Consider the following 55,627-nt stretch of genomic DNA (forward strand, 5'->3'; position numbering starts at 1 on the left):
GTCGCTGCATAAATTCACCAGTCGGCTTTGGGCATCGGTGAACGTCGTGTAGGGCATCGCGCCGGCCGTCAGCTCCTTTTCTTCGGCCCGCAATTGATTAGCGGCCGTCAAATGGAACACGCGCCATTTATCGTAGGGTTCGTTGCGAACCAGGTAAGCGTGTGGCGCGCCCGTATGCTCTTGGGCTGTTTTTAAAGCCCAGCGAATCGTCTCCTCAATCCCTCCCTCAGAGCGGGCTTCCAGGCTGACTTTAAGCACCTGTCCCAGGTCAGTCAGTTCCAGGGTGCGGCGGTCTAGTTCAGTGCGCACGCGCTGGTAACGGCGGGCGCTGGGGATGGCGACGGCGGCAAAATTGGCAAAAACACGAATCAGCCGGAGCGTTTCATGGGAGAAGGTGTGCGGCGAGCGCCAATTGAGATACATGACACCAACCGGACTTTCGGCGCTGCCCAGGCGCACCCCGGCAAAGGAGCGGATGCCTTCCTGGCGAATAAATTCACTGTCTATCACCAGGGTGTTGTCGGTGGGCAAAACGGCCGTTGCCGTAGCCAACACTGGCAGCACGCCCGCCTCAATCACCCAGGTTGCCATGCCGCCCGACGGGCGCGGCTGGCCGATAGACGCCTCATCGCGGACGCCAATATGCGTGATGTGGTCCATATCATAATCGAGCAAACCCGGCCCCAGGTCGGTGGAGCGCAAGGGATAAAGCACCACGCACTCCGCGCCAAACAACTGCTGCGCCGAGGTCACAATCTCCGCCAGCACCGCCTGAACCGACAGCGTAATCTGATTGTTGACCGCCTCTTCGACACGCAGCAAATGGGTCAGGGCGTCGGTGTGCCGCTTTTCGGCGGCGAAGGTACGGGCATTTTCAATGATTAGCGCCGCCTGGCTGACAAAGGTTTGCAGCAGTTCAAACGACTCGGCGGCTATCGGCCGTCCGGTAAATCTATTGTCCACGTAAATAACGCCGGACACTTGTTCACCAGCCCGCAGCGGCGCCAGGGCAAAATCAATGGGCGGCTGGACGATCTCGTAAAAAGAGCGTGTAAACCCGGCCAGAGATTGGTGCTGGGAGCTGAGTTTGGGCTTTTGGCTGCGGAAACATTGAACCAGGGGGTCGTGAACGGCCGTTAGCGGAACCACAATCGTCTCCACCCGCGTTTGCAGCCGCTGCTGCCGCCGCGCCTTTGCCGCCTGCGTGGTGAACAAACCGGCCAGCCACTCGTCCACCGCCTCCCGGTCATATGGCTCCGCTTCCCACTCCGCCTCCGTTTCTTCCCGCGTCAGGTGGCCGATGCTCAAAAGCCCGACCAACTGCTGCTGTTTGTCATCGGGCACAAACAACAGCGCCCGGTTAAATTCCAGCCCCCAGCCGTGGGTAATGCCTTCCAGCACGCTGCGCAGCAGCACCGTTTCCGGCTGATCGCGGTGATCTAAGATGCGCGTCAGGATTTTATTAAACGTCTTCAGCTTATCAGCGTGGCGGGTGGTGGTATCCAACAAGTGGACAAACTGCCCCTTGGCCTCCAATGCCCGCGCCGCCTGGCGTAAAAACGCCGACAACTGCATTCGTTCCTCGCGCTGCTCATAAGGCGAGTCTGAAGTGGTCAGACGGCTGAAAGAAGCCAACCCCACCGTATGCGCCCCAATCGGCCCGATACGCAGTGGGAATAACAGTCGGGTCTCTTCGCCTACCAGCAAGATGGAGTATTCCGGTCCGCGCAAGGCTTCTATCTCTGGCCGGTTGGCTTCTTCCAGCAAAATGGAACGCCGCTGCGCCTCTTCACTGGTCGGATACACCAGGCGTAAGGCGTCGTCTGTCTGAAAATAGAGATAGGTATCACTTTCGGGGTAAGCGGCTTGCAAGCCGCGCCCCAGGTCCAGGAAGGCGGGCAGCGTATCTTCGCTGGCGTGGATGGCGTTGATGGTGGCGGCGAATAGTTCCGGTTTAACGGCCGTTTCCCCCGCCCGCACCGCCAGACCCAGGTATTGAATCGCCCTGGCCCAATCGCCGGCGATGGCATACAGCCCACCCACCCGCGCTGGGGTCAGGTGGCGGCCCACCAGCGTAGCCCACAACGGGCTTTTGAGCTTATAGCCATCGGCCGTGCGACCAAACGCACCGCACAAGTCCAATGCCGTCGGCGATTCGCTGCTGTCTATAGGCAGTTCACCAGCCGGCGCTTCATTTCGTTCTAGCAAAAGCAGGGCGCAAGAGAGCAGGCTGGGGTTAATTTCAATCTGCCGCAGCGATTCAGCCACAGCCCAATGGGTGCTGTCTTGCAAAAAGGAGGCCACCGCGGCGGTGATGCGTCTCCGGGTAACTCTGGCCCAGCCCGCCTGCTTCATCTGTGCCGAACAGATGGCGATCACCTGCTCAATCAAAAATGGGTCTCCGCCCGTTTGCGCCAACAGCGCTTGCAGCCCGTCTACCGTTGGCGTCAGGTCCGGCCATCTGGCAAAGCAGGCGCGCCTGCGCCAACCGTTCCTGCGCATCCAGTTCGGTCACCAACACCAGGTCAGAAATACTCTCAAAGCGAGACGCATTGTCCAGGGCCACCTGGCTAAGACTAAGCGAACCGCAGACCACCGCCTGAAAATGCGCCCCCGGCTGGTTGACCACCATGGTAAACGCCGCCCGCAGCGCGCCCAACAAAGAGGCCACCAGGTTAGGCGGGGCCATCTCCAGCGAATCCATAAACAAGGTCAGGTTGCGGTCACTCTGGCGGCTCCATTCGACCAGGGCGTATTGGAAGGCAACGGCCGTTTCACACCCCTCCAGCCTCACAGCCGCCAAAAATGGTGGCAGGTTTTCCCGGATCACCTCATATAAATGGGTAAAAAACTGGGCCTCATTTTCACGTTGGATATCGGCCAACCGCAGGTAAACGGCATAATGACCCCCCGCCTCATTTAACCTGCCCACAGCCCGGCGCATCAGCTTGCTTTTGCTGTGATGGCGTGGCCCCAATACCCGGCAGCAGTTGCCGGTGTAAATGCTGTCCAAAATCTTTTGCAGATTTCGCTCCTGGCGCGATAACATCTGCTTCGCTTTGGCAGCTTCCGCCCGACGACGAAATATCATGGTGGCGTCATTGTTCATGTCAAGAGCTTGGCCCCCAAAATCTCTTCCCGCGTCTTATCAAACAGAAACTCCACATCCCGCGTCTGGCGCAGCATATGTTGAAAAAGCGGCGCGGCAAATTCAAAATCACGCCCCACCTCATTAAAAACACCGGCCACCGCCAGGTTGCGGCAGGCCTGGTCCAACTGTTCATAGGTCAGTTTCAGGTTTCGCTTTTTTAGCACGTCATCCATACTGCGCTGCGAGAAAACTGACTGGCCGGTCGGGTGGTCATCGGCCACTACCAGGGCATAAACCAGGGCGCGTTCCACCGGTTCTGTATTGGACATGAAGGTATCCAGGACAAAATTGCGGAATTCACGGTTTTCATAGACCACCTGCAAATCATCTTCGGTGATGGCGTCGCGCCCTTCTTCGTCGAGCTGCTCCAAGAGCGTTTTGCAATAAAACTGGACGTAGTTGGGCAATCCGGCCGTCTCCCGATTGATGCGGTTGATGACATTCTCGCGGTTCTGAATGGCGATGCGCAGCCGCTCCATCGGCGCCACAATCATCTGCCGCACTTCGGAACGCTTCAGGCGGCCCAGGTTGATGGTTTCGGCCAGATTAAAAAAGGGAGATTGTTGGTTGGTAGAGGCGCGCATAGCCCGGCGATAGCCGGCCATAATAAACCGCGCTTTGCCGGCGTTGGAAGCGGCGCGCAGCACATCGAACAAACCCCACTGATTGCCAACGTGGGTCAGAAGGCGGTCTAACTCGTCAATGAGAAAGGTGATGGGCGCGCCATGCAGCGAAGCGAAGCGGTCGAACATCAGGTTTTGGTAGCGGGTAGATTCGGCCGCCCGGCCTAACAACAGCTTCATTTCGCTGGGGTCCAGGTGATAAGCCAGGGTGCGCAAAAACTCCTCTTCGGAGTTGATGACGGTGCAGTCTACGTACAGGCGGCGGATCTGGCCGGCGCCGGGTGGGTCCAGGCGGTCCATGCGCTGTTTCAGTTCTTTGAGCAGGGAGGTTTTGCCCACGCGCCGGATGCCCAGGAAGAGGTAGTTGGCGTCGGGATGCTGCAAGATTTTGTTGATTTCCATGCGTCGGCCGAAAAAGCGGCTGCCGACGACCGGTTTGTTGATTTCGTAGGGGGCAAGTTGGGAGCGGGGCATCTGGCTGAGGAGAATATCCAGGGTAACGGCCGTTGGTGAATCGGCCACCTGAATTTGCGCCTGCTGCTCCTGCCCAATCAGCACAAACGTGGGAAGGGCTGGTGGTAAATAGGTGCGCAGGGCAGCAGAACGGCCGTCTACAAACAATAACACCGTGCTGTTTTGCCAGCCCCGCTCGCGCACCACGTCGCGCACATTGTCGGCCAACTGCGGCGGAGTCAGCCCCTTCAGGTCAGCCGCCTTGATCCAGACGCACGGATTGGCGTCGGTCAGACTCAGGCTCCAGTCGGACAAATCCACCTCATAAGTCTGAAAACGGCCGACCTGCCGCGGGCCAGAACAACTGAAATTCAGCCGTTCGCTGATCGCCCGCAGAGCCAATGGAAAATCCGACGTTGTTACCATCTTTGCCCTCTCTCCTCATGCGCTGATCAGGTATCGTGATTCTGAATCTTGATCAACTCGTATTGTTGCAGCAGGTAAGTCAGTTGTAACAACTGGGTCAAATCGAGGTTAGGCTTGAGCATGGCCAGGTCGGCGATCATCATTGGCTGGGCGCGGCGTTTTAACACCTGGTAAACGGCCGCCGCCTGACGTGATGTTTCGCCGCTGCCCACCTTCACCATACAAACGCGCCCAGAGCTGGTATCCCACAAACGATGCAGCTGCCCTTGCTCGTCTATATGCACGTTGGTCGCCATGCAGGCAACGCTGAGATCGGGCTGCCACATGGCCGTCGGCTGCACCGCCCGATGATCTTCGCGCCATTCCTCTTCCCGAATCACAATAGCGCCGTCTTTGATGATCACACGGCCGTCCACCACCACCTCAGGCGACAGGGCCACCATATCACAGTGAATACGCGAGGCAACCTGTCCGCCCATATCCACATTGTCGCCCAACGCAATGTGAATTGAGCCGTATTTTTTCTCATCCAGCAGAGGAATTCCGGTTAACGTCTGCACACGGGGATTGGCGCCCAGACCCACTTCAGCCAGATTGTCCCAGTTCTCATCGCCCTGTAAGCGCGCCCATTCGATTTGGGTGTTCAGGAGATGCTGCACGGCCGGGCTTCCGGCCGGCGTCCATCTGACCAGGCGACCCTGGTGGAAACGCAAGATAATTTCTTCGCCTGGAGGGATGGTATAGCCGGGAATGGAGCCATTAATGACGATGCTCCCTTCGGCTAAACCTTCGGGCGGGGCGATGTAGGTTTCGCCGGAAGGCACGTTGCCCCACGAATCTTTCTGGATGATGCCATCGCTAATAATGGGCAGTCGCCGCCAGGCGTGCAAGGGGAGATGCAAATGATGCTTCTCCCCCTTGTGGTCCTGGGTGACGATTTCCATGTGCTGTCCCTTGGCCAGGGCCAGAGCCAACAGTTCACATTGGGCAGTCAGAGTCTCATAATCTATGTCCGCGAGCAGCAGCGTGGCCTGATTGATGCCGGGCATATGCGCCACCTTGCAGCCGGCATTGAGCGCCGACTGCCGGGCGCGGTCGCGGAAGGGCAAACAGTGTGGGGTACTATTCAAACAAACCAGCGCGGCAACGGCATCATCCAATAAGGATTCGACGCCGGGAAACAGACCCTTATCACCCAACTCTATCTGCATCTGCTGCGTGAAGTAGGCGACAACCGGTTTCAATTCCAGGTTGACAGCCGCTTCGGCGATGATGCTGGCCGTGTTTATGGTGGTTTCATCGGCAAAAACAACTAATTCGGCTCCCGGTGGCAGCGCCAAACATTGGGCTAGAACAGTTTTGGCAGCGTGAATGGTTTGGCTCCTCATTATCAAACTATGCCTCCCTTGTTAAACAACAAACAGGATGGAACGGGCGCATCTACGACTTGGGGGAGGCCAAAGCAGAAGGGAAAAAAGCATCAAAACGGCCGTTAACCCAATACAAACGCAAATGAAGCAAATGGTTGAAGCCGTCTTCGCTCCAGCGCATGCCGACACCCTTGAATCGTTGCTGAATCAACCACTTTGCAGGTACTTTCAACCAGGCCGCTGCCAATGGGTAATCCAGCCTGCTTTAATTTGTCGTACTGGATGTGCTCCCGGTGTTTATCGAGATAATTGTACAGTTTGGTCAAGGCTTGTTGCGCGGATTCTGGCAAACCGGGTACGGCGAGAGCTGCCTGAATATCGGCCAAAACCGCGTCTTGCTGACCATGTCGCAAGCGGTGGCGGGCCTGATGGAACCACGTTTTGGCCTGACTTGTGCGGCCATCCAGCCACACTTGACCCCGGACCAAAGATTTTGGGTTGCGTGGTAGAAATCTAAAACCCCAGTGGCCGAGGCGCTAAAGCGTTCGGCAAACAAACGCCAAAAGCCCCGCCCGCCATCGCTTAACCAGACAACGCGGGGCGCTCCTTGATGTCTTGTTTGCGCGCTTCCAGCCACATCCGCTCGGATAAGTCGTCCACATCACCCAAAACAGCCGTCACGCGGTGGTGATGCAAGCGGCTCATCGTCTGGCCCGCGCGGGTGATATGCTTGCCTAAACGGGCAAAGATGGCGACCTTGATTTCGCGCCATACTGTTTTGCCCGCCGCTGTCTTGGCTTGGGGCGAAAGGGAACCATCACCCCGTCAGCGCCCATCAGGAGAGTTTCCGCGGCAAGGGTCGCGCTCAACGCTTCCGCCTCTGGCTCATTCCCCAGTTTCAACGCCGCTAACTCGGCCACCAAATGGTTCATCATCTCTTCTCCAGTCACCTGAACCCACTCCCAGATACTTTGCGGCGTGACGATGACCTGGCTCAATTCTTTTAACAACATGGCTGCGGTTTCAAAGGGCACAAAATGGCTGTCAAGCAAGCTATCCGCCGCAAACCATCATCGCTTTTTGATTGGGCTTTAATCCCAGCGCCTCATCCAATGGCGCTACCTGACTAATGGCACATCGCTTAGGACAGCGTCCCAGTCGGCGCTGCCAGCGAATGAGACCAATGATGCTCTTGACTTCCCGAGGGGCAAAGCCTTTGCTCTGCAACTTCCGCCACATATTTGACAATGACCCCACTCTGTTGGGGCTTGGGCTCTGCTATTCAAGGTTTCTTCCACCAGACTCACTGCCAGAATGCGCGATAATTGCCAGGCGAGCAGGATCATTAAGGAGAGCGTGGCTGCATCGCCCATCTCATCAACTATTTTTTGGCATTCTGGTTTCGCTTCACGTATAGTTTCCATTAAACACGACATTGTTCTAGGCGATCCTTTCGGGTTTGTGATGATTCTTCGAAAGTTTAACCTAAAAATAATGTCGTGTTAGTTTCCTCCCCTAAGTTCTTTATGCGCCCGGATGGAACAGAAACGCTACAATTTTTTTAGTGTATTGTTTTTTCTAACGCCTGTCAATCAGGTGGAGGCGAGGAGGCGAGGGCAGCAATTCCAATGATAAACCTGGCGTAGGGGCGAGACGGCGCGGGAAAATGGCGTCCGCTGCGGCTGTTACCTGTCCGCCCCGTCCCGTCCCTACGATAACACCAGGGCAAATTGAGAATTGCTGGTTTGCCGAAAGTCGAGTTGACACTGACAGGAGTTTTGCTAAAATACCCGTCGCTGCATTCCTCAGTAGCTCAACGGCAGAGCATGCGGCTGTTAACCGCAGGGTTGTTGGTTCGAGTCCAACCTGAGGAGCTATGACCCCCATATATTGGGGTTGTTAAGGTTCAGATTTGAGGCCGCCGCTGGCCGGGAAAGCACATGGCGGCGGCCTCGTTTGTTTTAAAATAAAAATGCTAACGGCCGTTTGGCCGGTAACATAAACCCCCGGTAGCTCGCCAAAGTTCGCGGGGGTTGATTGAGAAGTCGTCTCAGCAATGGGGCGGTCTTGAAGGTCATCTTGAGAAAGGTGGCCTTTTTTTTATGCCGCCTCTCTCAATTTTAATTCACGCCATTCGTCAATAATCGCACGTAGCACAGTGACCTTCGACTCGCCATGATACTCTGCCAGTCTAGCCAGTAGATCATCCTGTTCCCTGCGCAAATAAAAATTGCGTGAAACAGTCGCACCGTTCGGCCCCGTGTAGGCGTCCTTTAGAATCGTGAGAGATTGCGGCGTGTTCGTTGGTCTCACCGTCGCAACCTCCTTCATCAATCCATAATCTATCATGCAGGCATTATATAGATATTATATAAACTCGTCAAGCAATTCGTTGACATGGATATATAAAAATTATATAATCTCTATATGAATTTTGTTGTAATCTAGCCCAGAAACAAAACGGCCGCCCGACTCTGAACCAGTCGGACGGCCAACAAAGGAGGATGTACCTCAAATGCAAGAATCAATTGTAGCACAGAACGATGACCTTGTGACGACTTCCGCAGAATTCCCCGCCAGCGTGGAGTGCATCGCCTACCGGCCGGCCGGCAAGCGCCATCCGGAGCAGTGGCGGGCAAAGGTAGACGGCCGTTACATCCCCATCACCCCCGCCAGCGCCCGCCTGGTCATAGACCTGGCCCGCGACGTTACGGATTACAAGTATGCTGGCCTGGCTCGCAGCGCCTGGCGCATTGGCATCCCTGGCGACGGCGGGCGGCGCTGGTGGGGCTACGAATTTACAGATAATGATTTTGGCCGGTTTTTGGTGGAGGCCCCCCAATGAATACCCCCATCACCCCTGAGCAGTTTGAATCCCTTCTCCAATCAGCCCAATACAACGGCCGTGTCCACGTCCTGGACATGGTGGTGGAGGCTCCGGCCGGTACGCGCAAGAGCCAGCCAGCCGCCCACCTGGTCGCCTGGAACAACCACACGGCCGAGGCCGTCCGCCTGGAAATCATCGGCGGCTGGCCGGTGGTGGGCATCCGGGTGCGCGAACGCGCCGGCGACGCTGTGGTCTTCGGCTTTGGCCTGGCTGACCGCAACGGCCGTCGCTTTGCTGAACCGGGCCAGACCTGCGGCCGCTGCCAACGGCCGTTTGCGGCCAACGAGGTGATCAGCGCCTACGACATGTGCCTGGACCAGGACCCTTGCATCATCGAGGCGAATCGGCTAGAGGCCCAATGGCGGGCGCAGCGGGTGCAGCGGGCCAACGAACGACAAGTGTTGGCGCGCCAACAAGCGCGGCGCGATGGCCTGGGGGCGCAGCAGTGGATGTTGGCGGCGGCGGCCAACGGCCGTCAAACCATCCCGGCCGACGTGTGGCAGCGCGCCCATGGCGACCCTGAGGCATTGGCAACGGTGAAAGCAGCGGCGATAGCCAACGTGCGCCGCACAGCTGAGGAAGCAGGCATTTAGCATTTATCACCCGTCCGGAGGAGCCGACGGGTATAACCCGCCCCCGGCCGGTAATCCAAAAGGTTACACGATGAGAAATTACGCAGAACAGATTCTTGGACATTATTTTTCGCACGCTGTTGGCCGTTTCGGTGACAGCGATACCCAGGCGGAGGCGGCCGAGGCAGTTGCTGACATCATCAAGCGAGCGGTCGCTGAGGCCAACACATGTTTGGAAGCGCGGGTTGCTGCGCTGGAAGAGCAAAACAAAGATTTGCAGGCACGCCTGGCAGCGATGGAAATCTACGCCTACGACGACGAGTTTGGCGCGGACACCGAGGACGAGGAGGAGTAACCATGCTGTACGGAAACATTATCCCCGTAGAAATGATGGAACTGCCGGAGCCTGAGCCGTTCCACATCAACGACCTGGCTGACCAGACGGCCGAGGCCATTGCCGCCACCGAACTGCGGCGCGACCGGACGCACTGCCACATTTCGGCAGCCGCCGCTTACCTGGCGAAGCAAGAGCGCGGCCACCTGCGTTATGGCGGGATGCTGCACGGCAACCGCACCATCTGGCTGGATGCCGGTGGAGCGGCCGAGATTGTAAACACCGAGGAGGTGACACTGTGGATAGCACCCTGGCTCAACCAGTGACGGCGACGGCCGTGGAGATAGACATCGTGCGCCACGAGGCCTTCTACTTCTACAACCGGCGCGAAAACGGCCGAGGCGTTGTCATTGCGCAGCGCATCAGCCCGGAGCGCGCCCAGGGCATCGTCGAAGCCAACGACGACGTCGAGCAGTATGCGACCGGTAATGTGACCTTTAGCCCGGAGCCATGTCAGTGGACGTGGACGGCAAAACTCGCACTTTAGTAGAATGTTTTAGAACGGCCGTTCTGATGGCAGAACGGCCGTCAGGGAGGCAACTCCCAGGAGTAACACAATGCCTATTCAGGGATTAACCAACAAAACAAAAATGGAACGGGATGCACGCGGCAAGCCGGTGCGCATCGGCTATCTGCAAAAGGGGCGGCGCGAGGGCTTCGGCCGCAACATCAAACTGTACGATGAGGATTACCTCGTTTTCAAGCCCGCCGAAGGAGGCGCCCTGGGCGACGAGATGGCGGCCGTCTTCGCCGAGGTATACGGGAGCCGACCGCGCGCCATCAACGACGTGCGCATCGCCGCCGACATTGCCGCCAACTTCGACATTGAATACTGCGCCTGGCTCTACGCCCGTCGCCACAGCGAAAAGGGCAGCGTGCTGATGGCCGTCAGCGATGGGGTGAACATCAAGCGCGCCCGCAACGAGAAGACTGGCAAAATCGAGTATTGGTACGATGGCGAAAAGCTGCACGCCGACCACACCCGGCCCGATGCCAAAGGCGCGCCCTGCTTTGTCTACCGCGACAAGCTCTACCCCTGGCAGCAGGAGATGAGCGTGGACCTGATCCTGCCCGACTTTAACCGGGCGCTGGCCGAGCGGGGCGTGGCCGGGCATGGGGTGGTGACGCTGCTCACCCACGCCAGCAACGACATCCCCAACCTGATTGATGAATACTTCGGCATCGTCAACGAACTGGTGAGCCTGCTGGCGAACCCGATGGACCCCAACGACCGGGAACAGGCGCGCCGCTGGCTGCCACTGCGCAACTTCCCCCTGCGCCTCTACCGCAGCGAAGATAAGGTGACGACTCCCGATTGGCAGAACAAAGACCCAGGCAACCGGCTGAATTCCACACGCTGGCTGCTGCACTGGCAGCTCAACCCGCAATTTAGCGCGGCGATGCAGGCGGCATTGGACCAGCGCACCCAACTGACGCTGGCGGCGGTGGCCCAACGGCCGTTGCTCCAGGCGGCGGCCCCGGCCAAACAACTAACGGCCGGAAGCGCCGACGACGTGAACGGGTGGCTATTTGGCGATGAAGCGCCACCGGCCCGGCCGCCTGCCAAAGCAGCGCCTGGACCGTCCTGGATGGACGTGGTGACAGAGATTGTGGCCGAGGCCGAAGAGGTGAGCGCACTGAAGACTCCGGTTGAGCCATACGATTGGCCGGCCCAGATGGAAACCGCGCAGACGCTGGACGCCTGGTGCGCGGCTACGTACCAATTGCTGGAGATTAGCGGTGCGTTCAAAGACGCCAACCACGTCAAGCGCGGCTACCCGATCATCATCGGTGAGTGGCCGCCGGTGAACCTGAAGCTGGCCTTCGATGCGTTCAAGCGGTACGCGGACACAGTGGCCGACGGCGGGAAAGCGAAGGAGGCGGCGGAACAGGCAGCCGCCTGGTACGCGGCGCAGGCGGCCTTCTTCGGCAGCGAAGATGAGGTCGTCGAGGGCGAGTTTGAGGAGGAATGATGGACCTGACAATTACCCCTGACCAATGGCTGCAGCGGGCGGCCACAGCCACCGATTCACTGGACTTTGACGTATGCGTCAGCCGCGGGCTGCCCTTTTTCGCCGATTCGATTGACCGGGTGGAAACGGCGCGCGGCGGGTTGTTTGGCGAGTGGGAACCGGAACGGGCCGGCGCATACCTGGCCGGGCTGAAGAAGTACACCCTCCTACGGGGCAGCCTGGAGGCCAGCGGCCAACCGACGTTGAGCGCCCACAAGCAGGCGAAGGAAGCGGCCCTGTCGGTTTACCACCTGGCGTTAGAACGGGAGGCGGCATGAGCGAGCAGCACGACGACCGATTTGTATTTGACGCGGCCCTGGCCGAACGGCTGTTGGGCTGGCAGTGGTTCCGCGACCCCCAGTGGGACTGGGTGGGCCTGTGGCCGCCCGACAGTCCGGAGTGGGTGCGTTACAACTTTCCCGACCAGGCCGAGCCGTTGGATGGGCCAGGCAGCCACAAGCTGATGCCCTCCTGGAACGTGGGCGGCTTCCTGAGCAGCGATGGTCCCAACCGCATGGGTGTGCCACGCTTCACCTCTGACTGGCGGGCAATGTCTACCTGCATCGAGCAGATGCGACTGCGGGGTTTCTGGTGGAAGGGGACCAACTTCGCCGCGCCTGACCGGCCGGCGCACGCGACCTTTTCCACGCAGACGAACGCCTGGGCGGGTCAGGCAGAAACGCTGCCCAAAGCGACGGCGATGGCAGCGCTGGCGGCACTGACCGAGAAGGGCGTGCCCGGCGAGGCCAGCGACCAGACGGTGAAGGGGCGCCTGACCAGCATCCGCAACGCGGCGCAGCGGCGCGACGACCCTATCTATCACCAATGGCTGGAGACCCGGAACGCGGGTGACTCGGTGGCGGCGGCGCTGGAGTTTATCGCCGAGTGGGCGACGGCCGGGCTGCGCAGTTTTGGCGAGTAATTCAAGTGTTGGCGCGCCAACAAACGGCGCGCCAACACCCAATTTTTCAAGAGGGAACGATGACACTAACGATTGCATTTGTGGGAATTCTGGCGGTGGCGGCGCTGCTGTTTTTGGCGGGCTGGCTGCTGGCGATGGCCGGGCAGCATGAAATGCAAGACCATGAATTGGCGGACGCCTACGCCGGCGGCAAGGTGGCGCAGCGGGCGGTGGACATCGCCGAACTGCGGCAGCTGCGCGTGCAGCTGGAAGCGGGCGAGGAGGGGGTGTTGGCGGCCGACGCCTGCCTGCTCTTTGATGTATGCCAGGCGCTGCGCCTGAGCGACGGCGAGGCGCAGCACATCCTGGGCGCATCCTACTTGATGGTCATCGAAGCGCCGGTGGAGGTGGACGATGAGCGCGGCGGATGAGGTGTACCAGGAAAAGCACACGGCCGTGCGCCACCTGATAGCGAATATGGTGCTATCGGTAGAGGCCCATCGCCTGAAGCAGCAGGCCGATCCGAATGACTGGGGCTACGTGGGCGACCTGGCCCACGTCGAGGAGCGGTTGAAGGAAGTCGTCGGCTTCCTGCGGCCGGTGGAGGAAGCGGCGTGATTGAGTTGAATGACCTGATTAGTGGCACGGCCGTGGACGTGCCCGAACATATCCAGAAGCTGTTCAGCCTTGCAAACCAGGCGCTGACAACCGAAGGCGACCTGGAAGAGTTGCCCAACGATGACCCGCGCATCGAGCGCATTGAGAGAGTTTGGCGTAAGGCTTGCCGGCGCACCGCACGGCGATTGGATGGGTTGGAAGCGGCCCTGCAGGCCCACAACGACGCGGAGGTATTGATTGTATGTGGCTCGTAACGAAGTATGGTTTTTATAGTGTGGTCGCCCATCGGGATGACCCGGACGTGATGTTGGTGCGCGGCCGCTGCTGCGATGACCTGGAAACGCTGCGTGGCTTCGGCCAGGGGCGCGGCATCCGCATGCCGGAGATTGTGACGACGGACGGTTCGGATTACTGCTGCCGGCTGTTCATGCCGCGCCAGGATTGGGAGCGGTTGGGCGCGGCGCTGACGGTGGAGATTGACTACGACAATTTCAAGCAGCAGGTGCATGGCGACCCGCTGCGCGACGCCGCCTACATGCAGATGTGGTCCACGATGCGCCGCTTCCAGGAGCAGAAAGACCCAGAGGCATATGCGCCGGTACGGCCGGCGTGGACGGAACCGGGATGGGATTACTTCCAGCCCGGCATGTTCGCTGACCGTCCGTATCTAATGGCAGAAGACCTGGTGGAGCTATACGACGGCGAGCCGGACGAGGCGGACGTGTTCAACTTCCTGGACACGCTGCGCGACAGCGGCGTGACCAACATGTTTGGCGCACGGCCGTATCTGGAAGAGACGTTCGGCTTTGAGAAGAAGGAAGCTGCCGAGTGGCTGGCGCGGTGGATGCAGACATACGCCAGCCGCCACGGGTTGGCGGAGGAATGAACGGCCGTTGATGGCTGCTGGTAGTGGATAGCAAAAACGGCCGTTCCCTGGTGGGGGAACGGCCGTTTTGCGTTGTTGGCGCGCCAACAATCAGCACGTTAGTTCTGGTAGGCAGCCAAAATTATTTATGTTATCTTTAAGGGCGTGTGAGTTTAGCTGAGAGGGATGCGGCAGGTTGCCGGGTTAGTCGCCTAAGCACTTATTTCTTATAAAATTAAATCGTATTAAGCCACCCGAACGGCCGTTACCGAACCCACACACTTCAGGTAATCTTTTCGGGTGGCTTTTTTTGTTCTAGGAGCGGCATTTATGCCAGAAAGCGCCGACCAACTGCCGTTGATTTTCAAATCCTACGATAATCAGTCCCTCTTTTCCGACCACTACCTGGACGAAATCTTGCAGCGGAACGATGCGGTGTGGAAGCCGACCGTTGCCCAGGGCGCTCAATTCCTGGCATGGCTGCGCGACTTGTACACGCAGGAAAAAGCGCAGCTTCCCGATTACAAAGAAGCGCAGTTGGAAGCCAACTGGTTCCAACCCATATTTCCCCGCCTGGGCCACGTGTGGGAAGTGCAGGCGGCTATCCCCGGCATCAAAGGCAGCACCAAAAAACCGGATTACGCCTTCTTTTTGGATGATGAGGCTCGCAAAACGGCCGTTTCCCAGCAAAACACCGCCGACTATGCTCAGGCCGCCATTGCCGTGGGCGAAGTGAAGCAGTGGGGCGTTAATCTCAGCAAAAAGACCGGCAAGCAGCCCACCTTTGATGACCAGAACCCCATGTTCCAGATAGACACCTACCTCACCCTCACCGGTCTGGATTGGGGCATTCTCAGCAACGGCCGTTCCTGGCGTCTGGTCCATCGCGGCAGTTCCCGCACTCTGGAAACTTACTTCGAAATTGACCTGCTGGCCGCCCTGGAAGCGCCCGACGACAAAAAAGCCATCGCCGCTGCCGCTTACTTCTGGCTGTTCTTCAACCAGGCTTCGTTCTGCCGGAACGCGCAGGGCCAGCTTTTTCTGGACGAGGCCATCAGCCAGAGCCGCGCCTACGCCGTCGCCCTGGAAGCCGATTTGCGCGACAACGCCTACCGTTCCCTGGAACAGCTCATCATCGGCTTCTTTAGCGGCGACCCGGCATTGGATAAGGACAAGGCGGCCGACCGCGACCTGGTCTACCAGAACAGCCTCTATTTGCTGTATCGCCTGCTTTTCCTCTTTTACGGCGAGAGCCGGGGCCTGCTGCCCATGCACAATTCCACCTACAAAGATGATTACAGCTTGCAGCAGTTAGCCAGAACGATTGACAAAGAGCGCAGCAGCCTGGAAACAAAACCGGTGACGGGGCGTAAAAATTGGAATCGCCTGGGCGAACTGTTTCGCCTGATCAGCGGCATCGATCCGCAGTTGAACGCCGACCTGGCCGTGCCGCGTTACAATGGCGGCCTGTTCGACCCGGCGCAGCACCCCTTCCTGGAGCAGCATTTTGTGGGCGACCGCGCCTGGCGAAAGCCATTGATTACCTGGCCGTGCGCCGCATCCTCAAGGCGGGCGGCCTGCCGGAGTTCCAGGCCGTCGATTACAGCACGCTCGACGTGCGCCAGTTGGGTTCCATCTACGAAGGGCTGCTGGAGTACAAAGTGGTGGTGGCTGAGGAGGAGATGGTCACCATCAGCCAGAAGGGGGGTCGAAACCTGGGTACCGCTGGCGCAAAAGGCAAGGCCAAAACCTTTGCCGACCGCCGCCAGCCCGGCGACCTGTACCTGACCACCGACAAGGGCGAGCGCAAAGCCACCGGTTCCTACTACACACCGGACTATATTGTGGAATACATCGTGGAAAACACGCTTGGCCCGCTGGTGGCGCAGGCGCGTGAACGGGTGAAGGCGCAGGTGCGCCAGACCGGCTCCCTGGACCGCGCCGAACGCGACCGCCAGAGCGCCGCCCGCTTTGAGGCCGAAATTATTAGACTCAACGTGCTGGACCCGGCGATGGGTTCCGGCCATTTTTTGGTGGAAGCCACCAGCTACCTGGCCCGCGCCCTGGCGACCGACGACTACGTGCAGGCCGCTCCCTCTCCCGCCGCGGGGGAGGGCCGGGGAGGGGGCGAAAGCGACCTGCTCTACTGGAAACGGCGCGTGGTGGAAGCGTGCATCTACGGCGTGGACAAGAACCCGATGGCGGTGGAACTGGCGAAGCTCTCGCTCTGGCTGAAGACGGCCTCGGCCGACAAGCCCCTCAGCTTTTTGGACCATCACCTGCGTCATGGCGACAGCCTGATTGGGGCGTGGCTGAAAGATTTGCAGGGTGCTCCCGCCGCCCGCCACGCGCCAACCGCCGCCGGCGACCAAACCCCGCTCTTCAACGAAAGCGCCTTCACCCTGGACGCGGGATTGGCGGTGAAAGGCGTGGCGGTCATTGAAAACCTGCCCACCCTGGACATTGACGACGTACACGCCAAAGAAGAGGCGTGGCGCAGCATCCAGGAAAGCCACATCATGCGCTGGCGGCGGCTGGCCGATCTGTGGGTGAGCGCCTACTTTGGCAACACCCTGAGCGCCGCGGAGTACCGCGCCCTGGCGGCCCGCCTGCAAGGGCAGGAAAGCCTGATGAGCGCGGAGCAGGCGGCGCAATTTCTCAGCCATCCGGCGGTGACGGACAATGATTATTTCCATTGGGAGCTGGCTTTCCCGGAGGTGTTTTTTGATGAATACGGCCGTTCTCTGGGCGAGGCGGCCGGGTTTGATGCGGTGGTTGGGAATCCGCCTTACGCTCGCATCCAGATTCTCTCTAAGCAAGCAACTAATTACTTTTCTAGTGTTTACACGGCAGGGACAGGAAATTATGACTTATATGTACTTTTCATTGAAAGAGGTCTCAACCTTTTAAATGATCGAAGCCTATTTGGCTATATTGTTCCAAATAAATTTTTTCGGGTTGACTACGGATTGGGTATTCGTAAAGTCTTGAGTGCAGGACATCACGTAAAAACGATAATTGACTTCAACACTGTTCAAGTTTTCGGTGAAACTGCTACTACGTATACAACCTTATTATTCTTAAAAAAAGCAAAACAAGAAAAAGTAATCGAATACTGGTCTTTACAAAGCCATGATCCCAAAACGGTTTCCCATTTGGCGGAATCTAACGATTGGACTAAAGCTATTTTCCAAAACGGAGATTCAGGAACAGAAACTTGGAACTTCCACGCAAACGAAAGCAAAACTGTTATGGAAAAAATTGAGAATGCATCAGTACCACTTGGATCTCTGGCTTTAGCAATAGCTCGTGGATCAAGTACCGGCAATGACTCAGTTTTTGTTGTAAATGTAATTGAGGAGGGATTTGTTCAAACAGAAGTGAAAACTCAATTTGAGCAAACCACCCTAAAACTTGAAAATGATTTACTACGGACACCAATCTACGCCACTGATTTTCAAAAATATCGTTTTCAACCTTCACACAATCAAAAAGTGATCTATCCATACAGTTTGTCTTCAAACGAACTACTCTCAGAAGAAGTGCTTCAAAATTCCTACCCTTTGATTTGGGATTATTTGACACGTTATAAGGCAGTCTTGTCTGAACGAGCACAATACTCAAAATGGTATAGTTACAGTGCTCCGAGAAACCTAAACACGAATGACAAAGCTGACCTACTAATTCCATTATTAGCGTATGGACCAGCTTTTTCTCGTTATCCAAAACCTCAATCAAATTACGTTTTAATGGCAAGTGGAGGATTTGGAATATCCTTCAATGTTGAGTCGATATATTCATCTTTCTATTTACTTGCTCTAATCAATTCTTGCTTGCTGTTCTTCTATTTACGTGCAATAAGTAATGTCTTTCGTGGAGGTTACATTACTTGTACCAAACAATATTTTGAGAAGTTGCCCATTTCTGAAATCAACTTTGGCACATCTGAGGAAGAACGCACGGACGTTCTCGCCACCTTCAAATCCCACTACCAACAAAATAATCCCCGCCATCCTCGCCCTAACTATCGGCGAACTCGCTGCCAACCGCAACGACACCATCCACGATCTGCTGGCTTTCCTGGCAGAGCAAATGATCACCCTAAACAAAAACAAACAAACCGCTCTGGAAGCATTCTGGCTTGATCTAGAAGGCGTCACCGAGACCAAGACCTTTACCACCCTACACCACAAAGGCAAACAGCAAGCATCCCTACACAAAACCGTTCCCGCCGCCCGCCCTTACCTGGATGAGAACAGTCGGGGTTCTGTCAGCCTGGACGCCAGCCTCAACTGGAACGAAGACGCCTTCAAGGGCTTCGTCAAAGAACTGGTGAGCAGCATCAGCAATCTGAGCAAGCTGGTGCAAGTCTACCGCGACCACGCCGCCGGCGTCGCTGCCCTCTCGCAGCGCCTGGCCGTCACTGACCGCCTCATTGACCAGATCGTTTACCAACTCTATGGTCTCACCCCCGAAGAAATCGCCATCGTGGAGGGTGTTCAAACCAACAGCGAGTAGTATGCCATGAACTTTCTCGACGCCGCCTACCAAATTCTTAAAGAAGCCGGGAAACCGCTGCGCTACAACGCCATTGCCCAACAAGCCCTGGATACCGGCCTCATCACCCCCAAAGGCGCAACGCCCCATGCCACGATGGGGTCGCGCCTATACGTAGACACCAAAAAGGATGATTCCCTCTTTCGTCGCACCGGGAAAGGCTTCTTCACCCTCGTCCCCAAAACTCGCGCTGAACAAATCACCAGCCAGGTTGACCAGCTAAACAAGCATGTCGTTGACAACCTGCGCAAGCGCCTGCACACCATGCCGGCCAACCGTTTCAGAGACGCTCATCGGCGAACTGCTGTATGCCCTCGGCTTCGAGGAGGATTCTGTCATCGTCGAGCCGTACAGCAAAGACGGCGGTATTGACGTGCGCGGCGTTCTTCAGGTGAGCGGCATCACCCGCCTGAACGTGGCCGTACAGGTGAAACGCTGGAAACACAACGTTGGGAAGCCCATTGTGCAGCAAATTAAGGGCGCTCTCAAAACCCACGAACACGGCATCATCATCACCACCAGTGGCTTCTCGGCCGGGGCCATCAAGGAAGCGACGCTGGCGGGCACAACGCCTATCAGCCTGGTGAATGGGGAGCAGCTCATCCGGCTGCTCATCGAACACCGCATTGGCATCAACGAGACTTCGCTCAAGGTGTGGTCTATTGATGAGGAGTGGTGGGGTGAAATGTTGGGCACGCAGGAGCCGGTGGTTGAGAAGGAAACGGCCGTGGTTGTTCCACCCGCCACGCCTCTTCCTGGTTATCCCATTCCGCTGCGGGCCGATAATGACTTGAGCATCGAGGCCGTTCTGCTCAACCCAGAAGGCCAGGTGGAGTGGAACGGGCAGGTGTTTGGTTCGCCATCGGGGGCAGCAAAAGCGGTGAAGGGGGTAACGGCCGTGAATGGGTGGAAGTTCTGGCGCTACCAGCATCCGGAGACGGGGAAGTGGGAGTTTATTAAGACGCTGCAAGGGTGACAGGGGCGATGGTTGGTGTCGTTGGGGCAGGTGGTGGGAGTGGGGAACGGCCGTTATGCGGCCGCGTGATTAAACTCATGGTAACACCAAGCAATGAAACGCAAGATAACTTGCTAAATTATATGGGAGAATAAATAATGCGAATATTAAAACTGGTCGCCATCCTGGTCACGATTATTATCGGCTCACAGCTTTTTGCTTGCACACCGAGCAACGCTCCCACAAACGAATCGTCGTCGAGCGTGGCTACAGACGACACCAAAACACCTGAATCTTACTCCGATTTTGATACACCCGAAGATATTGTCATGGCAGCGCTTGAAGCCTGGCAAGAAAACGATCAGACTCTCTTTAAGAGATACTTTTACCTGTCGTTCGATGCTGACGCACCATGGGGAAGATTGGCTGCCTGTGATTTCGACCTGGACAGTGTGACGATGACGAGCGGAAAAGCTGAGGATGTGGGACCGGATATGTACTTCGTTGATGTCACTGCCGGTGGACAGGAAATAGGCAGGTTTTTGATTCTTGACCGTCAACCCGAAAAACATGTGGGCAAAGCATACATCAATTGCTCCGAGTAGTCATGGAGATGTGGGTGTCGTTGGGACAGGTGGTGGGGTGGGGAACGGCCGTTGGAAAACCCAATTGTTTGGCTATGGTCTGGTTATTTAGTAGAATATAAGTTCTGTCTTGTGCTTTATCTCTTTAAAGTTATAATACAATAGGTTAGTCATGAGTCAACCTCCGTCGGACTGGCAAATTGAGTTTTTCGCTAACTCCTCAGGTGATAGCCCTGTCCTTGAGTTCATTAATACACTCACAGTAAAAGAGCGAGGTAAAATCCGAGACCATCTAAAGTTGTTGAAAGAATTTGGAGTGGGACTTGGCCTACCGCATGCCAAGCCCCTATCGGGTCACAAGCCCTTGTGGGAATTGAGACCAATGCCTCATCGTTTGATTTATGTAGCAGTGTCTGGGAGGAAGTTTGTTGTACTCCATGCCTTCAAAAAGGAAAAGAACAAAACGCCTAAGAAAGACCTAAAAGTTGCTGAGAAACGGTATCAAATAGTAAAGGAAAGAGAGGGGTGAAAGATGTCAAACGTGCGTTTTGAAGATTGGGAAGCTGAACAACTGCAAGATCCAGAGTTTCGCAGAGTTGCAGAAGAACTCGAACCCGGTTATCAGGTAACTAGATTGCGAATTCAAATGGGCTTGACTCAAGAACAGTTAGCTCAGATGGTAGGTACTCATCAATCAAGTATTGCCCGGTTAGAAAGTGGGAGAGTGGCTCCACGTATTTCCTTTTTGCGGAAAGTAGTAAACGCTCTCAGTGGCAAACTGGAAATAAACATTTCTTCACGAGATGATATTGCTGCACTTAACAACCTTTTTGTTGGTAAGTCTGAGCAACTTAGCGGCTATGATAAAGTCAATGACAAAACACAAACAATCACCCAAAACATGGAGGTGATTGTATGATACTTCACGTGTGGACAGTGCTTTGTTCGCGGTCAGTAATCGATATAGACTCTAAGAACATTAGCATTCAGAATGTCATAGAACAGGTGGAAATAGCTGCTAATCCAAGTCCTGAAGGGAAAATAGCAATCCCAATGGAACTGGTATCTTTTTGGGCGCGTGCAGATCCCGGTATTGGTATAAGGGGGGAGGCGCGGATTTTATTCCTTCAACCGTCTGGGAAAGAAGCAGAATTACTCGCCTATCCACTTGATTTGGAGGATTCTCCGAAAGCTAGGGTTCGCGTAAATATTGCTGTGGTCCCAGTTCCCGAACCGGGTCGCTATCTTTTCCATGTAGAGTATAGATTACATGAAGGTGAATCCTGGCAACTTGTTGCCAAAATCCCACTGGATGTAAATTTCCGGCCTGAAGAAGACAAATAATATGTAACTGCCGTTTCCTACACCAGAGACGCCAGTTACTTCCCCTTGCCAACAACTTTACTGCTTTGCTACCCTATCTCCATAGAACATTCATTCTACGGAGATACCCATGACCCAAACCCAACAACGCCCCTTTGAACTCGCCTGGATTCCCCCCGGCTCGGCCGCCGTTAATCCCGACCAATATGTCGAACACCCTGAGCATCAGCTAGACGCACTGCGCGGCATCTTGTACGGCCGTAACGCCCCCGGCTGGGCCGGCGCGGTCATCATCAACCAGCGCACCACAGAGCAGGGCTGGCGCGATGACGAATGCGGCCCCTTCTTCATTGACGGCCACGCCCGCGACGAGGTCGCCCAACAAGCCGGCGCGGCTGAAATCCCCGCCCTCATCGGCCACTGGACCCCGGCCGAAGAGAAGCAGCTCATCGCCCTCATCAACCCCCTGGCGATGATGGCCCAACCTGTGCCCGAAAAGCAGCTGCAACTCCTGCAAGAAGCGGCGCGCCTGGCCGATGACCCGGCCATCATCGCGGCGCTCAATGACCTGGCGGCCGAGGCGCAGACGGCGCTGGACCAGCTCTACGTGGAGCCGCCGGCCAAAGAAGTGGACGCCGAACCGCAGTTGGAACGCGCCCAGGAGCTACGCGCCGAATGGGGCACAGAGCCAGGCCAACTTTGGCTGCTCGGCGACCACCGGCTGCTCTGCGGTGACAGCACCGACCCGGAGCAGGTGGCCCGGCTGATGGACGGGAACCGCGCCACCCTCTTCGCCACCGATCCGCCTTACCTGGTGGATTACGACGGCACAAACCACCCCCACAAGTGGAACGCCAGCGAGGGGGAAATCGAGACCAAGAACAGGGATTGGAGCGATACCTACAAGGATTGGGACAAGGCGGTCAACGGCGACGGCCTGTATGACGGCTTTATCAAGACGGCAATTGACGTGGCGATTGACCCACACGCGGCCTGGTACTGCTGGCACGCGGCGCAGCGCCAGAAGATGGTCGAGGAGAAGTGGCTGCAAAATGGCGCATTCCTGCACCAACAAATCATCTGGGTGAAGGAACGGCCGGTGCTGACCCGCGCCTGGTACATGTGGCAGCATGAACCCTGTCTGTTTGGCTGGCTGCGGGGCAACAAACCACCGCGCACGGCCGACGACTACCCGGCCACCGTCTGGGTCATCCCCGGCATCCCCAACAGCGAGCGGCCGGACCATCCGACGCCGAAGCCGCTGCAGGTCTTTGAAATCCCCATGCGGCAGCACACGCGGGCGGGCGACGTCTGCTATGAGCCGTTTAGTGGCAGCGGCAGCCAGATTGTCGCCGGCGAGCGGTTGGGGCGGCGGGTGTTTGCGATGGAGCTTGCGCCGGAGTACGTGGCGGTGGCCTTGCAGCGGTATCTGGATGCGACGGGGAAACGGCCGGAGTTGGTGGCATAGTGTTGGCGCGCAAATAAACGAGGGAAAAGGTTACAGTAACGTGCTTAAGCTCTAGCTACTGCTAAAATCTCTCTATTGTAGCGAGGCCGAAATGAAAAGAAAACGTCATCATTATGTTCCGGCATTTTACCTAACAGGATTTACTGCACCTGATAAACGAGATAGAGTTTGGGTATATCCCAAAGATGGAAGTACTCCATTTGATACAAATGTTTCTAATGCGGCTGTTGAGAAGTATTTTTACTCTTTGATGCATGATCCAGATAATATCGACGTTGACTCTGTCGAGAAATATCTTGATCAGGAAATTGAGACACCAGCTAATCCGGTTATCGCAAAACTTAGGAGTCATAAGCGAGTCCGTATTTCCGCGTTAGAAAAAAGGAAATTAACAAAGTACTTGGCATATATGTTGACACGCGTGCCTGCTAATCGCATTAAAGTACAAGATGACATTCCAAGACTTGTGGCTGACGCTAAAAAGAGAACACAGGATACTTTCGCTAGGAAAGGTGGTGATTCAAAGTATGTACGCTTGACTGATGCATTGAATGCTTTGGATACTGTCAAGGAGGAGCTAATCCAAGAACTCTCTTTCCCCCACTTCAATAAAACGTTGGAAAATCTACTTTACAAAATGAATTGGGCAACCTTCAGAGCGTATCCCGGATTGGGGTTTGCTACAAGTGACAATCCGTTTTGTTATTCAGAGCATCTTGGACTAATAGATGAAGAAAGTCGCTTTATTTTTCCTCTGGCTAGTGACATTGTTCTCGTAGGAGCTTGGGCCCCAATTCCGGTGGATGACTTTGCAATCTATAATGTACTTTTTGGAAAGCCAGAGGATAATGATGTGATTAACCGAATAGTAATTGCTTCGGCGACAAAGTATATTTTTTATAAAGAAAACTGTATATGGATGAGGAGTCTGATAGAGCAGGTACGAGTAGCACAGGCTTAATCAAATTAATGATTCGACAAGGGGTTTTACATATATGAAAGTTTTTCATCCTTTAGAACCTAATTCAGAAAGCAATCCAGAACAAATCTTGAGACATCTTAAGGAGAGAGTAAGTCAGGAGCGAGAAAAAGAAGAACACAAGCTGTTTTTCTTGGGTAAGTACGAAAGCGACATTGATTTCTTAGAAAAAAGCTATTCTTTTGCTTCACAAAACGGAATATTTTTAGATGCTGATCATTGGCCTGGCATCTTATACAGACAGTTCGATAGAGATTTTCCACCCGGAGACGACTCTGTTGAAGCAGCGCGCGGTAATTTACTGTTAAGCTCCACAGCGGGAAGTACAGTTTATGGGATGATTAGCGACAACATTAGTCGTTACGAAATGCCTGAGACTATCGAAGAAGCACAGGGGCTAATAAACATGTACGAAGACTTAAGGCAGCGTGATGATCGGAACGAGGAGATAATCAGACGATTGGGATGGCTTAATGAAGAAGCAGCAGGCAAGTATAAAGCAGCTTGGGAAGGACTAGACTCACAAATTCCATCTACAGACCCTTTATCAGGGGCGGCTATAAGTATGCGTTCCGCTCTCGATTTAACCATTAGGGATACGCTGATAGGTCGATTATCATTGTCTACTCCAGTAACAAAGGCCCAATGTTTGGTGGTAATTGCTGATCACATTGCAAAAAATGCATCCGCAAAAGAATTGCTGATTCAGCAAGCACCAGACTATCTTGATATCACCAATAAATTATCGAGAGTAAAAGGTACCTCAGACACAGATATAGATTATTTGAAAAGTCAATTTTACAGATCTCAACAGCTCTTGTACTTGCTCCTTGAAACCATCGATATCAACAGTCTTCCCCCTAAGTAGACTTTATCTAATCACTCTCGTGAACTTTTCTAGTCCGACATTGAATTGATCAGAACGGCTGTGCTACCATGAACCCATGACTAGCACTGACGGCCGTTCACCCCTTTGGGAGCGCCAACCTTGGGACACCAACGCCAGTTACAAGGCGTTCAAAGAATACTATCTGCCGGCCGAAGAGCCTGGCCGGCTTGCCAATGCCTACCGTGAATATAGGCGTCAAATAGGCGGCAAACAGGCGGCACCAAAAGTGCCCGGAAACTGGTCCGCCTGGGCACGCGGCCGCCATCCTACCTCTGGTGAACCCCTCCCCGATGCGGCCACCTGGGCCGAGCGCGCCGCCGCCTTCGACGCCCACGTCGCCCAACAGGAATTGAAGGCCCTCGCGGCCGCCAAAGCCCGGAATAAACAGCAGCGCATGCGCGTCCTGGAAGGGGCGCTCGCCCAACTCACCCTAGTTTGGAGCCAACTGGATTACCGGCCGAAACTCGGACCCGACGGCCGTTTAGTCCAGCCCGAATTGCCCTCTTTCCGCGACGCGACGGCCGCAATCAAAACCATCCTCACCGAACTGCGCACCGAATACGACGACGTGCCCGTCCAGCAAATCCAGGTGGCCGGACCGGACGGCCGTCCTCTCCCCATGCCCGGCTACGTTGCTGGCTACGATTTCTCGGACCTGAATGATGAAGAACTCCTCGACCGCATCCGCGAGCATGAATCGCGTCGAATTAGAACAGTACCTGGCTTTGCTGATGGAACAGGAACGCCGGGAACGGGAACAGATACGGACCCGGTTGCTGGCGGCCAGGCAAGTCGGCCGGCTGACGCCTGACGTCGTCGCCGATTTCGCCCGGCTGCTCATGACCGATGACAACGGCCGTCCCATTCGGCCGGCGCCGCATCATTGGCTGTGGCTGCACCTGATGTGCAACGAGGACATCAAGAAGCTGCTGATCATCGCGCCGCCGGAAAGCGCCAAGACGACGTGGCTGCTGGCTTACCTGGGAACGCACGTCGCCTTTTTCCCGGAGTGGCCGCGCATCATGGCGGCCGTGTCCGGCGAGGTGGCCGCCAAGCGCAGCCAGGCGCTGCGGCTGATGGTGGAATCGCCGGAGTTCCAGGCGACGTTTGCCGACCTGAAGCGCGCCTACGGCCTCAAGTGGACGCAGGAGGAGTGGAGCATCGCGCCGCATGGTGGGCTGCCCCGGCCGGGGCGTATTCATCCCTCCTTCTTCGCCGTCGGCGTTCAGGGTGGCGTTATCGGGAGCCGGGCGCGCCTGGCGGTGGGCGACGACATCCTCGACCACGAGAATACGCGCACAGCCCACCAGCGCGAGATTGTCCACGACTGGTTTCACAAGAGCTTCCTCAGCCGCCGCATGAGTCGCGTCGGCCGCAGCATCGTCATCGGCACGGCCTGGCATCATGACGACACGTATGCCAGGATGCGGACTGGTGGCGACTGGGTGGTGTGCCATGTGCCTTTGTTGAGTGAGGGTGATTTGGTGGCGGCCGATGTGTGGTATCCGGAGGGGTATCAGGGGGAGCGGTTGGGGGAGCCGGTGGCAGACACCACTGTCACAATTGAATAATGACATTCCTCAGATGACAAGCTAAAACGGTCGTGGTACTCTGTGCTAAATTTTCGTGCTAGGAGGTTAAATATGGTTGGCAACTTTAGCGGTATCTTTGGTAACGCCTCAGAAATTACACCAGAGGAAGCCCAGAAAGAATATAACGAAATCTTCATTGATGGAGAGGAAGTAAAAGCGGCTTTTCTTTTAGTGCGTGATGTTTTCATGTTCACAAACAAACGCTTCATACTGGTAGATGTGCAAGGCATGACCGGAAAGAAAGTCGAATACCTAAGCATCCCATACAAGTCCATCAGGTATTTCTCGGTCGAGACAGCTGGTAATTTTGATCGGGATTCGGAATTCAAAATTTGGGTTGGTGGTGGTGAAGGCCCCGCAGTTGTGAAAGAAATCAAAAAGGGTTTCGATATTATTGGTCTCCAGAAGACTCTAGCATCTTTCATCCTGGACTAGCTCGTAAACGCACGGCCGTTCCCTATCGGAAGCGGCCGTTTCTCCATCTGCTCTTCCTCCCCCTTTACCCCAACTTCGCCAATTTGCTACCTCATCTCCTAGAACAGACACTCTAGGAGATACCGCATGGAACCCAACGAACCCCGACTGCCCACGCCGCCCAACAGCCGTAGTTATGCTATACTCCGACAGATTCCTTCACAGTGTTGGAAACAAAATTAAACACCGATATACGCGATGCGGAGGTACAATGTCCTTGATGGAAGTATTGGAAATGCTGGCATACATTGCAACGGTTCTGGGTATTCCTATTGCAATTCTTCTTTTTGTTAATGAAAAAAGAAAAGAGAGACGCGATAGGGAATATGGTACGTATGACGCTTTGGGCAAAGAATACGTGGATTACTTACGCCTGTGCATGGAAAATCCCGAACTTGACTTATACGACATTCCTCTTGAAATAGAGAGCGAGCTATCGGCCGAGCAGAAGATTCGCCAATACGCCATGTTTGAGATTCTTGTGTCCTTGTTGGAACGGGCTTATCTGATGTATCAAGATCAGTCAACCGACATAAAAAAGAGCCAGTGGTCTGGATGGGATGATTACATGCATGACTATGCAAGGCGTGAAACATTTCGCAGATTATGGCAGACGCAAGGCGTGGAGTACGATTTAGACTTTATCAAGTATGTCACCACTGTTATTGAGAAAGTACAGGCTGAAACAGTCGTTTCAGCAGACGCGGTGACGCCTGTTCAATGACTTCTTTTGCATGAGCTAATCGGCTTTGAGTGAACTGCGCCTTGCGCGCAGGCAATGCCCGTTATCCCCCCTTTACCCCAACTTCGCCAATTTGCTACCATATCTCCTAGCAGGCTGTCGGAAAAATATCTTCTGAAGGCCCGATGATAGACAAATAACGATTTCAAAGCATCAAGACAAGCAGTTTGCAACTCATATTGGCCTCATTACCATGAATTTTGCACGGTTTTACAGCCCGTTTTCGGGCATCAGGCAGGGGGCAATAACGCCCCCATCAACCAACCTGCAAGGTATGCAATCGTTTCAAGTTGTAAGCCAGACAAACCAATGTCCATTCGCCACCGGCAGCAACCAGGCCTCGCAGAGAAAACTGACGGAAACCCAAGGTTTCCTCGATGATACCGATAACCGGTTCAACCGTCGATTTGCGCAAACGGTAGGTGGCTTTGCCGAGGGTGGTCTACAGTTTGTAAGCCATTTGCTCTTTGACGGAAGCATCATTGGGTGGCGGGTTGGGATTGTCCAGGAAAAGGCACGCCAACCCTGATGGTGTGGGCTGCGACCGGTGGCGATGTAGGGGTCAATGCCGCGCGCTTCCAAGCTGGCGATGTTGTTTTCGCTGAAATAGCCGGTGTCCAAATTGACCTTTTTCGGCTGACCCACGACTGGTGGTACGGTGTCGAGAGTTGGCAGGGCGGCCTGTTTATCGTTGGTATGGTCACACAACCAATTGCCCACTACCAGACGACTGTCATGGTCAACCACTACCTGGACGTTATAATGTTGGTCAAAGCCGCTGTTGGTGGCGTTTTTCATGATGCGCGATTCGGGGTCGGTGAAGTTGTACTGGTCTTTATCTCTGGGTCCTGGAGTGGGTGGCTGCGGTGGTTTGCCCGGCGGCTTTTTTCCTGTGGGTCGGTCTTTTCGGCCCGGGCTTGCATCTTGGCCTCGTATTCGGCTTGCTCGGCTTCATACCGGGCCTGGGCGCGTTCCTCCAGCACCTTCTTGGCTTCGGCCAGCCGCGCCAATTGCTGCTGGCGTCGGGCAATCTCATCAGGAATGTTCATCTCTTCGGGCAGTTGTCCTCCATCGGCAACTTCAGCCAAAGTGAACAACTCCTCGACTTCGGCTTGCAGATAGGCTTCGATAGCCAACAGCCGCTGGTAACTGACCGCTTTGCTCTTGGACGCATCGGCATGGATTTTGCTGCCATCCAGACTGACGTTACCCAATTGCAAATAGCCCATCGCCTGGGCAATCAGCAGTATCTGGACAAACAACTCTTTCAGTTCAGCCAGAAATTGTTGGCGGAAAGCCGCAATCGTGTCATGGTCGGGGTGCATGTCACCGGTAATGAAACGAAAGGGAATCACCTCATGGGTGGCGCGTTCAATCTTGCGCGAACTGAATACGCCGCTGGCATAGCTGTAGAACAGCAATCCCAACATCACTTCCGGGGCGTATGGTGGCGCACCCTGCTCACTATACTTTCTATACATGATCCCCAAATCAAGTTGGGCGACGACAGCGACAATGAAGCGAGCCAAATGGTCGGGTGGCAGGACATCGCGCAAGGTGATTTGCAGGTCCAGGGTCTTTTCGTAATCAGCAGTTCTGAATTTTCTTGCCATACCCAAAGTTTACACCGAAATCATTTTTGTTCGGAGAAACGTATCTTCTCCGACAAGCTGCTAGAACAGACATTCTAGGAGATACCGCATGGAACCCAACGAATCCCGGCTGCCGGCCATCCCCGACGGCCGTTCCCCAGCCGACTTAACCAAGAAAGAACTGGTCGCCCACCTGGTGGCCGTCGAAGCCATCCCTCAATGGAAACTGAACGTCATGACCCGCGACGCCATCGTCGCGCTGTTTGCCTTGCCTCGTGATGAAGCGTTGGCGGCCGTGGACGCGGCCGGCCTGGAACACGGCCGTAAACATCGCCGGGGCAGGATTGGCGTGGACGTGGCGGCCGAAGGCGACGACGAAACGGCCGTGTACGAGTATTTGCTCACCGGCCGGGTGCGGCGATGAGCGAACCGGCCCCCACCTACGACACCCCTGGCCTACCCGCCGACTTACGGCCGTATCTGCCCACCGACCCCCACCTGAGCGACCTGGTGGAACTGCGCACCATCGCCCAGGGCACGGAATCCAAAGCCTACACCTGGCCGCGCCTGACGGCCCGACTCAACGAGATGATCCGACAGCGCCAGGGTGAACTGGACTGGCAGAAACGGCGCGATGAGGCATGGGCAGCGGCAAGTGTTGGCGCGCCAACACTTGAGGAGGCACGGCCGTGAGCGACGTTTCGCCTATCCCCCTCGTCCGCGTCCACTGGCGCGACACCCGCGCCCATTCCGCCTGGCACACGGCCGACGACATCGCCGCGTTCGTGAGCGAGGCTTACATCGTCGAGTCGGTGGGCTGGCTGGCGGCCGAGAGTGAAACGCACCTGGCCGTCGCCCAATCCTGCTCTCCGCACCGCTTCGGTGACGTGCTGGTCATCCCCCAAACGGCCATCGTTGAACGCTGGCAGTTAAACGAGGAGTAACGGCCGTTGCCCGCCCACCAGGTTATCCTTCATCATGACGGACCCGCTCTCTGGCCCCAACACAAACCCCTCGCCGAAGTCCTGGAACTGCGCGCCACGACGCCAGAGCTTACCTGGTCGGGCACGTACCAGGGCGTGCCCACCCCACCCGGCGGCTACACCTTCAAGCGCCAATGGTGGACCAGGGAGCGCCGCTACGACATCCACAGCCAGGCTGTCAAAAACCTCACCTACGCCCGTTACATCTCCTGGGACACCGGCCTCAAAGATAAGGAAGAAACGGACACCGATTACACCGGCTACACCGTCGCTGAACTCTGGCCCGACTATCGCCTGGGCATTCGCCACGTGCGCCAGGAACGGCTGGAATTCCCCTACCTGCCCGACGTCATCGAGCAAACGGCCGTGCAGTGGAACTATGACGAGAAACTGCACGGCATCCTCATCGAGGACAAGTCCAGTGGGACCAGCGCCCTGCAAACGCTGGCCGCCTCCGGCCCGGCCTGGCTGCGGCCGATGCTCATCCCCTTCAACCCCACCACCGACAAGATTACCAGAGCGAGCCAGGCGGCCGTCTGGTGCAGGAATGGCTGCGTGCTGCTGCCCTACCCGGCCGCCGACCTGTACTGGCTCATGGACTTTGAAGAGGAACTGTTCAACTTCCCCCAGGCGGCCCACGACGACCGCGTGGACTCGTTTACGCAGTTGATTTTGTACCTGGAACATATCCTGGCCGCCGGGCGGAAGGCGCGGGGCGAGGTGGAATAAGGAAGAAGAGATATGAAGATTCTAACCAGTCTATTTGGCGGCGGAACGGCCCGAAACCTGACCCTGTCCATCACCAAAGAGGGCGCGAAGAACGAACTGCCTTACCGCGAGGTGGCGAAGCTGCTCTGGAACTACTACCTCAACAACGGCCTCTATGACGAACTGCGCCTGGCCGGGTATTTCCTGGATGAACCCAACCTGAAGGCCATCCGCAACCCGGCCGGCCGCGTGGTCAAATTCTACGCCGACGTCATCTGGCCCGGCCGTCTGCCCGACGCCCTGCCCCTCGACTTGGAGGCGACGGCCAACAAGCAACTGCGCGAGCCGTTGGAGGAACTGTGGAAGTGGTCCAACTGGCAGGCCAGGAAGCAGGTGTTGGTGCGCTGGGCGTCTACGCTGGGCGAAACCTACATCAAGGTGGCGCAGCCCGAAGGCAAGAAGCGCGTCTACATGCAACTCAACCGGCCGGAGGTGGTCACCGACCGCGAGGATGACGAGCAGGGCAACATCATCTACCTGCGCGTGGATGTGCCCCGCAGCCGGCGCGACGGCGATGAGGTGAAGTTCTTTCTGCACACCGAGGTGTGGGACAAAGCCGACGGCCGTTGCCGCATCTGGGAGCATGACAAGACGGCCGAAACGCCCATCGAGCAGCTGGGCACGCCAACCAAGAGCTACGACCTGAAGGCCACCTGGGGCATTGACTTCATCCCCTGGGTGCGGGCGGTGCATCTGGACATCGGTGAGGACCGGGGCGTTGGTGCGTACCTGCTTCAACTCGACAAGATTGACGAGGCCAGCCGCCTGGCAACGCGCCTCCACACGATGCTCTTCCGCCACAACGACGTGACCTGGGCGCTGGAGAGCAACATGATGGACGCGGCCACCGGACGGCCGTTGCCCCCGCCGCGCATCGCCACCAACGTGGACGCCGAAGGCAACGAGGTGATGGACCTGGCCGGGGAGAAGTTCATCCGCCTGCCAGGTATGGCAAAGCTGACCAGCCTGGTCCCTAACCTCAATTATGACGCGGCGCTGGCGGCGCTCAACGCGCACCTGGGCGAACTGAAAAATGACCTACCGGAGCTGCGCTACTACGACCTGCCCGACCTGGGCGAAATGTCTGGCCGGGCCATCCGCCTGCTGATGGGACCGGCCATCACCTCCGCCCAGGAGGTACGCGGCAACCTGGAGGATGCCCTGGTGCGCGCCCAGAAGATGGCCCTGACCATCGGCCAGAACACCGGCATTTGGAGCGGCCTGGGCAGCTACGACGACGGCGACCTGGAACACGGCTTCCAGGAGCGGGCCATCATCCCGGCCGACCGCTACGAGGATGCCGAAATCATCAAGGCCGAAAAGGAAGCGGGCATACCGCTGTTCACCAGCCTGCGTAAGAGCGGCGCGACAGAGAAGGAAATGGCCCAGGTGGAGAAGGACTATGCCCGCGAACAGGCGATGACTCAGGCGGGCATGGCCGCCGCGCTGCTGGAAGCGCAGAGCCAGTTCAACGCCGGCCAGCCGGGGCAGAATGGCGCGGCCGTGCCGCCTGCCAATGGAGAAGCGGCCGATGAAATCCCCCAAGCCGACAGTAAAACGAAAGCCCAGCCCAAAGCCAGCGCCAAAGCCTGACGCTGCCGTATTGTGGCACGGCCGTGGAGGACGGCCGTTGCCCGGCCTGTTTCGAGACGCAGGCGGCAGATAAATAGATACCGATAAGGCTTACAAATCGGTATTTAAACAGACCTGTTCATGGACAACGTCATCTCCCTCGCCGAGGGCTTTCGCGCCCAACTGATCCACGCCGACGCCCAGGCGATTATGGCGATGAGCCGCGCCTGGACAGGGGTGGAGGCTGCCCTGCAAACGGCCGTCGGCGACCTGGCCCAACAAATCGCCGACCTCAAAGCGAAGGGCGAGGAAGTCCCCCAGTGGAAGCTGTGGCAGATGAGCCAGTACCAGTCGCTCCTGGCCCAGATTGCCGGTGAGATGAACAAATACAGCCAGGGAGCCATCGCCGACATCCAGGATCAGCAAATCAAGGCGCAGCAGATGGGCGCAAAACATGCCAAAGAACTGCTGACGGCGGCGCTGGCCGGGCAGCGTTCGTTGGGCACGGCCTTCGACAAACTGCCTACTGGCGCGGTGGAGAATATCACCGCTCTGGCGCAGGCCGGGCAGCCGCTCAACAAGCTGCTGGAGAATGCCTACCCAACGGCCGTCGCTGGCCTGACGAAAGAACTGCTCTATGGCACGGCCGTTGGTCGCAATCCCCGCGAAACGGCGCGCATCGCCGTGCGCAAAGGTCTGGCCGGTGGGCTGAACCACATCCTGCTGGTGGCCCGCGACCAGCAGATTCGCAATTACCGCGAGATGGTGCGGCAGAAGTACAAGGATAGCAGCGTGGTCTACGGCTACATGCGCCTGGCGGCGCGCAATACGCGCACCTGCATGGCCTGCATCGCCCTGGACGGCACGATTTACGAGACCGGCCAGGTCATGGCGCTTCATCCCCAGGACCGGTGCAGCATGGTTCCGTTGGTGGAGGGCTTTCCTCTGCCCAACATCAAGCCAGCCAGCGAATGGTTCAAAAGCCTCGATGAGGATGAGCAGCGGCGCATGATGGGCGACGGCCGTTATGAAGCCTGGCGCGATGGGCTGTTCGAGTTTCGCCAACTGGCGAGCGTGAGCAACCATCCGGTTTGGGGGCCGTCGTCGCACGTGACCTCACTCACCGACTTGCTGGGTGGCAAAGGGGGATTGGGCGGCGCGCCCATTGACCCGGCAGCGCTGCTAAAAAGCCACCAGGCAGCTAAACCGGCCAAGTCCAGGAAACCGCAGACGTTGGAGATTGACAAGGGCGACAAGCCGATGTTGGAGCAGCTCATCGAAGACCTGGCCCAATCGCCCATTGACGCGGGAACCTACAAGGCTATTGAGGGCGTCCTGAGCAAGGTGCTGGCCGGGCAGCAGGGATTGGCCTACACCGATGCCAACGGCCGTTTGGAAGGCGCGCTCGCCTACCAGGTGGGCGTGGGCAACCTCAACTACTTGCACGTCACGGCCGCCGGCTTTGCCAACGTGGACGCCAACAAGAAGGCCATTCTGGACGCGGCGGCCATCGCCCAACAGAAGGGGCAAGGGCTGGAACTGTACGTACCCAACAGCCACCTGGCGCTCTACCAGGGTTGGGGCTTCACCGTCCACCAGCCGCTCAAAGGCGGTGCGCGGGTGCGCCTGTCGGCCGACGACGTGAGCGGCTTCATCAAAGACCCGGACGGCTACGGCCAGGTTAAGGCAGCGAAGCTGGCAGCGGCTGCCAAAGACGCGCTGGCCGACCCTAACAAAGCGTTCACCTTCCGCAGCGGCCAGGAGATTGCCGGCCTGCCATTTAAGCCAGTCCACATGACTGACGCCGACTTCCTCAACCAAACCAAAGCGCTGCCCCACGACCCGCCGTTGCAAATTGACGACCCGGACAAACACGCAGCAGCCGGCCTATTGCTCTTCACCCCAGACGGGAAGTTGGTGATCGTGGACCCGGCCGGACAGTACGGCGGGTACAAGACGACGTTCCCCAAGGGCACACAGGAAGAGGGGATGAGTTTGCAGGCAACGGCCGTGAAGGAGGTGTGGGAAGAAACCGGCTTCAAGGCGCGTATCCTGGGCCACCTGGGTGACTATGAAAAGTCTACCAGCGTCACGCGATTCTACATCGGTGTTGTTGAGGATGGCGCGCCCTGGGCCGCCCACTACGAAAGCGAGGCCGTGCGCATTGTGCCGTTGGACCAGGTGGATGCGCTGCTCAACGTCGGTGCGGATAAGGGCATCTTCCAGGATTTGCTGAAGCTGAAGGACCAGGCGCTGGAGGGGAAGCCATTCACTCCGGAAGCATTAGAAGCCGGTCTGGACAAGTATGCGTCCGCCGCTGGCAAGCTGCCACCGCCGCCCGGCGATGCGCTGCCGGCCGACATGACCAAGAAGGCGCTGGTAGACCACCTGGCGAAGATGCGCGGCATTGCCAAATGGAAACTAACGGTCGCCAGCAAAGAGCAGGTCGCGGCCCTGTTCGACTTACCTGAAGCGGAGGCATTGGCGGCCATTGATGCGTATGGGGCGGCCCACACCGCCAAATACAGCCAGAAGGGGGCGAGCGTGGCCGTCGAGCCACCGGCCGTTACCAAACTCCCCCCACCGCCCGAAGACCCCGCGACCCTGAGTAAAAAAGCGCTGGTCGAGCATCTGGCGCAAATCCGGGGCATCGCCAAATGGAAGCTGACGGTCGCCACCAAAGACCAAGTCGCGGCCCTATTCGACATGCCGGAGGCCGAGGCGATGGCCGCCATAGATGCGTTTGGCGCGGCACACGCGGCGAAATACGCCAAGACGGGGGCAAGCACGCCGAAGGAGCCACCCGCGACCCCGGCCGTTCCGCCTGGCGTGGCGGCCTTCCAGAAGTATCAGGCGGATGCCTCCAGCCTCACGGCCGCAGAAGCGCAGCGGGCGCTGGAGTATGCGCAGGCGGAGGGCTACTCGAAGGTTGTGATTGGACAGCTGAAGGAACAATACCAGAAGCAGATCGGCGACCCGCTTATCACTGGCCTCAAGGTGGTGACAAAATCGTACCTGGTGGAGCAGTTGGAGCAGATGACCGGGTTGTCGGCCGCGCTGCTCAACCAGCTAAAGAAGGGTGAACTCGCGGCGCTCGCTGGTCAGCCGATGAGCGCCGCATACGCGGCCGTTGGCAAGCCTTACACGCCCACCGCGCCGGTGGCCGACTTGGTCACGCCGGTCAAGGCGGGCGAAGCGGCTGCCGCATCCACCGTCACGCCCCTGCCACCCAAAGGCGCGGCCGATACCGTGACGATGCATGTGGCGAAGCATCTGGCCTCTCTGTCGGGGGGGAAATACCAGCCGATAGACATCCTCAAGGCCATCAACAAGACCGGCTACACGCCCGAATCGGTCGCCGCACGGCTGCTCGGCGAACCCCTCAGCGCGATAGACGACCTTGTAAAGGGTAAGGCCGAGCCGCCACAGCCGGAGCCATTGAGCCTCCAGACTATGAGCGAGGGTGCTGCCCTGGACTTCTTCGCAGACCTAAATAAGGCGTTCCAGCCTGGCTCTCCCGCCAGCAAGGGCACGACAAAGGCGCAGCAAAATATAGCGACCTCGTCGCACAGCGGCTTCGCCTACCAGGGCGCAAACGGCTGGGCCACCGGGGTGATCACCTTCCACGACATGGAAGGCAAGATCAAGATCAGCGGCGCGGCCTTCACCAGCCTGGATGTGAATAAGGAGGCCGTCGCCGACGTCGCCAACTTCGCTTTGGGACAGGGCAAGGCGGTGAAAACCTACGTGCCAACGGCGCTGGTGGGGGAGTACAAGAAGTGGGGCTTCGCCTACGCGGGTGATGCCGGAGCCAACGGCCAGTATATGGAGATCGCACCAGGCAGCATCCCGGCGCTGGTAACGGCCGTTGGGAAGAAGCCAAAGCCTGCACCGAAGCCGGCAGAGAAACAGGCGCAGGCCGAAGCAACGGCCGTCGCCACCACGTTGGGTTTCCCGGCCGGCGTGGGCAAACATACGGCGCTGAAGCTGCAAAAGCCTGCCCTGGTGGGCCACCTGGCACAGGCGGCGGGCATCTCTGAAAGCAAGCTGACCAAGTACACCAAAGAGATGCTGGTTCAGTTTATGGAGATGCCCAAGGATCAGGCTACCGCGCTGCTGCTGAAGGGCGCTGCTCCCCCGCCACCAGCACCGCCGCCCACCCCGCCCAAAGCTGTGCCCATGGTCGAGAAACGGCCGTTGCCCACCAACCTGCCACCGTTCCAAATGCCTGATCCGCCTGGCTTCCCGGCCGGCGTGGGCAGCCTGAAAACGGTTAGCAGCCTGGGAGGCTCCACTGGCGCGAAGCTGGTGGAAGACCCGGCCACCGGCAAACGCTACGTGATGAAGAAGGGCAACTCAGCCGGCCACCTGCGCGAGGAAGCCTATGCAGACATGGCGTACCAGGCGCTTGGCCTGAACGTGCCCACGTTCAAGGTCTACGACACGCCTGACGGCCCGGTGAAGCTGGCCGAGTTCAAGAGCGGCATGAAGCCGCTGGGCGAGGCAATGAACGATGCAACCCCGGCCGAGCGTAAGGCGATTGTGGCCGAGGTGCGTAAGGGCTTCGCGGCCGACGCCCTGATGGGTAATTGGGACGTGTTAGGAGCCAGCAAAGACAACATCCTGGTCGGCGATGACGGCAAGGTGTGGCGCGTTGACAACGGCGGCGGCTTCCGTTACCGGGCGCAGGGCAAGAAGAAGGAGAAAGAGTTCATCTCCGACTACCCGGTGGAACTGTGGACCATGCGCGACAAGAGCGTTGGCCCGGAGAATGCCCAACTCTTCGGCGACCTGGACATCTACGAAATCATGGACCAGGCGCGCGGCGTGGTGGACAAAGGCGAGGCGCTGCTGGCGGCCGTGCCCGATGAGCTGCGTCCGTTGGTTCACGGCCGTTTGGAAGTCATGCGCGACCTGGTGGGAACCAGTGACACGTTCAAAGGCGACCAGTGGCAGGCGGGCTACACGGACGGCTTCCTGGAGCAGTCTACCCACATCCGCCGCCAGGGGCTAATTGACGCGCTGCCACAGCAGATGAAGCAGGGGAAGGCCGGCAGCACGACGGTGTATGATGAACACGGCCGTGAGTTCGACGTCATGCGCGGCAAGGGTAGCCACGTCGAGGCGTGGGCGGTCTATTGCAAGGCAAATGGCGGCGACCCTGCGATAATTAGCCACTGGATGGGTAAACAGGCTGGCTCATCCTGGAGCAGCGCAAGTCAGGCGCTAAAGTACAAAATCGCGCTGGAACGGGGTGGTGATTTTAACGATTATTTTTGGCTGGAAGGTCTGGCTCATGCTGAAAATGAATACAAGGCAGCCATAAAAACAGTCGGCGAGGAAAACTACAAAAAAACCTGGGCCATGTGGCATGCCTGGGTATACGAGTCGCTGCGGCACATGGAGTTTGCCCGTAAGCAGGGTGGCGTGGTGGAATTAGTGCGCACTGAGGGCGAAAAGACCATGAAGCAGTATGGTGTAAAGATGGGCACGCAAGATGCCTTGATGCTGCGCGGCGCGGCCGAATCCGGCAGCATCTACCGGGCCAAACGTATCGTCGCCGGCGGCGAGGTGACCCGGCAGCGCGTCCCCCTACACCGCATCTTGGGCTACTATTGGAGTGATAGACCGGGAGCAAAAAATGGGTATGGTGGATTTCTGGGAAATGAGGAGAATGAATTTGTATTTATTCCGGAGGGCATTCCTTTCGATTACGTGGACTCTATACATGGAAGTAAAGGCGTGGAGGCTTATTGGCAATGACAACAGAAATTGAAACGTTGGAAAATGCACGCTTCGGCATAAATCAAGGCTACCCATACATGACGGTGGAAGTGAATGGCCGCCAGTGCAAGGTCTACCGCGAGAAGGCGCTACGGTTGGACGGCGAGATTGCCGCGCTTGGCCCCTATGACGACTTCCTGGACTTCTTCGTCATTATCCCGCCCAGCGAAGAGCATGGTATTCATCGGCATATGAAGCTGGAGGGTTATACCAGCGACCGGCGCTACGTGGCCCTGGTGTGGAAGTTTGTGGAGGCCGTCGATAATCCCGATGTTCCATTTGTCGAAGGACCGGTGGAGATTCCCAAATGATGGATGTTGGCGCGCCAACACTACGGCCGAAGGAAACGGCCGTTGCCGACGTGCCCGCCGACGGCTGGGTGGCCGTGCGCCAGGCGGGGAAGTTGCTGTTTGAATACCATCCGGAGCGGGAGTTGGTGCGCGTGGTGAAAAGGCAACGGCCGTTTGTGGTGGATTTGACCACATATAGAGAATTAAAAAGGAGGTTTGATACGCATCACAAGATTAATTGCATAAAAGCAAAGGAAAACTTGAGTTGACGATATTCGCTCTAATGTGTTATGCTGATATTAGTTCTTGCTAAAAATCAGTAAAAACTAGTCCATTATTCCCTGTTAAAAATCCAAGTAATTTGAAAGACTTTTGGAATGCGCCAAAAGTCTTTTTAACTTTCTTCCTTTGAGAGAAACCTATACATGGGCAGAAATTACAAATCCCCTCCTTTGATTGAAGCGTTATGCGAGTTCCGTTTCATAAATAAACACTGGGATATGACTATGCCTGGTTTGTTTTATCAGAAAGTAAAAGATGATTTCCCTACCATTAGAGAGAAAAATGTCGTCGAAATGCTTGTGAACCAGCAACAACCTGGACAAGAAGTTCATGGTGTAATGACGCCCAGAATACAGTTCATTAACCATAACGAGTCAGCCTTGCTTCAGTTAGGGCCTGGTATACTAATTGTTAATTGTTTACGCCCTTATCCAAGTTGGCCTAATTTCAAAGAGTTAATTTTTCAAACACTTGCACAGTACAAAGAAATAACATCAACAGTAGAACTTGAGCGTATTGGTCTTAGATTTATAAACAAGATCGATCTTCCGTTAGATAAAGAAACGAAAACACAGTTCAACTATTATCCTCATTTACCTGCACTACCAGCCAACGAACCCAAAAATTTTCTACTTAGAACAGAACTGGACTTTGAGCAATCAAATGGGGTGTTAGTTTTAACTTTAGCAATAGTTCCTCCTGAAAAAGATGATGTAAAATCCTTGATTTTGGATCTTGATTTTGTATCTTTGCACGCAGACCGTCTAACATTTGAGACAATTGAGAGTTGGGTTGAAAGCGCGCATCATAATATTGAAACAGCCTTTGAGGCCAGTATTATGGATTCTCTAAGGGTCACTTTTGAGGAGTAACCTACTTATGACCGCTATTACAACAACACCTTCTTACTCTAGTTTTGCATCTAATAGAATCGACAATTCCGTCTCGATTCCAATAGATACAATTTCCGAAGGCTCAATCAAGGGTGGTGAATATCTGTTCCCTTTTTTCACTCAAACAGGTTCGGTTGGTGTTGTGGAGGCAACAGTACGAGCCTTAAGGCAAGAAATAACTGTATTTCTTGAACGGTCATCAAGAGTCAAGATTGATTTGGTAAATCCGGATTACTATGAAGTATTCGATTTTCCTATGGGCCAACCTAGTCAAATTACAATTAAAGTAATCAATCGTGGACGTCGCGTGCCGCCAGCGAGTTTCTCTTCCGATGATTTAAGAGAATCAGTTCTGGATTAACCTCTATTACAGATGTCTGCTAATTACCCCTGGTACAACCTTATTAACACTAAAGATTTAGAACAGGGAGATTTGTTACTCCATTGCCCTGTAATTAAGCCAACTTGGACTGCGGCTCATTTGAACAATCAAGACCAGGAATCTTCGGAATTCAGTCTTTTTGCTGACCAATTTATATTTGATGTTGTAGTGTTGACTCAGTCCTGTGATTTGATAAACGAGAAGATTGATACAGTTTTAGTCTGCCCGTTTACATCAGTCGAGATATTTCTGAATCATAATTTTCCAGATTGGAACGATAAGGAGCAAAAACAATTTAGGGAAGATGTTAGAAGAGGAAATCGCCCAGGGTATCATCTCATTGCAGAATGTGAGATACCGAATTTTATTTCCGGTATCAAGCTTGTGGATTTCTATAACATCTTCAGCGTTCCCAAGAGTTTGTTGGTTAGGTTAGCTGAAAGACAGTCACCGCGAATCCGCTTAATGCCGCCTTACCGAGAACACTTAGGCCAAGCGTTTGCTCGCTTCTTTATGCGGATAGGATTGCCAATTGATATTCCTAACCAAAAATAAACTGTAACTATACAGGTGTGAGTTGAGGCATGAGAACATTATCGTCAAACAGAGACCCTAATGCTTCCCACACATTGAGACCCTGTTTACGAATCGTGGAAATATAGGTGCGCAGCGAACAGAATGGTTCAGCGCCTTCCCAACTGCGAAAAAGAGCCTGAGATTTTCTGCTGAACCTTCATCATTCTGATGTCTCGTTCAGCCAAGTTGTTATCAAACGGCACCTTAAAATCATGGACAAAACGCAAGATAGCCTCCTGCTGCTTGTCAAATCGTTCTACCAGATTACGCGCCTTTGTTTTTTTGCGCCGCCCTCGTTTGACAAGGGGCGGATGTTCATCAGGTAACAGGTTTTCCTCTAAACCGAAGGCAACAATGGTGTCATACATTTGGTGGATTCGTTGCAACTGCTCGATTGACAATTCGGTTTCCCCTGCCTGATAAGCTTCGGCAACCAATTGTTTGGCCGATAACAAATAGACAATCATCAGTGCTGCCCATTGCTGTTGATCGTTCTCAACCAGAGCCGTCAACTCGCGCAAATGATGGGCATTGCACAAGGCATGAAGCAACAATTGATACTTGAAATAGGTCGCCCAGTTATCGTGAACAAGGGCGCCGGTGAATTCAGGCAGAATGCCAATGGCGTCAGTCGCCTTTTTGCCCCGACTTTGATGCGGTTCATAATAAGTCAATTCTGGGGTGCTGACGGTATGGAGCCAAGCTCTTTTTCCACTGATATAGAAGCCTGTCTCATCAGCATGACCGACTTCGGCCTTTTTGACGGCTTCTTTAATGGCTTGTGTGGCTGGCTTCACATTTTCTGCGGCCGTCTCTAAAAAGTTTTGCAATGAACCAGTGGAAATGGGTAATTCAAACAGGTCGGCCAACATCTGTCGCCCGTTCATACGGAATGAACTGCTCATTGCGCAGATAAACTGACAACCGCTTGACTTGCGAACCATATTGCACCGGGTTGGTCACATCCGCTGGAAATTCACCGGTTGTTGCTTCACCACAACAGGGACAGATGATGGTTTCGGCTTGGTGTTCGATGGTCACATAACGCAATGGCGGTAATTCAAAGACCTGTCGTTTAGCAACTTTACTGGCTACAATTTCTTCGGACAATGGGGCTTGGCAATGGTCACAGCGGGCTGGACGATGCGGTTCAATGAAATCTGGTTTGGGATTGAACTCAAGCGTATGCCCTTCATGTCCTTCCTGACCACCAGCTTTGCGCTCTGTTTGTGGCCGTAGACTTTTGGGCTTAGGCTTCTGTCGGCCTTTATCGCGGCTGGACGGCCAACTGGAGTTGTGGCTATTTTGACCAAGCAACTCGACTAAATGCTTGATTTGAGTCTCAGCAACGGTCAACTTTTCGCGGAGTTCTTGGACTTCTCGCTTAAGTTGCTTGTTTTCTGCTCGCAGTTGTTGCACTTCGTCCATGCTTATCATTTATACCACAGGTTTTGGACCTGTATAGTTACAATAAACTAATCATTCAGCCGACTTGAACTTAACAGAACGCCTGTGATAAACTAGTTCTATTCGCTGTCAACCAAATATCAGAGCGCCCAGAGCGCCCAACTTGCATCAAGCAAGCTGGGCGCTCTTTTTATTTCACCAACTCACGGCGACGCAAGCCGGCAAAAACTGCGGAGGAAACAGAATGCTTTTCATGAACCGCCACTTCAAATATGACCCCGATGCCCAAACAGGCAACGGGACACCCACGGCCAACGCGGCCGGGGCCGCAGCGGATTCGCCAGCGGCCGAAACAGCGGAGAGCGATGGCAGCCAGAAACCCACCTTCACCCAGGCCGACCTCGACCGCATCCTGGCGGACCGCCTGGGGCGGCAGGAAAAGAAACTGCGCCGCGAATTAGAGGATCAGGCCGACAAAACGAAGGAAAAAGAACTGGCCGACGCCGCCGAGTGGCAAACCCTGGCCGAGAAACGGCAGAAGCAAATCGCCACCCTGGAGCAGCGCGTGGGCGAACTGGAGCAGCAGACGGAAACGGCCGTCAAATACGAAAAGGCGCTGGCCGTTTACGTCAAGCAACTCTCTGAGGGCCTACCGGCCCCCATCCTGGCGCTGATGGAGCCGATGGACCAGGCCGCCCGCCTGGAATGGCTGACGGCCAACCGGGCGCAGTTCATCAAGGCAGACACGCCGGAAACGGCCGTACCGCCGACCGGCAACGGTGTGCCACCCACACCAGCATCTAGCGGCGAAGCAAGATTTACCGACGAACAGCGGCGCAAACAAGCGTATACCGCCCGCATCTAAGGAGAATCGTTTATGACCGACCTGGTTATTGATTACACCAAAGTCCGTGAAATTGAGGTCATCGAGCAGTTCACCGGCCCGGCCGACGAAACCGTCAATCCCGGCCAGTACGCTCGTCTGGCCCCATCCACCGGCAAACTCACCAAGGGCAACGCCACCACCGCCGCCGAAGTCGGCAGCGGCGAGGGGCTGTGCATCACCCGCCAGGTGAACACCGTCACCGTTCTTAAGAAAGGCATCCTTTGGCTGGGTGAAGGGGTCCTCGATGCCCTGAACTTCGGCGCGACCATCTACCTGTCCAACACCGATGGCACGCTGGCCGACGCGGCCGGCACCGTCAGCAAGGTGGTAGGAACTGTCGTGCCTCTCTACGGCCACAGCACCTTCAAGAAGGCGCTGCGGGTCAATCTGTAATTGCCAACCTGATAGGAGACTGATTCATGACCATCGAAATCGCCTACGGGTTCGTAGGCATGCAGAGCTTATTCAACAAGCGCGTCCAGGAAGTGGGCGTGCGTCGCGTCTTCGACGCCATCACGCAGTCGGCCGCCTACCACACCGACATGATCAACACCATGATGAGCATCCTGGTGGAGCGGACGACCATCGTGCAGGAAGAGTTCGAGTTACCCGGCGCGGGTACGCTCCAGCCGTTGGACGAGGTGGGCATTCCCCGGCCGACCGATACCTACGGCTTCTACAAGGTCGCCTACCCCATCCAGGGCGGTGGCGACGCCTGGGGCAAAAACCGTGTCACCAGCGCTCTGATGACGGTGCAGGAAGCCAACCGCCACACCATCGAAGCGCAGAACAAAGACGCCGACTGGCTGGCGCGCCACATCATCGCCGCTACCCTGACTAAAGATTCGTGGACGTTCCACGACAAAGTAGGCGGCGGCGGTAACAGGGGCCTCGGTGACATCTCCATCATGCCCCTGGCGAATGGTGACAGCACCGAGTATCCGGTCATCGGCAAACAGCCGCAGACGGCCAACCACTACACCGCCCAGGCGGCAGCCATTGGTGACGCGGCCAATCCGTTCCCCACCATCTACGCCACCCTCACCCGTTACCCTGGCAACCAGAACGCCACCATCGTCGCCTACATTCCGGAGAACTTGCAGGCGACCGTTGAGGCGCTGACTGACTTCCGCGAAGTCGAAGACCCCGACGTGCGCGCCGGGGCCAACCGCGACGAGTTGACCGCTTCCATCCCAGTCGGCCTGGGTGACGAACTGCTGGGCAAGGTGGGCAAGGTCTGGATCGTGCTGTGGAAACGGCTGCCCGACAACTACATCTTCGCCCATGCCCGCGGGCGCACCATCCTCAAGATGCGCGAGTACCCGGCCAGCGAGCTGCAGGGGCTGTTCACCGAACTGCACAGCCCGGACGGGGCGCGCATGGAGAATCGCGTCATCCGCTACGCGGGTTTTGGCGTGTCCAACCGTGTCTCCGGCCTGGTCCACTACGTCGGCAACGCCGCCTACCAGAACCCGACTGACTACACCGCGCCGCTGGCCCAATAGGAGGCTGACCATGAAGCAAACCATCATGGCTGCCCGCCGGCAGGAAGCCCACGACCGTCTGGTTAGCGAAGCGCAGCGCCTGGCGGCCGTGCTGGGCCTGCCGGACCCGGTGGGCCTGGAGCCGCAGGAGCGTCAGCCGGCCGTGCGCCAACTGAAGCGCGACGAGTATCTGGGCGGTTTCCTGGCCCAGGTCCGTACCGCATTGCCCGCACCGGCGACGCTGGAGCAGGCCGAAGGCTATCTGAGCCGGGCCGAAATCCTCGCCATTCCTGGCCTGACCAAGACCAGCAAAGACGCGATCAACGCCTACTTCGCCGACCTGGAGCGCGATGCCTCTGCCGACTAGCTACGACGAGGACGGCTTCAAAGCCTACCTGCACGGCCGTCTCAATCGGGGCGGCGTGGCCGATGCGTTTGGCTGGACCGTAGCCAGCGGCAGTTATGACGAAATTGTCAACGACGTGCTGCTGGCCTACGGTGCGGTCGGCGTCGCCGAGGCTGCCGACCTGAAGAAGCTGCGCGTCCTGGGCAACCTGGCGCTGTGGCAGGCGGCGAAGGAAGCGGCCGTGCTGGAGGTGGATTACTCCGCCGACGGCACAACGTTCAACCGCGAGGCCATCTTCAAACACATCGAGGCGATGTTGGGCCAGGCGCGCTATGACGCCATCCCCTACGTGGACGACGACGGCTATTCGGTGGACATCTACGGCGTGAGCCGCAAAGACCCGTACAGCCCTATCGAACTATGAGACCCTTGCCCACCCTCCACCGCCACCAGACCCAGGCCAGCGACGTGATGTTCGACAAAGGCCAGGTGTTGGCGCGCCAACAAACTGGGACCGACGCCCACAACCGGCCGGTCTTCAGCTACGTCGCCCAACCAGAAATCTCCTGTGGCGTGCGCACGGCCGTCAACCGCGAGGCCGCCGACACCGAAGGCAACGTGGTCTTGGTGGATTACGTGATCCGGCTGCCACACGGCACGGCCGTGTCTGACCAAGACCGCTTCCGCATCACCAATCGGCATGGCTGGCCGGGCTATACGGCCGTTGACTGCGACATTGTTGGCGCGGTGCAGCGTGGGCGCACGGCCGTGACCATCAACGCCAACGAGGTGAAGCATGGCCGTTAGGCGAGGCAAGGTCAACTGGTACGCTGAGGACGTGGTGGTCAAGTTCACCAAACTCAGCGAGCGAGCGTTGGAGGCTGCGGCGGCGCGGGTAGATGCGCTGACCAAAATCAACATCGTCGCCAATGACCAGGTGGACACCGGGTTCATGGTCAACAGCGTCTACTTCGCTACCGATGGTAACAGCAGCTACATGGATTCTGGCGGTGTGTTTACCGACAAACACGGCAACCAGGTCGAACGGCAGATGGCTCCCGAAGCCACTTTGAAGGACGGCGCGGCCGCGCTGGTTTGCGTAGGCGCGAACTATGCCATCTTCCAGGAGATGGACAATCCGTTCCTCTACCCGGCGCTGCTCACAGTGCGTGGTGAGATGAAGGGCATCATCGAAACGGTGGCGAAGGATGGTTGATTTAGACGCGGCGGCGGTGGCTCTCGCCCTGGGCAACGCGGTGTTGGCAACGGCCGTGTCTAATCGCATCTATGGCGGCGACGCGCCCCCGGCTGGCTACGACCCAGCCAATGGCGCGGTGTGCATCAAATCGCGGGGCGGCCAGACGCGCTATGACCCGCTGATTGACAGTTCCTTTCAGGTGAAGTGTTACGGGGCGACGCCCCCGGCCGCCTGGCAGGTTTATCAACTTACCTACGACGCGCTCCATGAAGCCCACAACGGCCGGGTGGCATTTAGCCAGTCCGAAGTGACCGGGCAGCAGCTTACCGAGCCGGGCACGGGGCGCGTGTTTATTCTGGCCTATTTCCGTATGGTGATACGGCCGTAGGCCGCGAAGACTGGAGGATTATTCCATGAGTACAGCAGACATTATTATCGGTCCGGCGCGAGTCTTTCATGCGGCCGTTGGCACAGTGTTACCGGCCGATTCGCTGGCCTATGGCGCGGCGTGGACTTCGCCGACCGGTTGGACGGAGATTGGGCTGACCAAGACGCCGATCACCATGAACCGCGACCTCACCACAGTGGACGTGATGGTCGAGCAGTCCACGCTGCCGGTGAAACGGGTGGCGACGGAAGAGAAGGTGGCCTTCGAGACCACCCTGGCGGAAATCACGGCCGACTTGCTGCAACTGGCGATGGGTGGCACCGTGACAGACACGGCCGCGGGCGCGTCGCAGGTTGGTAAAGAGGAGCTGGTGGCCGGAGGCGCGGCCATCTTGCCTGAGTATACCTGGGCCATCGAAGGGCTGTACGAGACGGCCGCGGGCGTGAAATTCCCCATCCGCTTGCAAATTTACCGGGCGACGGTCGTCCTCAACGGCGAACTGCAATTCGGCAAAGCCGATGCCACCGGCATTCCGCTGCGCATTGACGCGCTGGGCGACCTGACCAAAGCGGTCGGAGCGCAGCTGTTCAAATTCGTGAAAGTATTAGCTGCGGCGACGAGCTAACCGAGGCAACCCCATGGCATTGGACATTCCGGCCCGGCCGACGATGCGCGACCTATACCAACTGGTCGCCACACTCAGCCAGCAAATCACCAATCAAGGCCAGGAGTTGCAGGCAGTGCGCGAGGAATTGGTGCGCGAATACGAGCATCAGCAGTCTGAGGTGCGCGTCAATGCGGCCGATATTCGCCGCCTCAATGCTGAATTTGCCCGGCTGCGGGTGGAGGTAGAGGGGCTGAAAGGGTGGCAAATGGGCCACGCCTTCACCTGCCCCTTCACCGGCATGTCGGCGCGTACGGCCGTGCGCGCCCAACTCCAGCATCTATTGCACCAGTGTTTTAGCCTGGAAGAGGTCAATCTGCTGGCCTTCAAGATCGGCGTTACGTCCGATGACCTGCGCGGGGAGACGCTGGCATCGCGGGTACAGGAATTGGTGCTGCACTGTGAGCGGCGCGGCATGGTCAACTTTTTATTGGAGATGTGCCGAAATGAGCGGCCAGATGTTTCCTGGCCGCTCGCCTACGAGTAAGGAGCAGACAAATGCTTGACTGGAATCTGGTCATACAAATCGCCGGGGTGTTCCTGGCTCTTGTTGGCGGTGTGTTGAGTGTACCGCTTATTAATTGGTTGAAGACGCTGTCTGGGATTGACGGCCGTCTGGCGCAGGTGGTAACGGCCGTCGTCGCGGCCGTCATCGCCGTGCTGACGCTGATTGTCAGCGGGGCAATCGCCCCGGAGCCGCTGACGGTTGAGTATGTTGGCAGCCTGTTCATGGCCGTACTGGTGGCGAGCCAGGCAGAATACCGCCGGCTTAAAGACCAACTGAAAAAGGACGGGTCCCAATGAAAACAGCCGTCGTCGCCATCGCCGAGAAACCATACACCATCCGTGAGCCAAAGCGGAAGGCCAACGCCAAATGGCGGCAACGATTCCAGGCGGAATTCAGCGACGTGGCCGCCCTCATCGAGGGACTGCCGCGCACTGAGATGACACCCGAAGCGCTCGGCGGCCTGCTGCACCAGATTATCGGCAAGGTGGGCGGCTCGGTGGACATCCTGGCGGAGTTGGTCTTTGACTATTCGCCGGAGCTGGCCGCCGACCGGGAGACCATCGAAGAGGAGGCATACGACAGCGAGATCATGGCCGCGTTTACGGCCGTGCTGAAGCTGGCGTACCCTTTTGGCTCGGTGTTGGAGACGATGAATGGTTTGGTCGCCCTTGGCCAGAAGGCCAAGCCGACATTGCCGAGTTCCTCTTAAGCCAGTACGACCTGGACGATGCGGCCGTTGACGAAATGGAAGCGGCCGACCTCTTCCTGGCCTACGTGCGACGCTCCCAATTTGAGGCGCGGATTCTGGCGCGGGAGCTGGCCGAAATCATGATGGGCGCGACGGCCGCCACCGGCGCGGCCCAACCAACCGCCAGTAACGGCCGTCGCCCCCCCAACCGCCATGAACGCATTCCCGCCGATCAGATGTTGCGCGAGTGCGGAGTGACCCTATGAGCGCAGAATTAGGCGACGCCATTGTCTATTTGGCGGCCGAGAATGCCCAATTAAAGAAAGACCTCGACGGGGCTAAAAAGCACACCGAGGGATGGCTCTCTCAGTTGGGCATGGGCATCAACATCGCCCTGGGCAATGCGCTGGTAACGGCCGTCGGTAAGGGCATCCAGGCTGTTGGCAACCTGGGCAAAAGCGTCTTTGACTTCGCCGCCGACAGCCAGCGCGCTGTCGGCTACCTGCAATCCGAATTGGGCAGCACAGCCGAAGAGGCGGAGGCGTTGGGTCAGGTGGCCCAGGCCGTCTGGAAGAACAACTTCAGCGACAACGTCCTGGAAGCTGCCCAAACCGTGCGCCTGGTACGCCAGCAGATGCGCAGTCTCAACGCTGAGGGTATTCAAGGTGCGTCCGAACTGGCCTTCGCCCTGCGCGACGCTTACGGCCCACAGACCCAGGAAAGCATAGACGCCGCCCGAACGCTGATGGAGGACTTTAACCTCACCTACCAGCAGGCGTTCGACTTCATCGCCGCCGGTTATCAAAAGGGACTCGACCGCAGCGGCGACTTCCTCGACTCCATCACCGAGTATGCGCCGCAGTTTCGCTCGGCTGAAGCAGACGCCGGGCAATTCTTCAGCGCTCTGGAGACGGGGCTGCAAGGCGGTATGCTGGGCACGGACCGGGCGGCCGACATGTTTAAGGAGTTTCGGGTTCGGCTGCTGGATGGCTCGACCACGACGGCCGATGGCCTGAAACTAATCGGCCTGTCGATGGACGACATCACCAGCCGCATCAACAGCGGCTCGCTCACCTGGGCGGATGCTTTCACCCTCATCCAAGACAAACTGCGTGGAACAGATAACCAGGCGGTGCAGATGCAGGCGGGCGTGGCCCTGCTGGGCACGCAGTTTGAGGACATGGGTGTGCAGGCGGCGCTGGGCGTGGACCTGGCAGCCACCTCGCTCGATGACCTGGCCGGCGCGGCCGACGCCGTCAATGTGCGCTACGACAACCTGGGCGACTTCTTCCGGGGGATGGGGCGCAAACTCACGGCCGCATTGGAACCAGCGGCCGGGGCGCTGCTGGACATCGCCCACGACGCCATGCCGGAGTTGGAGGCGGGCTTCCAAAGCCTGGAGGCCAACGCCGTGCCCTTTGCTGTCGGCATCGCCACCATCTTCAAGGCGCTGGCTGGCCTGGCGAAATCTTTCTTCCGGGGATTCCGCAAAGAATCCAACGACGAGATGGGGGCAACGGCCAACGAAGCCGGGGGATGGGGGCGCAACATCGTCCTGCAACTGGCGCGGGGCATGGCGGCGGCGGCAACGGCCGTCGTCCGCGTCTTGAACCAAATAGGGGACATTATCGCCCATTGGCTTTCGCCTGGCAGCCCGCCGCGCCTGCTGCCCGACATTGACGATTGGGGCACGGCGGCGATGCAGGAGTTTCTCGATGGCATGGGCGCGGCTTCGGTGGGCGCGCTGCGCAGCATGGGCGGCCGAATCATGGAGGCGCTGTCAGGGGTGACCGACGCCGGGCTGGTGGGCCTTTTCTCCACCATCTCTGGCACTGTGCAGCGGCTCATGCAGTCTACGGCCAGCGATGACGACACCGGCCTCATCGGGCGCATCATCGGCAGCCGGGCGGTCATCGGCCAGGCCATCGCCGACATCCAGCAGTACGGCCGTGTCACGGATTCCACCCTTGCCGCCATCCAACAAAGCCTGGTCAACCTGCCGCCCGTCGCCAATGGTTACGTGCAGGCGATGATCCGGCTCTACCAGGCGAACCAGGCCGTGACCGACGCGCAAGAAGAACTGAACCGCGTCACGCAGGAGTACGACGACAAACTAAAACCGCTGCGTGGCGAGCTGGATGCCCTGCGCGATGCCGAGGCCGACACGGCCGACGAGAAACGCATTGCCGCGCTGCGCCGGGCCATCGCCCGTGGCGGCCTCAACGACGAGCAGAAAGCCCAGGCGCTGCGCGAGATTCGCGCCCGTGAACTGGCGATGCAAATCCGGCAGTTAGAGGCGCAGAAGGAGACGGCTGTAGACTCGGCACAGGCGCAGCTTGACGCCGCTGAAGCGGAGCAGGACGCGGCCGAGGAAGCGGTGGCGCTGCAGCAGGCGCTCATTGACGCGCAGGTGGAATCCAACGGTCTTATCAGCCAGCAAATCTCGCTGCTGGACCGACTGGCCGAGACGATGACGGCCGTAGGCGCGGGGCTGGCCGACGCTGTAAGCGGGCTGGGCGATGGACTGGGCGGCGCTTTGGGCGCTGCGCTGGACGGGCTGGGCGACGAGATTGACCTGGGCGATGGGCTGGACCTGACATCCCTGTTTGAGGAGATGGACATCGAGGGGCTGGTCGCCGAGATTACGGCCGAGTTCGCGCCGCTCACCGAGGAGACCGAGAAACTAGGCAAGAACTTTGCCACCATCGGCGAGAAGTGGGACGAGCTAACCGGGAAGTCAAATCCCCTGATTGAAGCCATTAAAGGCATTGGCGCGGCCTGGCTGGGCATAAAGGTTGGCGGCATGATATTTGAACTGCTCACCCTGGGCGGCGCATTTCTGTCGGCCACCGGGCTGGCTGGCGGGTTGGGAGCCATCCTGACCGGCCTGGCGCTGCCGGTCGCCATTGTTATCGGCCTGGTGGCGGCGCTGGCTCTGGCCGTTGCCACCGACTTCCTGGGCATCCGGACCACGTCGGAGCAGTTGGTATTCATCATCGAATGGGCCATTGGTCAGGCGATTCAGAAGATCGGCGCGTGGCTAAAATGGCTGGCGGCGAATTTGGCAATTGCCTGGGCCGACATGAAGGCAGGGGCGCAGCTGCTGTATGCGGTGCTGACACTGCTATGGTTGCAGATAAAGGCGCGCTTCCGTGAGCTGCAAGAGTCCATCGCCGAGAAGGCGCAGGCCATACAGGACTGGTGGAAAAGCATCGGCGATAAGGCGACCGGCATGGCCGATACCATCGAAACGGCCACCGGCCGGGCGAAGGATTTTGTGTCTGGTCTGTGGGACGCCATCCAGGGCTTTTGGGAATGGCTGAAGGACAAGGTCTTTAATTTCAAAATCGAACTACCCAGCCTGCCCGATTGGGCCATCCCCGGCAGCCCCATCCCGCTGCACACGGCGTGGAAGGACTTCGCCGACGAGATGAACCGGATGGTGATTCGGCCGCGTGTGGATCTGGCAGAAATGGGCGGACTGGCGGGTGGGGGAGTTGTTGGCGCGCCAACACCACCCCCGCCACCAGCAGCCGGGGCGATGATGGTCCAGTTCACCGGTGACATGGTATTCAATGACAAATCGGCCGTGGATGCTTTCTTGGCGTATCTGAGCGGCCTGAATGACGCCGACGCCCTGGGCGGCGCGGCGATGGTATACAGGTAAATATGCTGACTTTTTACTGCACCCCATTGGACATCAGCGTCGGCCTGGACGATGGCACGGCAACGGCCATCCGGCGCGGCGGCTGGTCGCAGCGCGGGCCAACACGCACGGCTGGTGATGTGTGGGAGGATGTGGAGGAAACGGCCGTCGTGTCACTGCTGGACGAAGACGACGACACCGTTTACAGCAAACTCATGCACCTGGCGCAGCGCGCCGAAGACGTGCAAAGCCCGGAGCATCGGGACCACCTGAACCCGGCCAATTGGGTGATTGCCCAGGCGCAAACGCCGGGCGAGTTAATGGCGCGATGGGCGCTGGTGAAGCAAATCCGGGTCGAAAAGCTGGACCCGGCGCATTATCGCGCCAACGGCCGTCTGGCGCTGGAGGTGAAATTTGTCCGCGAGGGGTTGTGGCGCGGCGATGATCCAGCCTTGTCACCGATTGAACTAGTACCGTACAGTACACACGCAGTCGCCACCAAGCTGACCATCGTCAACGACGGCTATCTTGGCTCGACGCCGGTGGACGGCGACGCGCCACCACTGCTGAACCTGGATATACGGCCGTATGTTGACGCCTGGATAGCCGTCCACGCTGGCGTGTCAGACGCCGGATTTACACCCTATTTGTGGGGGGATGCGTTGGCCGGGGCCATCAATATCAGCTCTCTACCAGCGCCATTTAACAGCGCCGCCCAACTGCCAGGCGGCAAATGCGTGGCGCTGGGTTCGTCGGGCCAGATATTCTGGACGCTGCCATTAGCCAGCTACTATGGCTATTACACGGCCTACGCGCTGTTTCTCTCCAACGCAGATGGGGCGGTGGTGCGCTTCCAACACGGTTGGAGTGGCAGCTATCAGTACGGCAGCCTGGTCGCGCCGTCGGCCAGCACGGTCCATTGGGGCATTCACCGACTGGGCGCGTTTCGCATTCCCAAATCGGGCAACGCGGTGCGCGGCGTCCTACCATCTACCACATATGTCGCAGGCATTAACTACGTCAAAGAGTCGGGCAGCCTGTACCTGGGTGGCATGTTCCTGGTTCCTGATTCGGGCAGGCCGCCGCAGGTGATACGCGGCTATGGCAGCGGCTATAGCAACCCCATCACCCGTGTGGACGCGGGTGTGGGTCAGGTTTACTGGACGGGTTCCACCGGCATTCCGGCGCTGGTTCCAGCGGCCGTTTCATTTGGGCCGTTCCAGTCGCTCAACCCAACTCCCGGATTGACAAATTTTGTGTGGCTGATCCCAGTCACCTCGCCAGACGCGCCAGATACGCCCATTGCCGCGCCCTTGATGACCGCGACAGGATGGCGAGTCGGCGTCCGCTACGTTCCCCGCTGGCAGTACCTGAATCTGACAGGAGGAGAGACCGGAGGGGGTGTGGACATATGACCGAGCGGGCATTCGGCCAACTCAGCGGCGTCGGGGACGTAACGGCGCGTATGTGGCCGAGCTATAAGCGGGTAACGGCGGCCCAGGGTGGCGACGTGTCGGCAGAGTTTCAGTTCGCCGACCATGATGCGCTGCTGGAACAGTGGTTCTATGACTACCTGGGGCGCGAATTCCGTGAGCATTACAACGGCCAGACGGCGTTCCTGGGGCGCATCCACACCATGCGCCTGGCCTACAATCGTTTGGTACTGACCGTATCGCTGGACTGGCTCTTCAACAGCGTGGCCTGCGCCTACACCAGCGCCCTGGATGGCAGCACCCTCTACAGCGACTTCACCGAGGATTCGGGCAGCATCGCCCGATGGGGCAAGCGGCAGCACATTATACGGCCGTCCGACGTGACCATTGGCTTGGATGAGGCGGAGGAGGTTGCCGCCGATTTCCTGGCCGACTTTGCCCGGCCGCGTATCAGTCGGGGCGAGGTGCAGCGCAAATTGGAACGGGGCAGCCTGCAGGTGGCGGTGCAGGGCTATAGTCAGACATTGGACGCAGAGTTGTACCGTGAGGAAAGTGAGGGCGAGGACGATGCCAGCGACGAGATTAAGCTGGCCCTGGTCGGCGCGACATTCATCAGCCAGGGCCGCATCGAAGGAAACGCGCGGCAGGTGAGCATCCAGGCCGACTGGCAGAGCAAGCTAAAGCGTCTGGAATGGATTGCTGGCCGGCGCGATGCCCAGGGGCGGCGCTACACCTTCGGCTGCGTCGGCTCTAAATTATTCGATTACCAGCCGGTGGTGGGAACGGCGCGCTACCGGATTTGGGTGAAGCGGCCGACTGTGGCCCATTATGACGCCGACGAGAATTATGTGCCTGCGCCGTTGGTGCGGCCGGGCGGTTATTCCGAAATTGCCGATCTGAGCGCGCCGGCAGGCGACGTGGGCAACGAGTGGTCGCCACGCCGCCAGTGGGACGCCTCGGTGGTCTATGACCAGAACGGGGCCATGCTGCGCGGCGGGGCGTGGGGCGTGCAGGAGCGCGCGGCGGCAATTCAAATGAGCATTGCAGCAAGAGCGAGGTAAAAATGAAAAGAAACGTAACGATTGTATTGTTGGTTGCGCTGCTGCTGGCGCTGGCCGGGGCGGCGCTGGCCGCGCCGATAAGCCCGGCGCGAGCCAACACGATTATTCTGAAGCCGCAGCAGAGCATCATGATCCGCTGCGTGGGCGGCGATGAACTGATCATCGCGCCGGTCGGCCTGGAGGCAGAGATTACCTGCCGGGTGTGGGTGCGCTGATGTACGAACTGCGAACCCTTACTGGCACAGTGCGTTCGGCCGACGGCACGGTTCGCGCCGGGGCCAACGTGCGGATTGTGAGAGAAACGGCCGTCGCCGATGGCGATGCCTTTCCTCCGTCGGCGGTGGCATTCTACACGGATGCGGCCGGGGCTGTTCCCGTAGGCACAGCCGTCGCGGTGCCGTCGGCGGGGTCGTGGGCATTTTCGCTGTGGATTGACAACGTCCTCATCTGTTCGTTGGCCCTGGGCGCAGGCGCGGCCATCACGGTGGCGGAGCTGATGGCACTGGCGGGGCTAGAGGCGGGCGATGGGACGCCGCAGAATGAGATGCTGCTGCGGCTGTATACGGCCGTTGCTGGCGCTGATGACGGCCTGCTGCTGGAGACGGCCGACGGCGACCTGGCGTTGGTGAATGCGCCAGGCGGCTACTGGATGCAGCGCACGGCCGTGCCTGCCGGCGAAACCGTAACCATACCGGCTGATCACCAGATGGTAATCGTGGGTGATTTTATTGTGGATGGCGAGTTGATCGCTGTTGGTGACTTGGTGATTTTGGATTGAGGTAAAACATGAGCGTAAAAACAAACACGATTTCAGAGCGAACGGCCGACGCAGGCGTGACCATTGATGGCCTACTGATTAAAGATGGCGCACTACCTGCACTGCCCGGCGCGGGGATTACCAGCGACCAGGCGTTGGCGTTGGCGGCGTACCAGGTAGCGGTAGCGGCGGCGGAAACGGGGG

The 55,627-nt window shown here is 57.6% G+C and carries 65 protein-coding genes, 1 tRNA gene and 1 pseudogene (2 of these 67 only partly in view); 58 read left to right on the plus strand and 9 right to left on the minus strand.

Features of this window, described 5'->3' with window-relative positions:
• From IPM39_14840 to IPM39_14865, 6 genes are all read right to left on the minus strand, one after another.
• On the minus strand, positions 1-2,502 hold the 5' portion of the coding sequence (locus tag IPM39_14840; GenBank protein ID MBK8987329.1) for a GAF domain-containing protein. The gene continues 1,407 nt to the left of window position 1, outside the view; the window shows 2,502 of its 3,909 coding nt (coding positions 1-2,502); it begins with the start codon at positions 2,500-2,502; its stop codon lies beyond the left edge, outside the window.
• Positions 2,384-3,091, minus strand: coding sequence for a hypothetical protein (locus IPM39_14845; GenBank protein MBK8987330.1), 708 nt, complete (start codon positions 3,089-3,091; stop codon positions 2,384-2,386). The genes IPM39_14840 and IPM39_14845 overlap by 119 nt, the downstream gene beginning before the upstream one ends.
• Positions 3,092-3,105: 14 nt before the next feature.
• Positions 3,106-4,653, minus strand: coding sequence for an ATP-binding protein (locus IPM39_14850; GenBank protein MBK8987331.1), 1,548 nt, complete (start codon positions 4,651-4,653; stop codon positions 3,106-3,108).
• Between the two features lie 26 nt (positions 4,654-4,679).
• Positions 4,680-6,041 (minus strand): aminopeptidase, encoded by a 1,362-nt coding sequence (locus IPM39_14855; protein ID MBK8987332.1) that lies wholly within the window; start codon positions 6,039-6,041, stop codon positions 4,680-4,682.
• Between the two features lie 104 nt (positions 6,042-6,145).
• Positions 6,146-6,409 (minus strand): hypothetical protein, encoded by a 264-nt coding sequence (locus IPM39_14860; GenBank protein ID MBK8987333.1) that lies wholly within the window; start codon positions 6,407-6,409, stop codon positions 6,146-6,148.
• A gap of 348 nt (positions 6,410-6,757) precedes the next feature.
• Positions 6,758-7,075 (minus strand): hypothetical protein, encoded by a 318-nt coding sequence (locus tag IPM39_14865; protein ID MBK8987334.1) that lies wholly within the window; start codon positions 7,073-7,075, stop codon positions 6,758-6,760.
• Positions 7,076-7,825: 750 nt separating this feature from the next.
• Between IPM39_14865 and IPM39_14870 the strand changes: the two genes are divergently transcribed.
• From IPM39_14870 to IPM39_15005, 28 genes are all read left to right on the plus strand, one after another.
• Positions 7,826-7,897 (plus strand) — tRNA-Asn (locus tag IPM39_14870).
• Positions 7,898-8,538: 641 nt separating this feature from the next.
• A complete protein-coding gene (locus IPM39_14875) occupies positions 8,539-8,868 on the plus strand; it encodes a hypothetical protein (GenBank protein ID MBK8987335.1) in 330 nt (109 codons plus the stop codon).
• Positions 8,865-9,503, plus strand: coding sequence for a hypothetical protein (locus IPM39_14880; protein ID MBK8987336.1), 639 nt, complete (start codon positions 8,865-8,867; stop codon positions 9,501-9,503). Before IPM39_14875 ends, IPM39_14880 begins: the two co-directional genes overlap by 4 nt.
• Positions 9,504-9,573: 70 nt before the next feature.
• Positions 9,574-9,837 carry a hypothetical protein gene (locus tag IPM39_14885; protein MBK8987337.1) on the plus strand — a complete coding sequence of 88 codons (264 nt, stop codon included), beginning with the start codon at positions 9,574-9,576 and terminating at the stop codon, positions 9,835-9,837.
• A 2-nt stretch (positions 9,838-9,839) separates the two neighbouring features.
• Complete coding sequence (locus IPM39_14890; protein ID MBK8987338.1) at positions 9,840-10,142, plus strand: hypothetical protein; 303 nt, start codon at positions 9,840-9,842, stop codon at positions 10,140-10,142.
• Positions 10,115-10,363: a hypothetical protein gene (locus IPM39_14895; GenBank protein MBK8987339.1), complete on the plus strand. Its 249-nt coding sequence runs from the start codon at positions 10,115-10,117 to the stop codon at positions 10,361-10,363. The genes IPM39_14890 and IPM39_14895 overlap by 28 nt, the downstream gene beginning before the upstream one ends.
• A 70-nt stretch (positions 10,364-10,433) precedes the next feature.
• The gene (locus IPM39_14900; GenBank protein MBK8987340.1) at positions 10,434-11,849 is read left to right on the plus strand and encodes a hypothetical protein; all 1,416 of its coding nucleotides are present in this window, start codon (positions 10,434-10,436) and stop codon (positions 11,847-11,849) included.
• Entirely contained in the window at positions 11,846-12,166 is a 321-nt protein-coding gene (locus IPM39_14905) for a hypothetical protein (GenBank protein MBK8987341.1), read from the plus strand. Before IPM39_14900 ends, IPM39_14905 begins: the two co-directional genes overlap by 4 nt.
• Positions 12,163-12,810, plus strand: coding sequence for a hypothetical protein (locus IPM39_14910; GenBank protein MBK8987342.1), 648 nt, complete (start codon positions 12,163-12,165; stop codon positions 12,808-12,810). The genes IPM39_14905 and IPM39_14910 overlap by 4 nt, the downstream gene beginning before the upstream one ends.
• A 59-nt stretch (positions 12,811-12,869) precedes the next feature.
• On the plus strand, positions 12,870-13,220 hold the full coding sequence (locus tag IPM39_14915) for a hypothetical protein (protein ID MBK8987343.1): 351 nt from the start codon (positions 12,870-12,872) through the stop codon (positions 13,218-13,220).
• Positions 13,204-13,407 (plus strand): hypothetical protein, encoded by a 204-nt coding sequence (locus IPM39_14920; protein MBK8987344.1) that lies wholly within the window; start codon positions 13,204-13,206, stop codon positions 13,405-13,407. Before IPM39_14915 ends, IPM39_14920 begins: the two co-directional genes overlap by 17 nt.
• The gene (locus tag IPM39_14925) at positions 13,404-13,661 is read left to right on the plus strand and encodes a hypothetical protein (protein ID MBK8987345.1); all 258 of its coding nucleotides are present in this window, start codon (positions 13,404-13,406) and stop codon (positions 13,659-13,661) included. The genes IPM39_14920 and IPM39_14925 overlap by 4 nt, the downstream gene beginning before the upstream one ends.
• Positions 13,649-14,293 (plus strand): hypothetical protein, encoded by a 645-nt coding sequence (locus tag IPM39_14930; GenBank protein MBK8987346.1) that lies wholly within the window; start codon positions 13,649-13,651, stop codon positions 14,291-14,293. The genes IPM39_14925 and IPM39_14930 overlap by 13 nt, the downstream gene beginning before the upstream one ends.
• A gap of 1,529 nt (positions 14,294-15,822) precedes the next feature.
• Positions 15,823-18,417: an N-6 DNA methylase gene (locus IPM39_14935; protein ID MBK8987347.1), complete on the plus strand. Its 2,595-nt coding sequence runs from the start codon at positions 15,823-15,825 to the stop codon at positions 18,415-18,417.
• Positions 18,365-18,790, plus strand: coding sequence for a hypothetical protein (locus IPM39_14940; GenBank protein MBK8987348.1), 426 nt, complete (start codon positions 18,365-18,367; stop codon positions 18,788-18,790). The genes IPM39_14935 and IPM39_14940 overlap by 53 nt, the downstream gene beginning before the upstream one ends.
• A gap of 6 nt (positions 18,791-18,796) precedes the next feature.
• The gene (locus IPM39_14945) at positions 18,797-19,201 is read left to right on the plus strand and encodes a winged helix-turn-helix domain-containing protein (GenBank protein ID MBK8987349.1); all 405 of its coding nucleotides are present in this window, start codon (positions 18,797-18,799) and stop codon (positions 19,199-19,201) included.
• A gap of 1 nt (position 19,202) precedes the next feature.
• Positions 19,203-19,805 (plus strand): restriction endonuclease, encoded by a 603-nt coding sequence (locus IPM39_14950; GenBank protein MBK8987350.1) that lies wholly within the window; start codon positions 19,203-19,205, stop codon positions 19,803-19,805.
• A 137-nt stretch (positions 19,806-19,942) separates the two neighbouring features.
• Complete coding sequence (locus IPM39_14955) at positions 19,943-20,389, plus strand: hypothetical protein (protein ID MBK8987351.1); 447 nt, start codon at positions 19,943-19,945, stop codon at positions 20,387-20,389.
• A 151-nt stretch (positions 20,390-20,540) separates the two neighbouring features.
• Complete coding sequence (locus tag IPM39_14960) at positions 20,541-20,897, plus strand: type II toxin-antitoxin system RelE/ParE family toxin (protein MBK8987352.1); 357 nt, start codon at positions 20,541-20,543, stop codon at positions 20,895-20,897.
• Between the two features lie 3 nt (positions 20,898-20,900).
• Positions 20,901-21,287 (plus strand): helix-turn-helix transcriptional regulator, encoded by a 387-nt coding sequence (locus IPM39_14965; protein MBK8987353.1) that lies wholly within the window; start codon positions 20,901-20,903, stop codon positions 21,285-21,287.
• Positions 21,284-21,712: a hypothetical protein gene (locus IPM39_14970; protein MBK8987354.1), complete on the plus strand. Its 429-nt coding sequence runs from the start codon at positions 21,284-21,286 to the stop codon at positions 21,710-21,712. Before IPM39_14965 ends, IPM39_14970 begins: the two co-directional genes overlap by 4 nt.
• A 451-nt stretch (positions 21,713-22,163) precedes the next feature.
• The gene (locus IPM39_14975) at positions 22,164-23,159 is read left to right on the plus strand and encodes a site-specific DNA-methyltransferase (protein ID MBK8987355.1); all 996 of its coding nucleotides are present in this window, start codon (positions 22,164-22,166) and stop codon (positions 23,157-23,159) included.
• A 91-nt stretch (positions 23,160-23,250) separates the two neighbouring features.
• Positions 23,251-24,120 (plus strand): DUF4238 domain-containing protein, encoded by an 870-nt coding sequence (locus IPM39_14980; protein MBK8987356.1) that lies wholly within the window; start codon positions 23,251-23,253, stop codon positions 24,118-24,120.
• Between the two features lie 34 nt (positions 24,121-24,154).
• Entirely contained in the window at positions 24,155-25,006 is an 852-nt protein-coding gene (locus IPM39_14985; GenBank protein ID MBK8987357.1) for a hypothetical protein, read from the plus strand.
• Between the two features lie 76 nt (positions 25,007-25,082).
• Entirely contained in the window at positions 25,083-25,838 is a 756-nt protein-coding gene (locus tag IPM39_14990) for a hypothetical protein (GenBank protein MBK8987358.1), read from the plus strand.
• Complete coding sequence (locus IPM39_14995) at positions 25,720-26,598, plus strand: hypothetical protein (GenBank protein MBK8987359.1); 879 nt, start codon at positions 25,720-25,722, stop codon at positions 26,596-26,598. The genes IPM39_14990 and IPM39_14995 overlap by 119 nt, the downstream gene beginning before the upstream one ends.
• A 72-nt stretch (positions 26,599-26,670) precedes the next feature.
• Positions 26,671-27,054 (plus strand): PH domain-containing protein, encoded by a 384-nt coding sequence (locus IPM39_15000; GenBank protein MBK8987360.1) that lies wholly within the window; start codon positions 26,671-26,673, stop codon positions 27,052-27,054.
• 256 nt (positions 27,055-27,310) lie between these two features.
• Positions 27,311-27,817, plus strand: coding sequence for a hypothetical protein (locus IPM39_15005; protein ID MBK8987361.1), 507 nt, complete (start codon positions 27,311-27,313; stop codon positions 27,815-27,817).
• A gap of 274 nt (positions 27,818-28,091) precedes the next feature.
• On the opposite strand, the pseudogene IPM39_15010 reads toward IPM39_15005, so the two are convergent.
• Positions 28,092-29,448 (minus strand): annotated as a pseudogene (locus IPM39_15010) (transposase).
• Between the two features lie 88 nt (positions 29,449-29,536).
• On the opposite strand from IPM39_15010, the gene IPM39_15015 reads away from it, so the two are divergent.
• The 11 genes from IPM39_15015 to IPM39_15065 all read left to right on the plus strand — a co-directional run bounded on the left by IPM39_15015 (position 29,537) and on the right by IPM39_15065 (position 40,936).
• The gene (locus tag IPM39_15015) at positions 29,537-29,851 is read left to right on the plus strand and encodes a hypothetical protein (protein ID MBK8987362.1); all 315 of its coding nucleotides are present in this window, start codon (positions 29,537-29,539) and stop codon (positions 29,849-29,851) included.
• Positions 29,848-30,120, plus strand: a complete 273-nt coding sequence (locus IPM39_15020) for a hypothetical protein (GenBank protein MBK8987363.1) — start codon at positions 29,848-29,850, stop codon at positions 30,118-30,120. Before IPM39_15015 ends, IPM39_15020 begins: the two co-directional genes overlap by 4 nt.
• Entirely contained in the window at positions 30,117-30,371 is a 255-nt protein-coding gene (locus IPM39_15025; GenBank protein ID MBK8987364.1) for a hypothetical protein, read from the plus strand. Before IPM39_15020 ends, IPM39_15025 begins: the two co-directional genes overlap by 4 nt.
• Before the next feature lie 6 nt (positions 30,372-30,377).
• Positions 30,378-31,139: a phage terminase large subunit gene (gene terL / locus IPM39_15030; GenBank protein ID MBK8987365.1), complete on the plus strand. Its 762-nt coding sequence runs from the start codon at positions 30,378-30,380 to the stop codon at positions 31,137-31,139.
• Positions 31,140-31,151: 12 nt separating this feature from the next.
• Positions 31,152-32,771 carry a hypothetical protein gene (locus IPM39_15035; protein MBK8987366.1) on the plus strand — a complete coding sequence of 540 codons (1,620 nt, stop codon included), beginning with the start codon at positions 31,152-31,154 and terminating at the stop codon, positions 32,769-32,771.
• A 120-nt stretch (positions 32,772-32,891) separates the two neighbouring features.
• Positions 32,892-38,513 (plus strand): NUDIX domain-containing protein, encoded by a 5,622-nt coding sequence (locus tag IPM39_15040; protein MBK8987367.1) that lies wholly within the window; start codon positions 32,892-32,894, stop codon positions 38,511-38,513.
• A complete protein-coding gene (locus IPM39_15045) occupies positions 38,510-38,845 on the plus strand; it encodes a hypothetical protein (GenBank protein MBK8987368.1) in 336 nt (111 codons plus the stop codon). Before IPM39_15040 ends, IPM39_15045 begins: the two co-directional genes overlap by 4 nt.
• Entirely contained in the window at positions 38,842-39,093 is a 252-nt protein-coding gene (locus IPM39_15050) for a hypothetical protein (GenBank protein MBK8987369.1), read from the plus strand. The genes IPM39_15045 and IPM39_15050 overlap by 4 nt, the downstream gene beginning before the upstream one ends.
• Before the next feature lie 156 nt (positions 39,094-39,249).
• On the plus strand, positions 39,250-39,978 hold the full coding sequence (locus tag IPM39_15055; GenBank protein MBK8987370.1) for a TIGR04255 family protein: 729 nt from the start codon (positions 39,250-39,252) through the stop codon (positions 39,976-39,978).
• A 7-nt stretch (positions 39,979-39,985) separates the two neighbouring features.
• Positions 39,986-40,360: a hypothetical protein gene (locus IPM39_15060; GenBank protein MBK8987371.1), complete on the plus strand. Its 375-nt coding sequence runs from the start codon at positions 39,986-39,988 to the stop codon at positions 40,358-40,360.
• Positions 40,361-40,372: 12 nt separating this feature from the next.
• Complete coding sequence (locus IPM39_15065; GenBank protein MBK8987372.1) at positions 40,373-40,936, plus strand: hypothetical protein; 564 nt, start codon at positions 40,373-40,375, stop codon at positions 40,934-40,936.
• A 128-nt stretch (positions 40,937-41,064) separates the two neighbouring features.
• Here the strand turns inward: IPM39_15065 and IPM39_15070 are convergent, their stop codons facing one another.
• The gene (locus IPM39_15070; protein ID MBK8987373.1) at positions 41,065-41,844 is read right to left on the minus strand and encodes an IS66 family transposase; all 780 of its coding nucleotides are present in this window, start codon (positions 41,842-41,844) and stop codon (positions 41,065-41,067) included.
• The gene (locus IPM39_15075; protein ID MBK8987374.1) at positions 41,810-42,385 is read right to left on the minus strand and encodes an IS66 family transposase zinc-finger binding domain-containing protein; all 576 of its coding nucleotides are present in this window, start codon (positions 42,383-42,385) and stop codon (positions 41,810-41,812) included. Before IPM39_15075 ends, IPM39_15070 begins: the two co-directional genes overlap by 35 nt.
• A gap of 223 nt (positions 42,386-42,608) precedes the next feature.
• On the opposite strand from IPM39_15075, the gene IPM39_15080 reads away from it, so the two are divergent.
• The 19 genes in view from IPM39_15080 to IPM39_15170 are tightly spaced (at most 35 nt apart) and all read left to right on the plus strand, a layout consistent with a single transcriptional unit that may run on beyond the window.
• Positions 42,609-43,229, plus strand: a complete 621-nt coding sequence (locus tag IPM39_15080) for a hypothetical protein (protein MBK8987375.1) — start codon at positions 42,609-42,611, stop codon at positions 43,227-43,229.
• Between the two features lie 12 nt (positions 43,230-43,241).
• Positions 43,242-43,643, plus strand: a complete 402-nt coding sequence (locus tag IPM39_15085) for a hypothetical protein (GenBank protein ID MBK8987376.1) — start codon at positions 43,242-43,244, stop codon at positions 43,641-43,643.
• Positions 43,644-43,669: 26 nt separating this feature from the next.
• The gene (locus IPM39_15090) at positions 43,670-44,755 is read left to right on the plus strand and encodes a hypothetical protein (protein ID MBK8987377.1); all 1,086 of its coding nucleotides are present in this window, start codon (positions 43,670-43,672) and stop codon (positions 44,753-44,755) included.
• Between the two features lie 10 nt (positions 44,756-44,765).
• Positions 44,766-45,101: a hypothetical protein gene (locus tag IPM39_15095; protein MBK8987378.1), complete on the plus strand. Its 336-nt coding sequence runs from the start codon at positions 44,766-44,768 to the stop codon at positions 45,099-45,101.
• Positions 45,085-45,504: a hypothetical protein gene (locus tag IPM39_15100; GenBank protein MBK8987379.1), complete on the plus strand. Its 420-nt coding sequence runs from the start codon at positions 45,085-45,087 to the stop codon at positions 45,502-45,504. The genes IPM39_15095 and IPM39_15100 overlap by 17 nt, the downstream gene beginning before the upstream one ends.
• 5 nt (positions 45,505-45,509) lie before the next feature.
• Complete coding sequence (locus tag IPM39_15105) at positions 45,510-45,887, plus strand: hypothetical protein (GenBank protein MBK8987380.1); 378 nt, start codon at positions 45,510-45,512, stop codon at positions 45,885-45,887.
• A complete protein-coding gene (locus IPM39_15110; GenBank protein MBK8987381.1) occupies positions 45,877-46,296 on the plus strand; it encodes a hypothetical protein in 420 nt (139 codons plus the stop codon). The genes IPM39_15105 and IPM39_15110 overlap by 11 nt, the downstream gene beginning before the upstream one ends.
• Positions 46,289-46,666, plus strand: coding sequence for a hypothetical protein (locus IPM39_15115; protein ID MBK8987382.1), 378 nt, complete (start codon positions 46,289-46,291; stop codon positions 46,664-46,666). The genes IPM39_15110 and IPM39_15115 overlap by 8 nt, the downstream gene beginning before the upstream one ends.
• A 25-nt stretch (positions 46,667-46,691) precedes the next feature.
• Positions 46,692-47,291: a hypothetical protein gene (locus tag IPM39_15120; protein MBK8987383.1), complete on the plus strand. Its 600-nt coding sequence runs from the start codon at positions 46,692-46,694 to the stop codon at positions 47,289-47,291.
• A 13-nt stretch (positions 47,292-47,304) separates the two neighbouring features.
• Entirely contained in the window at positions 47,305-47,817 is a 513-nt protein-coding gene (locus tag IPM39_15125; GenBank protein ID MBK8987384.1) for a hypothetical protein, read from the plus strand.
• Positions 47,818-47,828: 11 nt separating this feature from the next.
• Positions 47,829-48,134 carry a hypothetical protein gene (locus tag IPM39_15130; GenBank protein ID MBK8987385.1) on the plus strand — a complete coding sequence of 102 codons (306 nt, stop codon included), beginning with the start codon at positions 47,829-47,831 and terminating at the stop codon, positions 48,132-48,134.
• Positions 48,131-48,547: a hypothetical protein gene (locus tag IPM39_15135; protein ID MBK8987386.1), complete on the plus strand. Its 417-nt coding sequence runs from the start codon at positions 48,131-48,133 to the stop codon at positions 48,545-48,547. Before IPM39_15130 ends, IPM39_15135 begins: the two co-directional genes overlap by 4 nt.
• A gap of 35 nt (positions 48,548-48,582) precedes the next feature.
• Complete coding sequence (locus IPM39_15140; protein ID MBK8987387.1) at positions 48,583-48,792, plus strand: hypothetical protein; 210 nt, start codon at positions 48,583-48,585, stop codon at positions 48,790-48,792.
• Complete coding sequence (locus IPM39_15145) at positions 48,789-52,193, plus strand: phage tail tape measure protein (GenBank protein ID MBK8987388.1); 3,405 nt, start codon at positions 48,789-48,791, stop codon at positions 52,191-52,193. The genes IPM39_15140 and IPM39_15145 overlap by 4 nt, the downstream gene beginning before the upstream one ends.
• 2 nt (positions 52,194-52,195) lie before the next feature.
• Positions 52,196-53,587, plus strand: a complete 1,392-nt coding sequence (locus IPM39_15150) for a hypothetical protein (GenBank protein MBK8987389.1) — start codon at positions 52,196-52,198, stop codon at positions 53,585-53,587.
• The gene (locus tag IPM39_15155; protein ID MBK8987390.1) at positions 53,584-54,666 is read left to right on the plus strand and encodes a hypothetical protein; all 1,083 of its coding nucleotides are present in this window, start codon (positions 53,584-53,586) and stop codon (positions 54,664-54,666) included. Before IPM39_15150 ends, IPM39_15155 begins: the two co-directional genes overlap by 4 nt.
• Before the next feature lie 2 nt (positions 54,667-54,668).
• Positions 54,669-54,881, plus strand: a complete 213-nt coding sequence (locus IPM39_15160; GenBank protein MBK8987391.1) for a hypothetical protein — start codon at positions 54,669-54,671, stop codon at positions 54,879-54,881.
• Positions 54,881-55,444 (plus strand): hypothetical protein, encoded by a 564-nt coding sequence (locus IPM39_15165; protein ID MBK8987392.1) that lies wholly within the window; start codon positions 54,881-54,883, stop codon positions 55,442-55,444. The genes IPM39_15160 and IPM39_15165 overlap by 1 nt, the downstream gene beginning before the upstream one ends.
• 8 nt (positions 55,445-55,452) lie before the next feature.
• Positions 55,453-55,627: the beginning of a hypothetical protein gene (locus IPM39_15170; GenBank protein ID MBK8987393.1), read on the plus strand. 410 nt of this gene lie beyond the right edge of the window; the window shows 175 of its 585 coding nt (coding positions 1-175); it begins with the start codon at positions 55,453-55,455; its stop codon lies off the right edge, out of view.

Source organism: Candidatus Leptovillus gracilis, assembly GCA_016716065.1.
Taxonomy (GTDB): Bacteria; Chloroflexota; Anaerolineae; order Promineifilales; family Promineifilaceae; genus Leptovillus; species Leptovillus gracilis.

Bases quoted from the DNA above. Each gene is read 5' to 3' on its own strand.
- IPM39_15090 (MBK8987377.1), top strand. From the start codon at position 43,670: ATGACCATCGAAATCGCCTACGGGTTCGTAGGCATGCAGAGCTTATTC.
- IPM39_15135 (MBK8987386.1), top strand. From the start codon at position 48,131: ATGAAAACAGCCGTCGTCGCCATCGCCGAGAAACCATACACCATCCGT.
- IPM39_15070 (MBK8987373.1), bottom strand. From the start codon at position 41,844: ATGAACGGGCGACAGATGTTGGCCGACCTGTTTGAATTACCCATTTCC.
- IPM39_15035 (MBK8987366.1), top strand. From the start codon at position 31,152: ATGAAGATTCTAACCAGTCTATTTGGCGGCGGAACGGCCCGAAACCTG.
- IPM39_15040 (MBK8987367.1), top strand. From the start codon at position 32,892: ATGGACAACGTCATCTCCCTCGCCGAGGGCTTTCGCGCCCAACTGATC.
- IPM39_15075 (MBK8987374.1), bottom strand. From the start codon at position 42,385: ATGGACGAAGTGCAACAACTGCGAGCAGAAAACAAGCAACTTAAGCGA.
- IPM39_14845 (MBK8987330.1), bottom strand. From the start codon at position 3,091: ATGATATTTCGTCGTCGGGCGGAAGCTGCCAAAGCGAAGCAGATGTTA.
- IPM39_14910 (MBK8987342.1), top strand. From the start codon at position 12,163: ATGAGCGAGCAGCACGACGACCGATTTGTATTTGACGCGGCCCTGGCC.
- IPM39_15165 (MBK8987392.1), top strand. From the start codon at position 54,881: ATGTACGAACTGCGAACCCTTACTGGCACAGTGCGTTCGGCCGACGGC.
- IPM39_14930 (MBK8987346.1), top strand. From the start codon at position 13,649: ATGTGGCTCGTAACGAAGTATGGTTTTTATAGTGTGGTCGCCCATCGG.
- IPM39_14970 (MBK8987354.1), top strand. From the start codon at position 21,284: ATGATACTTCACGTGTGGACAGTGCTTTGTTCGCGGTCAGTAATCGAT.
- IPM39_15000 (MBK8987360.1), top strand. From the start codon at position 26,671: ATGGTTGGCAACTTTAGCGGTATCTTTGGTAACGCCTCAGAAATTACA.
- IPM39_14980 (MBK8987356.1), top strand. From the start codon at position 23,251: ATGAAAAGAAAACGTCATCATTATGTTCCGGCATTTTACCTAACAGGA.
- IPM39_14855 (MBK8987332.1), bottom strand. From the start codon at position 6,041: ATGAGGAGCCAAACCATTCACGCTGCCAAAACTGTTCTAGCCCAATGT.
- IPM39_14920 (MBK8987344.1), top strand. From the start codon at position 13,204: ATGAGCGCGGCGGATGAGGTGTACCAGGAAAAGCACACGGCCGTGCGC.
- IPM39_14875 (MBK8987335.1), top strand. From the start codon at position 8,539: ATGCAAGAATCAATTGTAGCACAGAACGATGACCTTGTGACGACTTCC.
- IPM39_15150 (MBK8987389.1), top strand. From the start codon at position 52,196: ATGCTGACTTTTTACTGCACCCCATTGGACATCAGCGTCGGCCTGGAC.
- IPM39_14915 (MBK8987343.1), top strand. From the start codon at position 12,870: ATGACACTAACGATTGCATTTGTGGGAATTCTGGCGGTGGCGGCGCTG.
- IPM39_15110 (MBK8987381.1), top strand. From the start codon at position 45,877: ATGGCCGTTAGGCGAGGCAAGGTCAACTGGTACGCTGAGGACGTGGTG.
- IPM39_14960 (MBK8987352.1), top strand. From the start codon at position 20,541: ATGAGTCAACCTCCGTCGGACTGGCAAATTGAGTTTTTCGCTAACTCC.
- IPM39_15100 (MBK8987379.1), top strand. From the start codon at position 45,085: ATGCCTCTGCCGACTAGCTACGACGAGGACGGCTTCAAAGCCTACCTG.
- IPM39_15015 (MBK8987362.1), top strand. From the start codon at position 29,537: ATGGAACCCAACGAATCCCGGCTGCCGGCCATCCCCGACGGCCGTTCC.
- IPM39_14990 (MBK8987358.1), top strand. From the start codon at position 25,083: ATGACTAGCACTGACGGCCGTTCACCCCTTTGGGAGCGCCAACCTTGG.
- IPM39_15050 (MBK8987369.1), top strand. From the start codon at position 38,842: ATGATGGATGTTGGCGCGCCAACACTACGGCCGAAGGAAACGGCCGTT.
- IPM39_14975 (MBK8987355.1), top strand. From the start codon at position 22,164: ATGATGGCCCAACCTGTGCCCGAAAAGCAGCTGCAACTCCTGCAAGAA.
- IPM39_15085 (MBK8987376.1), top strand. From the start codon at position 43,242: ATGACCGACCTGGTTATTGATTACACCAAAGTCCGTGAAATTGAGGTC.
- IPM39_14880 (MBK8987336.1), top strand. From the start codon at position 8,865: ATGAATACCCCCATCACCCCTGAGCAGTTTGAATCCCTTCTCCAATCA.
- IPM39_15120 (MBK8987383.1), top strand. From the start codon at position 46,692: ATGAGTACAGCAGACATTATTATCGGTCCGGCGCGAGTCTTTCATGCG.
- IPM39_15060 (MBK8987371.1), top strand. From the start codon at position 39,986: ATGACCGCTATTACAACAACACCTTCTTACTCTAGTTTTGCATCTAAT.
- IPM39_15155 (MBK8987390.1), top strand. From the start codon at position 53,584: ATGACCGAGCGGGCATTCGGCCAACTCAGCGGCGTCGGGGACGTAACG.
- IPM39_14955 (MBK8987351.1), top strand. From the start codon at position 19,943: ATGCGAATATTAAAACTGGTCGCCATCCTGGTCACGATTATTATCGGC.
- IPM39_14940 (MBK8987348.1), top strand. From the start codon at position 18,365: ATGATCACCCTAAACAAAAACAAACAAACCGCTCTGGAAGCATTCTGG.
- IPM39_15045 (MBK8987368.1), top strand. From the start codon at position 38,510: ATGACAACAGAAATTGAAACGTTGGAAAATGCACGCTTCGGCATAAAT.
- IPM39_15140 (MBK8987387.1), top strand. From the start codon at position 48,583: ATGGAAGCGGCCGACCTCTTCCTGGCCTACGTGCGACGCTCCCAATTT.
- IPM39_15095 (MBK8987378.1), top strand. From the start codon at position 44,766: ATGAAGCAAACCATCATGGCTGCCCGCCGGCAGGAAGCCCACGACCGT.
- IPM39_15055 (MBK8987370.1), top strand. From the start codon at position 39,250: ATGGGCAGAAATTACAAATCCCCTCCTTTGATTGAAGCGTTATGCGAG.
- IPM39_15065 (MBK8987372.1), top strand. From the start codon at position 40,373: ATGTCTGCTAATTACCCCTGGTACAACCTTATTAACACTAAAGATTTA.
- IPM39_15020 (MBK8987363.1), top strand. From the start codon at position 29,848: ATGAGCGAACCGGCCCCCACCTACGACACCCCTGGCCTACCCGCCGAC.
- IPM39_14905 (MBK8987341.1), top strand. From the start codon at position 11,846: ATGATGGACCTGACAATTACCCCTGACCAATGGCTGCAGCGGGCGGCC.
- IPM39_14985 (MBK8987357.1), top strand. From the start codon at position 24,155: ATGAAAGTTTTTCATCCTTTAGAACCTAATTCAGAAAGCAATCCAGAA.
- IPM39_14850 (MBK8987331.1), bottom strand. From the start codon at position 4,653: ATGGTAACAACGTCGGATTTTCCATTGGCTCTGCGGGCGATCAGCGAA.
- IPM39_14885 (MBK8987337.1), top strand. From the start codon at position 9,574: ATGAGAAATTACGCAGAACAGATTCTTGGACATTATTTTTCGCACGCT.
- IPM39_15125 (MBK8987384.1), top strand. From the start codon at position 47,305: ATGGCATTGGACATTCCGGCCCGGCCGACGATGCGCGACCTATACCAA.
- IPM39_15080 (MBK8987375.1), top strand. From the start codon at position 42,609: ATGCTTTTCATGAACCGCCACTTCAAATATGACCCCGATGCCCAAACA.
- IPM39_15160 (MBK8987391.1), top strand. From the start codon at position 54,669: ATGAAAAGAAACGTAACGATTGTATTGTTGGTTGCGCTGCTGCTGGCG.
- IPM39_14900 (MBK8987340.1), top strand. From the start codon at position 10,434: ATGCCTATTCAGGGATTAACCAACAAAACAAAAATGGAACGGGATGCA.
- IPM39_15130 (MBK8987385.1), top strand. From the start codon at position 47,829: ATGCTTGACTGGAATCTGGTCATACAAATCGCCGGGGTGTTCCTGGCT.
- IPM39_14995 (MBK8987359.1), top strand. From the start codon at position 25,720: ATGAATCGCGTCGAATTAGAACAGTACCTGGCTTTGCTGATGGAACAG.
- IPM39_14945 (MBK8987349.1), top strand. From the start codon at position 18,797: ATGAACTTTCTCGACGCCGCCTACCAAATTCTTAAAGAAGCCGGGAAA.
- IPM39_15115 (MBK8987382.1), top strand. From the start codon at position 46,289: ATGGTTGATTTAGACGCGGCGGCGGTGGCTCTCGCCCTGGGCAACGCG.
- IPM39_14890 (MBK8987338.1), top strand. From the start codon at position 9,840: ATGCTGTACGGAAACATTATCCCCGTAGAAATGATGGAACTGCCGGAG.
- IPM39_14965 (MBK8987353.1), top strand. From the start codon at position 20,901: ATGTCAAACGTGCGTTTTGAAGATTGGGAAGCTGAACAACTGCAAGAT.
- IPM39_15145 (MBK8987388.1), top strand. From the start codon at position 48,789: ATGAGCGCAGAATTAGGCGACGCCATTGTCTATTTGGCGGCCGAGAAT.